The sequence below is a fragment of the Mumia sp. zg.B17 genome (assembly GCF_019550915.1).
In the GTDB taxonomy this organism is placed as follows: Bacteria; Actinomycetota; Actinomycetes; order Propionibacteriales; family Nocardioidaceae; genus Mumia.
In genome coordinates this window covers 168883-226027 of record NZ_JAHWCI010000009.1, presented here as the reverse complement: position 1 = coordinate 226027, position 57145 = coordinate 168883, and the positions used below count along the sequence as shown (strand labels likewise).

Sequence of the window (57145 nt, the reverse complement as noted above, 5' to 3'; positions counted from 1 at the left end):
GGGTCCAGGCGCGGGCCTGCTGATCGCCGGCAACGCCGCGCACGCCGACATCCCCGCCGACGCCGCCGGCTCGGGGTTGATGGGTCTCCTCATGACGATGCTGGGGCAGACCGTCGGGTTCCCGGTGCCTCGGGGTGGGGCCGGCCGGCTCTCGGCGGCGCTGGCACGGCGGTTCGCCTCCCTGGGGGGCGACATCCGTACCTCGTCGCGCGTCGACCGGGTCCTGCTCCGCGACCGACGAGCGGTCGGCGTCCGGGTCGCGGACGGCGAGGTCGTCACCGCCCGACGTGCGGTCGTGGCCGACGTCGTGGCCTCGTCGCTGTACGGCGACCTGATCCCGGAGGCCGAGCTCCCCGCGCGCCTGCGCCGTCGGATGCAGCGGTTCCAGCTCGACCCGGGGACGATCAAGGTCGACTGGGCGCTCGACGGCCCGGTGCCCTGGTCGTCGCCGCCGGACGCCCCGCCCGGCACGGTCCATCTCGCCGACTCCGTGAGCGAGATCGCTGAGACGACCGCGCAGATCAACGCGCACACCGTGCCCGGCGAGCCGTTCGTCCTCGTCGGCCAGATGACCACCGCCGACCCGACCCGCTCCCCGGCGGGGACCGAGGCCCTCTGGGCTTACGCGCACGTGCCCCAGGACGTCCGGCACGACGCCGGCGGTGACCGCATCACGGGTCGCTGGGACCGCGACGAGGTCGAGCGCTTCGCCGATCGGATGCAACGCCGGCTCGAGGCCCATGCCCCGGACCTCGCGAGCCGGATCGTCGCTCGACGGGTCCTCGGTCCGCGCGAGCTCGAGGCTCGGGACGCGAACCTCGTCGGCGGTGCCGTCAACGGCGGCACCTCCGCGATCCACCAGCAGCTGATCTTCCGACCCGTCCCCGGCAACGGTCGCGCGACGACCCCGGTGCCCGGCCTGTTCCTGGCGTCGGCGTCGGCCCATCCCGGCGGCGGTGTGCACGGAGCCCCCGGGGCGAACGCGGCCCGCGCCGTGCTCGCCGAACCTGCCCTGCTCCGCCGCGCGCGTCCGCTCGTCGCCCGTCTGCGCCGCGGAGATGTCCCCACCCTTCGAGAAGGAGCACCTGATGACCGTCGTCTCACGTGAGATCGCCGCCCCCGCCGACCAGGTCTTCGCCGTCCTCGCCGACGGCTGGACCTATGCCGGATGGGTCGTCGGCGCCTCCCGCATCCGTCGGGTCGACGACGGGTTCCCTGAGCCGGGCACCAAGATCCACCACTCGGTCGGGACGTGGCCGATGCTCATCGACGACACCACGAGCGTCATCGCCTGCGATCCGGGACGGCGGCTCGAGCTCCGCGTCCGGGCGTGGCCGCTCGGCGAGGGCGTCGTCCGTCTCACGCTCGAGGACAACGGGGCGACGACGACGGTCGAGATGGAGGAGCACACCGTCAGCGGGCCCGCGAAGCTCCTTCCGAAGCCCGTGGAGTCCCTCGGCCTCCAGGCGCGCAACCGTGAGTCGCTCCGTCGGCTGGCGTTCCTCGCCGAGGGCCGCCACCTCTAGCCGACCGGTCCCGTCCGTCCCGTCCCCGATTTGTGCAGTTGGTGAAGGTCTCGCGTCGAAGAACCTTCACCAACTGCACAAATCGGGGACGGGGGCGGGGGAAATGGGCGCGGGCCGGGCCCTAGAGCGCGAGGCCCACGTACTTCACCTCGAGGTACTCGTCGATGCCCTCCGCGCCACCCTCACGGCCGAAGCCGGAGGCCTTCACGCCCCCGAACGGCGCGGCGGGGTTGGAGACGACGCCCTGGTTGATCCCTACCATCCCGGTCTCGAGACCCTCATAGACCCGTACCGCGCGCGCGAGGCTCTCCGTGAACGCGTACGCGACGAGGCCGTACTCCGTGTCGTTCGCCATCCGGATCGCCTCCTCGTCGGAGGAGAACGTGAAGACCGGCGCGACGGGTCCGAAGATCTCCTCGCGGAAGACCTGGGCGTCCGGGCTGACTCCGGCGAGGACGGTGGGCGGGTAGAAGTAGCCCGGCCCGTCCGGGACCTCGCCGCCGGTGAGCACGGTCGCGCCGGTTTCGACGGCGTCGGAGACCAGCTCGGCGACCTTGTCGCGCGCCTTCCCCTCCACCAGCGGACCGACCTCGACGCCGTCCTCCGAGCCGCGCCCGATGCTCATCGCGCCCATCCGCTCGGCGAGCCGGCGGCCGAACTCGTCGGCGACGGACTCGTGGACGAGGAAGCGGTTGGCCGCGGTGCAGGCCTCACCCACGTTGCGCATCTTGGCGAGCATCGCGCCGTCCACGGCCTTGTCGAGATCCGCGTCCTCGAAGACGAGGAAGGGCGCGTTGCCGCCGAGCTCCATCGACACCCGCAGGATGCCTTCGGCGCTCTGCTCGATGAGTTTGCGGCCCACCGGCGTCGACCCGGTGAACGTGAGCTTGCGCAGGCGCGGGTCGCGGATCAGCGGCTCCATCACCTCGCCGGTCGAGCTCGTCGTCACGACGTTCAGGACGCCCTCCGGCAGCCCTGCCTCGGTGAGGAGGTCGGCGAGCGCGAGCATCGTCAACGGCGTGAGCCCGGCCGGCTTGACGACCATCGTGCAGCCCGCGGCGATCGCCGGGCCGATCTTGCGTGTGCCCATCGCGAGGGGGAAGTTCCACGGCGTGATCATCAGGCACGGCCCGACCGGCTGCTTGAGCGTGAGCAGACGCGTCGCCCCGTTGGGCGCGACGGCGTAGCGGCCGTTGATGCGTACGGCCTCCTCGGAGAACCAGCGGAAGAACTCCGCGCCGTACGCGATCTCGGCCTTGGACTCCGACAGCGGCTTGCCCATCTCCAGCGTCATCAGCAGCGCGAGGTCGTCGGCGCGGGCGGTGATCAGCTCGAAAGCCTTGCGGAGGATCTCGCCGCGCTCTCGCGGCGGCGTCCTGGCCCAGTCGGACTGTGCCTCCACCGCGGCGTCGAGCGCGGCCCGCCCGTCGGCGACCGACGCGTCGGCGACGTGCGCGATCGTCTCGCCGGTGGACGGGTCCTCGACGGCGAAGGTCTTCTGGCCCTCGGCGTCACGCCACTTGCCTCCGATGAAGAGCTGGGGATGCACCCCCGCGACGACCTCGGACTCGCGACCCTGCAGAACTCCACCGTTCACCGGCATGGCGACCTCCTCGTACGTACGCGGCGTTCCCGACGATCCTCTCGCGACGGCCCCGCCGGTGCACGGGGCGAGATGTCGCCCGCGCCGACCAGACCGTTACACGTCGTGGGTACCCGCTCGACGCTCGACCAGCACAAGCCCCGCGTGGAGGAGCAGACCGATCACGGCCCCGACCGCGATCCCGTAGAGGTTGTCCCCCACGTCCTCACCCGACAACCCGTCGCGGGCGGTGGGCATGACCGCCTGCCACCACTCCACGAGCCACGGGGCGGCGAGGACGACGAGCGACGGCCACCATTGGCGCAGCTCCAGCGAGAGCAGCACGGCCGAGGCTCCTAGCGCTAGCCCGGCCCAGACGTTGAGCGAGCGGGAGTCGATCCCGGTCAGCAGGGCATCCCACCGTGGCGGGTCGACGTGCAGACCCAACGGGCTGACCCAGCGCCAGCCCTGGTCGAGTGCGCCCGGCATCATCGTGACGGCGGCGTACGACCCCAGCGCGGCGGCGTACAACCAGACCCGCAGCGGCGAGACGGTCCCCGTCCGGAGCGCCACCGCCGCCAGCGTGGTGGCGAGGAGCAGCGCCACCACGACGCCGATGCCGGACAGCGGCGTCTCGCGGAAGTAGGCGTCGAGCACACCCCCGAGTCAAGCAGCCGGAGCCTCCGGCGGAACGAAGACCCACGGGGTACGGGGCAGCGCGGCGGGATCGAACTCGGCCAGCATCCCCGCGGCGTCGCGCGCGGACATCCCCAACGAGTCCGCGATCGCCGCGACCAGGTCGGCCGACGTCCACCCCAGCGCCTCGAGGTCGGCGAGGGTCACGGCGCCGTCGCGCTTGGCCAGTCGCTTGCCCTCGGTGTTGAGCGCGAGCGGGACGTGGGCGTACTCCGGCGGCGTGATGCCGAGGAGCGTCGCCAGGTAGGCCTGCCGAGGCGCCGACGTGAGCAGGTCGTCGCCCCGCACGACCTGGTCGACGTCCATCGCGGCGTCGTCGACGACGACTGCCAGGTTGTACGCCGCCACACCGTCGTTGCGGACCAGGACGAGGTCGTCGACCGGCCCGGTGACGGTGCCGTGGAGGACGTCGTGGACGGCGAACTCGTCGACGTCCGACGCGAGCCTGAGCGCCGCGGGGCGCTGCGAGCGGCGGGCCTCACGCTCGGCATCGCTCAGCCGTCGGCACGTCCCCGGGTAGTGGCCCGGGACGCCGTGCGGGGCCGACGCAGCCTCGGCGATCTCGCGGCGCGTGCAGAAGCACTCGTAGGTCAGTCCCCGCGCGGCGAGCGTCGCGACGGCGTCCGCGTAGTCCGCCTGCCGCGACGACTGGAGGACCACCGGGGGGTCCCAGTCGATGCCGAGCGCAGCGAGGTCGGCGAGCTGCCGCTCCTGGGCTCCTGGGCGGACACGGTCGAGGTCCTCCACCCGCATCCGGAAGCCCCGACCGGTCGAGCGGGCGAACATCCACGCGAGCATCGCGGTCCGCAGGTTGCCGACGTGGAGGTCACCCGACGGGCTCGGGGCGTAGCGGCCGTTCATGGGTGCGCCAGGCAGAGAGTTCCACTCATCAGGACGGCATCCTACGCAGGAGAGTCGGGGGCACGTGTCACGATCGAAGGGTGACGACCTCTCCCGCACTTCGCTCCGGCGCCTCGCGCACCTGGCGTCCTGCCGGCGCGGTCGACGTGCGCTGGACGCTGGGCAGGCTCGGCAAGGGGCCGTACGACCCGGCGCACCACGTCGCCTCGGACGGTGCGGTGTGGCGAGCGGGGCGCATGCGGTCCGGCCCGGTCACCTACCGGGTAGCCGAGGTCGCCGAAGAGATCACCGTCGACGCCTGGGGCGACGGCACCGACGAGCTGCTGGACGAGGTCCCCGGGCTGCTCGGCCACCAAGACGACTGGTCGGGGTTCGAGCCGCGCATCCCGCTCGTCGCGCGTGCTCTGCAACGTCACCCGGGCCTCCGGCTGCCCACCCAGCGCCGGATCTTCGAGACGCTCGTCCCCGCGATCCTCGAGCAGCGGGTGCCGTCCGTCGACGCGTACGCCGCCTGGCGGCGTCTGCTCCGCGCTCACGGCGAGGCCGCCCCCGGGCCTACCCCGGTCCCGATGGTCGTCCCGCTCGCGCCCGAGCACTGGCGCGCGCTCCCCTCGTGGGCGTGGCACCGCGCCGGAGTCGACCCTGCACGGTCCCGCACCGTCGTGCAGGCGGCGCAGCGGGCCACGGCCGTCGAGCGGCTCGCCGACCGGTCGTACGCCGAGGTGTCGGCGGGGCTGCGGTCGCTCCCGGGCATCGGCGTGTGGACCAGCGCCGAGGTGAGGCAGCGTCTCGGTGACCCCGACGCCGTCTCGGTCGGCGACTACAACCTGGCCAAGGACGTCGGCTGGGCCTTCGTCGGCGAGCCGGTCGACGACGCGGCGATGCTCGAGATCCTGGAGCCCTGGCGCGGTCACCGGGGCCGGGTGATCAACCTGCTGTACGCCGACGGGGTGCTCCGCCGTCCGCGCCGCGGCCCTCGCCTGACCCTGATGGATCACCGGCGCCGCTGACCGGATCGGTCGCTCTCGTGCCGTATCAGCCGACTCGGGTCATGATGTCCTCATGCGACGTTCGGGGGACGTCGCGCTCCGGGTTGTCGTGCTGCTGGGAGTCTGGATCGTCCTCGGACGGACCGTCGGGCTCCTGGTCGGCGGCACCCCCGACGCGACGATCGCATCCGCGGTCGTGACCACAGCGGTGTGGTTCGCGACGGCCGGAGCCGTCGCGCTCCGCGACGGGCGGCGAGGGCTCCCCAAGCCCTACCCCCTGTGGGCCTGCGTCGGCGTCGTGTCCGCCGTCGTCTGCGTCACCTGGCAGTGGGCCGCGAGCGCGATCGCCGCTGGAGGCACCGACGTGACGCTGCTCCGCGACGACCTCCTGGTGCTCTCACCCGGGCTGGTCGTCGGGGCGTGGGGTTGCTCCACCGTCGGTCTGGCGCTCGGTCGGCACGACGCCGCGGCTCGGCGCAGGCGCGAGGCCACCACCACGACCCCCGAGCCCGTCCGCACACCCGTCTTCGCCCGCAGCGCCTTCAGGCGCGCGGTGCTGTCTCACCGGCCGCTGACGGCATCGGCGAGCCGGGCGATCCGCGACGTCCGCCCGCCTCGCGAGTCCTCGCGGCGATCCGCCGCACGATAGGCCGCGTACATCGCCTGCACTCCCAGCCACCGCAGCGGCTCGGGCTCCCAGCGCCGGGTGCGGTGACCGACCCACGGCAGCGCCGTCAGGGCGCTCTCCTCGCCGAGGACGAGGTCGCGCAGCGTCCGCCCGGCCAGGTTCGTGGTCGCCACCCCGTGCCCGGTGTAGCCGCCTGCAGCCGCCAGCCCGGTCGTACGGTCGAGCGTGACCGTCGCGCACCAGTCGCGCGGGACCCCGAGCACCCCCGCCCAGGCATGGTCCAGACGAGCGCCGGCGGCTGCGGGGAAGCGCCGCGCGAGCACGTCACGAAGGCTGTCGATGGTCGCGCGCTGGGTCGCGCCGTCGTGGTCGGTGCGCGAGCCATAGCGGTACGGCACGCCGCGACCGCCGATCGCGATCCGGTCGTCGGCCGTCCGCTGGGCGTACATGTAGGCGTGGGCCTGGTCGCCGACCGTCTCGTAGCCCGACCAGCCGATGGTGTCCCAGACGGCCGCGCCCAGCGGCTCGGTGACGACCATCGCGGAGTTCATCGGGAGCCAGGTGCGCCGCAGACCTGGCAGGGAAGCGGTGAAGCCCTCGGTCGCCCGCACGACGTACGTCGCGGCGACGGTGCCCGTCGCCGACCCGCTCCGGAACCGGACGCGACGCGGCTCGATCGCGGTCACCGCAGTGCCCTCGTACACCTCGACGCCCAGGCGCTCGACCGCGGCGGCCAGCCCGGTGACCAGCTTGGCGGGGTGGAGGCGTGCGCAGTGCGGGGTCCAGAGGCCGCTGACCGCGTCGGCGACGGCGACCCGGGCGGCGACGCCGTCGGCGTCCAGCAGCTCGTGGTCGTGGTCGCTCCAGGACTCGGCGTACGCGTGGTCGGCCCGGAGCCGCTCGTCCTGCGCCGCGTTGCAGGCGACCGTGAGCTCGCCGCCCTTGACCACGTCGGCGTCGATGCCCTCGGAAGCTGCGACGGCGATCACCTCGTCGACCGTCGCCTTCATCGCCTCGCTGAGCGCCACGACGCCCTCGCGGCCACGGGCTGCGGCGTACACCTCCCGCGAGCCCGCCATCGCCGACGTGAGCCAGCCACCGTTGCGACCCGACGCACCGTAGCCGCAGACCTCGCGCTCGAGCACCGCGATCCGCAGGGTCGGCTCGGCCTGCGCGAGGTAGTAGGCGGTCCAGAGTCCGGTGAAACCCCCGCCCACGATCGCGACATCGACCCGGTGGTCGCCCCCGAGCGGCGGACGGGTGGGCTTGGTACGGCCGAGCTCGCTCATCCAGTACGAGACCGCACCGTTGACCAGGGGTGCGTCGCTCACAGCGCGACGGCCTTGCCGCTGACCCGCACGCGCGGCGAGTCGCTGCTCAGGGTCACATGGATGAGGCTCGGCCGGCCCATGTCGACACCCTGCTCGATGGTGAACGACGCGGCCGGCGAGGCGAGGCCGTGGTGAGCAAGGTAGGCCCCGAAGGCAGCTGCGGCCGCTCCGGTGGCAGGGTCCTCGACCACACCGCCGACCGGGAAAGGATTGCGCGACTGGTAGGTGTCGTAGTGGTCGGGCCAGACGAGCTGGAGGGTGGTGAGCCGAGACCGCTCCATGACGTCGCGGAGCCGGTCGAAGTCGTACGACAGTCGTGCGAGCCGCTCGCGGGTGCGGGTGACGAGGACGAGGTGCCAGACGCCGGCGTTGGCGCACGAGACCGGATAGCGGGGGTCGAGGTCGTCGCGAGCCCATCCGAGCGCGTCGAGCACCTCGGCGACGAGGGACGTGTCGGCCGGGACGACCTGCGGGTCCACGCTGGTCAGCGTCGCCCACAGCCGACCGTCGCGTTCGACCGTGTCCACGTCGATCGTCCCGGCCGGCGTGTGCATGGTGAGCGCGCCGGCACCCGCGCGCTCGGCCACCGCGACGGCGGACGCGATGGTCGCGTGCCCACAGAACGGGACCTCCGCCTCGGGGGCGAAGTAGCGGACGTCGTAGACCCGCCCGCCCTCGTCACGGGGCACGAGGAACGCCGTCTCCGAGTAGCCGACCTCGGCCGCCGTCGCGAGCATCTCCGACTCGGTCATCCCAGCAGCGTCGAGCACGACGCCAGCGGGATTGCCGCCCGCCGGGTGGTCGGAGAACGCGGTGTAGCGCAGCACGTCAGGCATGGAGGTCACGCTAGCCCGGACCAGGTCGGCGTCACGGTCCGTCCCGACATCGTCACCGCTCAGCGCGGTACGTGCATCATCCAGTCGCGAGGCACCCGGCCGGCGGGTCCCGGGGACGGCTGGTCGTCCGGGTGCGAGGTCGGCGGCGCCAGCTGGGGGCCGGTGAGGATCGACTCCTCCTCGTAGTCGTAGAACCAGTCCTCGCCCGGCTCGTACGACTGGACGTAGCGGTGCCCGGTGGCTTTCCAGTGGGCCGTGGCGTGCGCGGCCGGCGAGGAGTCGCAGCAGCCGACGTGCCCGCACTGGGCGCAGCGCCTCAGGTGGAACCACCACCCCTGCGGGTCGGCCGCGTCGCACTCCGCGCACCCAGGTCCGCTCGGTGGCACGCTCACGTCGATGCCGTCCGTCATGGCAGCCCCCCTTCGGGTCCCGTCACAGGCTACGTCGCCCGGTCGCCCGCCACCTGTCGAAGCCCGTGCCACGATGGAGCCATGGCTGACGAGGAGGAGCGCGAGCACGACAACGAGTTCGCCTTCCGCTGGTCGTACGGCAACCCTGAGGCGCCGTTCACGATCGTGGAGTTCGGGGACTTCGAGTGCCCCTACTGCGGGGCGGCCAAGCCGGTGCTGCACGACCTGATCGAGGGCTCCGAGGGACAGGTTCGCCTGATCTGGCGCCATTTCCCGCTGTTCACGGTGCACCCGTTCGCGCTCACCGCCGCGTTGGCCGCGGAGGCCGCCGGCAACCAAGGAGCGTTCTGGCCGATGGCCGGTCTGCTGTTCAAGAACCAGAACAGTCTCGACGACGCCTCGATCGTCCGGTACGGGAAGCAGCTCGACCTCGACACCGACCAGCTCGTCGGTGACGCGGCGCAGGCCTACGCCAGTGCGGTCCGCGCCGACTACGTCGAGGGCATCGAGGCAGGGGTGCACGGGACCCCCACGCTGTTCGTCAACGGCGAGCCGTACACCGACGCGGTCACCGTCAAGGACCTCCGCGAAGCCGTCGGGCTGTCACGCCGGCGCGCGCCACGGCCCCTCCGGTAGCGGAGGCGGCCCATCGGCCTCGTCGGGAGAGCACAACGGCAGGCGGTCGCCGAAGTAGCGCAGCACCAGCGCTCCGACCAGCCCTGCAGTCAAGGACCCGAGGAGGATGCCGACCTTGGCCTCGTTGCGCAGCGCCTCGTCGTTGAAGGCGAGATCGCTGACGAACAGCGCGATGGTGAAGCCGATGCCGCAGAGGAAGGCGCCGCCGACCACGTGCCCGTACTGGACGCGCCCGGGGAGCGACCCGAGCCCGGTGCGGAGCGCGACGAACGCCCCGAGGGTGACGCCGACGACCTTGCCGACGAGCAGGCCGGCGACCACACCGAGCGTGATCGGGCTGCTCATGGCGTCGCCGATCGCGCCGCCGGTCAGAATCACGCCTGCGTTGGCCAGACCGAACAACGGCACGATCAGGTACGAGCTGAGCGGGTGGAGCGCGTCGAGCAGCCGGTCGCTGGTGGGGATGGCCGAGCGCACGGCGGTGACGGCCAGGCGCGACCGCGACGACTCGAGGTCCTCGATCAGCGCACGACCGTAGAACCCCAGGTAGCGCCTGACCTCGTCCTCGCGACCGCGCCGTCGGGTCGGGACCGACAGGCCGACCAGGACACCCGCGAGGGTCGGGTGCAGGCCCGACTCGAGGACGGTGACCCAGAGCCCGATGCCGACGAGGATGTACGGGGGGATCTGCCAGATGCCGACCCACCGCATCCCGAACAGGACCGCGACGAGGACACCGCTCAGCACGAGCGCCTTGATCGACAGGTCGTCGGCGTAGAACGCGCCGAGGAGCGCGATCGCGCCGATGTCGTCGAAGATCGCGAGCGTGAGGAGGAAGACCCGCAGCTGGTCGGGGCACCGCGGGCCGACGAGGGCGAGCACGCCGATCACGAACGCGGTGTCGGTCGACATCGGGACGCCCCAGCCCGCCGAGTCCGGCCCCGAGGGCGCGATGAGGAGATAGAGAGCGATCGGGACGACAAGACCTCCGACCGCGGCGAACAGCGGGACCGACGCGGCACGGAAGCTGCGCAGCTCGCCGACGGTCAGCTCTCGGTTGACCTCGAGTCCGACGACGAGGAAGAAGATCGCCATCAAGGCGTCGTTGACCCAGTGGTGCAGGGACAGGTGCACGCCCCAGCTCCCCACCTCGAGGGTCGTCGCGGTCTCCCAGAGGTGCTCGTACGACTCGCCCGGAAGGTTGGCCCAGACCAGCGCGGCGGCCGACGCGGCCAGCAGGAGCGTGGCGCCCCCACCCTCGGTCGCGAAGTAGCGACGGAGCCCGGGGGTCAGGCGCGGGTACGGCACCACGACGCGCGGCCGCGGTCCTGGACGAGTGGGGACACCGGTGGGAATCGGGTCGGTCACGGACATCAGCGTGCCAGACCGCCGGTTGGTGGGTGGCGCGATCCGTACGCGGGATCGGCAGGAATCGCGTGGTGTTCTGTCGCACCTGATCCTTATTGTCGAGCGGTGACTACCTCGACCACCGGCACCGGCCAGCCCGGCACCACCGTCCCCGCCGGGCGAGACCTGTCCTTCGCCGCGCTCGGCGTCACCGTCCTCCTCTGGGCGTCGGCGTTCGTCGGCATCCGTGCGATCGGCGAGAGCTACTCTCCCGGTGCCCTCTCGCTCGGTCGGCTGGCCGTGGCGGCGATCGCACTCTCGGTGCTCTTCGTCCCGCGGCAGCTGTCGGCCCGACGCGAGCGCCTGCCGCGGGGGCGCACGGCCTGGTTGATCGCCGGCTACGGCGTGCTGTGGTTCGGCGCCTACAACGTCGCGCTCAACGCCGGGGAGCAGCACGTCGACGCGGGCACCGCCGCGATGCTCGTCCAGCTCGGCCCGATCCTCATCGCCGTGATCGCCGGCCTCTTCCTCGGCGAGGGGTTCCCCAAGACCCTGGTGATCGGCCTGGCGATCGGGTTCGCCGGCGTCACGCTGATCGCGCTCGGCGGTGACGGCTCCCGCAACGACCTGGTCGGGGTCGTCCTCTGCGTCCTCGCGGCCGTGCTGTACGCGGCGGGCGTGCTGCTCCAGAAGCCGGTCATGGGCACGGTCAGCCCGCTCACGGTGACCTGGCTCGGCTGCGTCATCGGTGTCGTGACGTGCCTGCCCTTCGTCGGGCAGCTGGTGGAGGAGACCGCCGACGCGCCCACCAGCGCGATCCTCGGCGTCGTCTACCTCGGGCTCTTCCCCACCGCTCTCGCGTTCACGGTCTGGGCGTACGCGCTCCGCCGCGTCGGTGCCGGTCCCGCCAGCGCCACCACCTATCTGGTGCCGGCGATCGCGATCGGTCTCTCCTGGCTGTTCCTCGCCGAGGTGCCCACCCTTCTCGGGTTCGCCGGCGGAGTGCTGTGCCTGGTGGGGGTGGCCGTCACCCGCCTCCGCCGGCGGTGACCGTCAGACCAGCAGGCCTCGGACCAGTCGGCTCAGGACCTCGCCGCACTCCTCCCGGACGCGAGGACGGTCGTCGGGCGAGGCCGCGGCGATCGTCATCGCGCACCCCCCGAGCATCGTGAACGCCACCGACGAGGTGGTCTCGATCGGGAGGGCCGGGATGCGCCCGGAGGAGACCAGGCGGGTCACGATCTGCTCGATCAACCCTGCGGCGTACTCCTCCTCGCACGCCTTCCACTGCTCCCAGCCCAGCGCGATGGGGCCTTGCCGGAGCACGATCTCGGCGTAGTCGGAGTTCGTGGCGTGGTCGAGATAGGCGCTCATCGCGGCGAACGCGCCCGCAACAGGGTCCTCGTGGGCGAGGAAGGCATCGCGGGCTGCGCCCAGCCCTTCGGTCTCCGTCCGCTCCAGCACGGCGCGGTAGAGGTCCTGCTTGTCCTTGAAGTGGTGATAGACCGCGCCGCGCGTGACCTGCGCCGCCGACGCGACCTCGGAGAGGGCCGTCTTGGTGAACCCGCGCTCGACGAACATCGAGGTCGCCGTCGTGAGCAACGCCTCACGTGTCTCCTCGGAGTACTGCTCGCGTCTGCTGCGGGGGCGTGGCATACTCCCAGCATATGACATACACTGTGTATGTGACCGACAGGACGCAGGTCAGAGACTCCGCGTCTGTCGAACCGGCTCGAGGCCCCGGGACGAGAGGACTCCGATGACCACCTCGACGATCGACCGCTCCGCGTGGGAGCAAACCACGCGGCGCCAGCGCGCCCTCCACGCGCTCACCGAAACCATCAGCCAGGACCCCACCGCGCTGCCGGCTGCCGTGCGCCGCGCCCGGTCGGAGACGTTCGGCTCGCTCGACTCCCTCCTGCTCGCCGCCCATGCGCACTGGGTCCGCACCTTCGAGGCACGCCTCGACCACCTGCTCGAGCAGGGCGGGTACGGCGACCAGGCCGCCGTCGAGCGCGTCTGGCGCGAGACCGCTCAGGTTCTCGACGGAACCGCCGCGCTGCTCGACGCGTACGCCGACCACGAGGTGCTCGCGCGCGCCCACGCCGACCACCGTCGGCGTGCCCGGAGCACGGCGGGTGTCGACCTTCCGTCTCGCTGGGTCGGCGCCTCGCGACCGGCACAGCGCGCCCGACGACCGGCACAGCGCGTCGAGCGTGCCGGCTGGCGGTGCCGAGCCCGGGCTCTGCTGACGCACTGATCTCACCGGTCAGGACGCGCCAGGTCTCCCAGCTTGTCGGGGTTGCGGACGATGTCGATGGCCGCGACGAGGCCGTCGACCACCGTGAACGACGTGACCGACCAGGTGCCCGTCGAGTCGCACATGACGATGCCGTAGCCGCCGTTCACGAGGGCCGGACGCACCTCGCGCGGCGGTCGCCGCAGGAACCCGAGCATGATGCGGGCCACCTGCACGGCCCCGTGCTGCGCGGCACGAGGGGCGGGCACATTGCCCCCGCCGTCCGAGCGCATCACGACGTCCGGATCGAGCACGCTGACCAACGCCGCCAGGTCACCCCCGGCGCAGGCGGCGATGAAGGCCTCGACGACCTCGCGCTGCTCGCGGACCGACGGGTTCGCCCTCGGGGCACCCTCGCGGACGTCCTTGCGCGCCCGCGCCGCGAGCTGCCGCACCGCTGCCGGGGTCCGACCGACGACACGGGCCACCTCGTCGAAGGACATCCCGAAGACGTCGTGGAACAGATAGGCCACCCGCTGCGCCGGTGTCAGCTGCTCGAGGACGACGAGCAGGGCCATGCTGACCGACTCGTCGAGGGTCACCCGGTCGGCTGGGTCGATCGCGCGAGAGGCGGCGGCGAGCGGCGGGAGCGGCTCCACGACGGGCTCCGGCAGCCACGTGCCGACGTAACGCTCGCGCCGGGCCTGGGCGCTCCCGAGCTGATCGAGAGCGAGGTGTCCTACGGTGGTCGTGAGCCACGCGCGCAGGTCTCGGATCGCTCCGTGGTCGGCCCGCTGGAGCCGCAGCCAGGACTCCTGGACACAGTCCTCGGCAGCCGCACGGGAGCCGGTGACGGCGTAGGCCACCCGCTCCAGGTGCGCCCGGTGCTCCTCGAACTCCACGGCGAGGAGCTCGTCGGCGGTGGTCTCGCCGCCGGGAGGGCGCACGTCGTCGATCATGCGTACCGCGCCTTCAGCCACGAGGCGAACGTGGTCATCCCTCGCACGTCGGGGTCGTCGTCGACCAGCGCCCCGGCTCCGACCTCGCGCAGCGGCCCCCACGCGGGCACACGCACCGGGAGGCGTCGCCGACCGGTTGCCACGGACCATGTCCGACCAAGATCTCGCAGAGATGCCACCTGCGGGCCGGCGACCGCGAGCGTGCGCCCCAGCGGGCCCGAGTCGACGGCGTCGGCGATCGCGTGAGCGACGTCGCCGACGTCGACCGGTTGCAGGGGCGCCTCCACGGAGGGGCGGATCCCGACCTTGGCGGCGCCGGCGAACAGCGTGTCGAGCAGGTCGTGGAACTGGGTCGCCCGCACGAGCGTCCACGGGACGGGCCCCGTCCGTACGACCTCCTCCTGCTCGACCTTGGCCCGGTAGTACCCGAATCCGCCCGCGTTCTGGACCTTGTCGCAGCCGACGATGGAGACCACCACGTGGTGGGCCACCCCGACCGCGCTCTCCACCTCCAGGAGACGCCGGGACCCGTCGATCAGGACCGCCTGCGCTGCCTTGGAGCCGAACCCGTTGCTCGCGTCCACGACCGCCGCGCACCCGTCGAGCACCTCGCGCAGACCCGCTCCGGTGCTCAGGTTCACCGGATGACTCGCGCTGCTGCGGCTCGCCGGCCGCACCTCGTGACCGCGCGCCTGCAACGCGGCGACCACCACGCTGCCCAGCGTGCCCGTCCCCCCGATGACTGCGACCCTCATTGTCGTCCCCTTCGCTGTGGAAGTGCTCCTACTGAGGGGACGGCGCAGCGGGCGCCGGTGTGACATGTGGCGTTATGGACCCTCGTACGGTCGCTCCGGGGGCGTCTCCGGGAGTCCGAGCAGCGGGAACAGGCGGGTGTCCAGGAAGGTCGAGATGTTCGTGACCTCGCCGCCCTGGACGTCGAGGACAGTGATCGACCACGGGACGAACCCGCCCTCGGGCGCGGGCCGCCACTGCGCCAGCGCTGGAGCGCCGTTGACACTCATCGGCTCCACGCGAGATCCCAGACACTCCTTGCCGGGCCCCTCCATCCACGTCCGGATGTCCTCCCGTCCCTGGAGCCACATGACAAAAGGGGGCATGCTCTGCGTGGCGTCCTCCCTCAACAGGGACACGAAGGTGTCCATGTCGTACGCCTCGAACGCGGCGACGTACTTCGCGAGAAGCTCCTGCTGATCGGCGTCGAGCTCGTCGTAGGTGTCTCCGGACGTCGACCGCACCGTGCTCAAGGTCGCCCGGGCCCGCTGGAGCGCGCTGTTGACGGAGGCGACCGACGTGTCGAGGAGGTCGGCGACCTCGGCAGCCCTCCACCGGAGCACCTCACGGAGCACCAGCACCGCACGCTGACGCGGCGGCAGGTGCTGCAGAGCCGCCACGAACGCGAGTCTGATCGACTCACGGCCTGCCGCCACCTCCGCGGGGTCGGCCGAGTCGGGGAGGATGCGCTCGTCGAGCATCGGCTCCATCCACGCCTCGTTGGCGCGCTGCGCCGCGAGCGAGTGGACGACCGGCTGCCAGGCGGTCGCGGAGAGGTCCATCGGGCGGGCGCGCCGCTGGCCGGAGCCGAGGATGTCCATGCAGACGTTGGTCGCGATCCGGTAGAGCCAGGACCGCAGGGACGATCGGCCCTCGAACTTGTCGAGGCTTCGCCAGGCGCGAACCATCGTCTCCTGGACGGCGTCCTCGGCATCGAACGCAGAGCCCAGCATGCGGTAGCAGTAGCCGGTCAGCTCCCGGCGATAGGTCTCGAGCTCGAGCTCGGTCGTTGCAATGGCCGTCATGGTCCCTCCCCCATCCGCAGCAGTTTCCCACCGCCACACCCACAGGAAAACGTACGCAACTGACAGTTCTCGGACGAGCGAGTTGTCAGCCGGTTGCCGGGCGCCCGTGGCCGGAACCGGTCACAGGGCTAGCGGAGTGACCTACGTCACTCTAGCGTCTGTTGAAACGTTCCAAACGCTTCCAGCGAAGGAGCCACCGTGGTGATCCCACCCCGCCCTCTCGTTCTCGTCGCCGCAGCCGCACTCCTGCTCGGCCTCCAGACGCCCGCCGCCGCCACGACCGACGTCTCAGCCTCCACCGCCGCGACCGCGTCGTCCGCTCCGCCGACGGTCGGCGCGCTCCGGGTCAACGGAACGGAGAACCCGCTCGGGATCGACGGCAGGAAACCACGCCTGGGCTGGCAGCTCGACGCGGACCGCCGCGGCGTCACCCAGAGCGCCTACCAGGTCCGCGTGGCGCGCAGCGAAGCGCGGCTGAGCGACCCCGACGTGTGGGACAGCGGCAAGGTCGAGTCCCGCCAGTCCGTCGAGGTGCCGTACGGCGGGCCTGCTCTGGCCTCCGGCACCGGCTACGTGTGGTCGGTCCGGGTCTGGGACGACGCGGGCGCGGCGTCGTCGTGGAGCGACCCCGCCACGTTCGAGACCGGTCTCCTCACGGCCTCGGACTGGAAGGCCTCGTGGGTCGGCGCCGCCCGCCCAGAGCTGGGCGCGCAGTGGACGGACTACACGATCGAGTTCACGGCCTCGCGCATCTCCGGCGCCCTCGGCGTCTACTTCCGCGGCCGCGACACCGAGCACGCCTACATGTGGCAGATCAGCGAGGCGGAGAAGTCGCTGCGACCGCACGTCAAGGACGGCGGATACCGAGTCCTCCCGGCCACGCCGTTCCCTGCCGGCTTCGACTTCGCGGCCGAGCACCGCTACCGCGTCGAGGTCGACGGCACGACGATCAGGACCTCGGTGGACGGGGCGCTGCTCGACGAGCGCACCGACGCAACCTTCACCGGCCCCGGCGCCCTCGGCTTCCGCACCAGCGCACCCGAGACCGGGCTGGTGCACGACGTGGTGGTCACCTCCGACGACGGCACCACGCTCGTCGACACCACCTTCCCCGCTGGCGACCGCACCTTCTCTGCCGGCACGGTCGCCGACGGCACGCTCAGGGTCGACGCCGCCGGCCCCGAGGTGTGGCTGCGACGCGACGATCCCGTCCCCCTGCTCCGCAAGGAGTTCGACCTGGCGGGCAAAGAGGTGGAGCGTGCGCGCGTCTACGCGTCCGCGCGCGGCGTCTACCGCCTGCACCTCAACGGCGAGCGTGTCGGCGACCACGAGCTCGCCCCCGGCTGGACCGCGTACGACAAGCGCATCGACCACCAGACGTACGACGTCACCGACCTCGTCCGCTCCGGCGACAACGCCTTCGGGGCCGAGCTCTCCCGCGGCTGGTACACCGGCAACATCGCGATGTTCGGCCCCAACACGTACGGCACCGACACCTCCCTGATCGCCCAGCTCGTGGTCGACTTCACCGACGGCACCTCGACCACGGTCGCGACCGACGGCTCCTGGAACGCGACCGACGGCCCTGTGCGCGCGGCCGACCTGCTCGACGGCGAGACCTTCGACCGGCGGCGTGCCGACGCCCTCGGTGACTGGGACGAGCCGTCGTACGAGCCCGAGGGCTGGACCGACGTGGTCGTCCGCGACGAGCCGGTGGACACGCTCGAGCCGCAGACCGCGCCGCCGGTCCGCGTGACCCAGGAGCTCACCGAGACCCGCCGGATCGACTCTCCGACCGACGGTGCCCACCTCTACGACCTCGGCCAGAACATGGTCGGCCACGTCCGCCTGACCCTCGACGGCGACAAGGGCGACACGGTCCGGATCCGTCACGGCGAGGTGCTCAATCCCGACGGCACCCTCTACACCGCCAACCTCCGCAGCGCGAAGGCGACCGACTACTACACGCTCGGCTCCGACGGCCCCGAGACGTACGAGCCCGCGTTCACGTTCCACGGATTCCGCTACGTCGAGGTCACCGGCGTCGATGAAGCGCCGGACGCCGAGGACGTCGTGGGTGTCGTCGTGGGCACCGACGGAGAGCTCACCTCCGAGCTCGACACCTCCTCCGACCTCGTCGACCAGCTCCACCGCAACATCGTCTGGGGCATGCGGGGCAACTTCCTCTCGATCCCGACCGACACCCCGGCTCGCGACGAGCGGATGGGGTGGACCGGTGACATCAACGTGTTCGCCCGCACGGCGGTCTACGACATGGACGCGCAGACGTTCCTGGACAAGTGGCTCCAGGACCTCCGCGACACCCAGCGCGCCAACGGGTCGCTGCCGGGCGTCGCGCCGATCGTGCCCGGACGGTTCGACGGCGGGTACGAGTCGGCGGGGTGGATGGACGCCGGCGTGCACGTGCCGTGGACGCTGTGGCGGGCGTACGGAGACACCGAGGTGATCCGCGACAACTACACGATGATGAAGAAGTACGTCGACTTCCTCGACGCCGACTCGACCAACCACATCCGGTCGGCCGGCGGATACCTCGACTGGCTCAACCTCGACGACCCGACGCCGGCCGACGTGCTGGACACCGCCTTCGTCGCGAAGAGCACCCGCGAGTTCGCGCAGATGGCTGAGGCGATCGGCAACGACGCGGACGCTGCGGCCTACCAGGCACGGTACGAGGCGATCCGCGCTGCGTACCAGGACGCCTTCGTCGCCGCCGACGGGACGGTGAAGGGCGACAGCCAGACCTCGTACATCCTCACGATCATCAACGACCTGGCACCGGCCGACCGGCTCGACGCGGTGGTCGACCAGTTCGTCGAGACGCTCGAGCGCCGCGACTACCACCTCTCGACCGGCTTCCTCGGGGTCGACGGACTGCTGCCGGCGCTGACGAAGGCGGGCCGCACCGACATCGCGTACCGGCTCCTGCAGAACGAGGACTACCCCTCCTGGGGGTACGAGATCGGCAAGGGCGCGACCACGATCTGGGAGCGCTGGAACTCGATCAACCCCGACGGCACCTTCAACGACGTCGGCATGAACTCGTTCAACCACTACGCGTACGGCGCTGTCGGCGAGTGGATGTACCGGACGATGGCCGGGGTCTCCGAGCTCGAGCCGGGCTACCGCAAGGTGCTGGTCGCGCCGGAGCCGGGCGAGGGCATCGACCACGTGACGTTTGAGGTGGAGACGCGCTACGGCACGGTCCGCAGCGCGTGGAAGAAGGTCAGCGGCGGGCTCGATCTCGAGGTGTCCGTGCCGGCGAGCACGACGGCGGAGATCCGGATCCCGGCACCAGGCCGCTGGGCGGTGACCGAGGGCGGTGGTGCCGCGGAGTCGGCCGACGGGGTGCGGTTCGTCGCGTACGAGGACGGGCACGCCGTGTACGAGGTGGGGTCGGGCGACTACCGCTTCGGCATCGACCGCGCGCTCGGCGAGCTGGGTGAGGCGGCCGCGGACGTGGACGTGCTGGCCGGGCAGGTCGACGCGCTGGCGACGAAGGGCCTGCTGACGCGGCTGCTGAAGCGGCACCTGCAGGCCGAGGTCGCCACGCTGGACCGCCAGGTCGAGCAGGCTCGCGCGGCTCGCGCCGAGGGCGACCGTGACACGGCGGCAACGCGAACTCACCAGGCGCTCGCCACCGTGTCGGCGCTCGAGCTGTGGGTTGACCTGCAGCGCGTGCTGCGGCTGGTCGACACACCGACCGCCGCGTCGCTGAAGGCGACGCTCGCACGCATCGACGGGCATCTCTCGGCCGCGTCGGGCGTCATCGTCGGGGCGGTCGCCAAGGCCGAGCCGCGGGGCCCGGTCCACCTGGCGGGCGACACCGTACGGGTCGCGGTGACGTTGCAGAACACCGGCACGAAGTCCCTGCCGAACGTGACGAGCGCGCTGCGCTCGGCATCGGGCTGGACAGTGGAGCCGGTCGGGGCGCGGCCGGCCACGGTCGCTGCCGGGACGACGGTCACCCACCTGTACGACGTGGTCGTGCCTGACGGCACTCCGGTCGGTACGGAGACGCTGACGGGCACGGTGTCGTACCGCCAGAGCTGGGGCAGGGCCACGCTCCCGGTCTCCGCCGACGTCGTCGTCTCCCCCACGCTCACGCTCGACTCCGCGGCCGTGGCGCCGCAGGCCGTGACCGCAGGCGACGAGGTGACGGTGACGGCGGTCGTCCGCAACCACAGCACGCGGCCGGCCTCGGGCGAGCTGACGGTGTCAGGCCCCGGGGTGACCTCGCCGGCACCGACGTCGTACACGGTGCCGGCCGGCACCACGGCGGACGTGCCGGTGACGGTGACGGTTCCGACGACGGTCGTCGCAGGCCCGCTGACACTCACCGCCTCGACGGGAGCGACGGAGTCGCAGAAGGCGGCGGCGACCCTCGGCGTGACGTTGACGCCGCCGCCGCCCGGTGCCGTCGACCACATCGACGTGGGCCTCTCCGCGTCGGAGCAGGCGCACGGCCTGACCGCGTCGCCGAACAGCGGCACGAACGTCGAAGCCGGACTGACCCGCCGATACACGCACTCGTCGTACCCGGGTGGCTGGTTCGAGATGGACCTCGGCGTGCCGGCGGGCAAGGCGTTCGTGCTGCGGGCCGTCGAGACGTACGACGGGGCGCGCCGCAAGACGTACGACATCGTCGTGGACGGTGTGGTCGTGCACTCGCACGACGCGAGGCGTACGGAGGGTGGCGAGGGCACGCAGACGTACCAGGTGCTCGTCGACCGGCCCGACCTCACCGCAGACGGCACGGTGCGCGTGAGGTTCCAGGACACCGGCGCCGACTACGACCCGTCGATCGCCGACGTCTGGTCGCTCCCGGTCTCGTAGGCACCCCCGCACCCCGCTCGCGGGTCACTCTCCTCGGCCCGCGGGTCACTCTCCTCGGCCCGCGGGTCACTCTCCCGGTCGAGGGTGACCCGCGAGTCCCAGAGAGTGACCCGCGAGTCCCAGAGGGTGACCCGCGAGTGGTCGGGTCAGATGAGGTCGTGGCGTACGGCCCAGACGACGGCCTCGATCGGTGTCGAGACCTCGAGCGCCGAGCACACCGTGCGCAGACGGCGCCGTACGGTCCGCTCCGACAGGAGGAGGCGACGGCCGACCGCCTCGACCGTGAGCCCTTTCGCGACGAGAGCGAGCAGGACGAGGTCGTCACGGTCGAGCCGACCCTGGCCGTGCCGTGTCACCGTTCCCCCGTCCCCCCGCACGTTGTGGTTATCCCCTGGGGATCAGCCGTTGGAGCTGGGTGACGTGCGACGGCTGCAGCTCGTCGACGCTGCTGACTCCCAGCAGGCGCATGGTGCGCTCGAGTTGGGTGGAGAGGATCTCGATCGCGCGGTCGACACCGGCCCGTCCACCGGCCATCAACCCGTACAGGTAGGCGCGTCCGATGAGCGTGAAGTCGGCCCCCAGGGCGAGCGCCGCGACGATGTCGGCGCCGGACATGATGCCGGTGTCGAGGTGGATCTCGGTCGTGCCCTTGACCTCGCGGGCGACGTCCGGCAGCAGGTGGAACGGGATGGGCGCTCGGTCGAGCTGACGGCCACCGTGGTTGGAGAGCACGATCGCATCGACACCCATCTCGGCGAGACGCGAGGCGTCCTCGACGCTCTGCACCCCCTTGACGACGAGCTTGCCCGGCCACTGCTCCTTGATCCACGCGAGGTCCTCGTAGTCGACCGTCGGGTCGAACATCGTGTCGAGGAGCTCGGCGACCGTGCCCGACCAGCGGTCGAGCGAGGCGAACGCCAGGGGCTCGGTCGTGAGGAAGTTGATCCACCAGGCCGGCCGCGGGATCGCGTTGACCACTGTCCGCGGCGTGAGCGTGGGCGGGATCGTCATGCCGTTGCGGGTGTCGCGCAGCCGCGCGCCGGCCACCGGGACGTCGACGGTCACGACGAGCGCCTCGAACCCCGCCGCGGCGGCGCGCTCGACCAGCGCCATCGACCGCTCGCGGTCCTTCCACATGTAGAGCTGGAACCAGTTGCGCCCTGCCGGGTTGGCTGCCCGTACGTCCTCGATCGAGGCAGTGCCCATCGTCGACAGCGCGAACGGGATGCCGGCCGCTCCCGCCGCGCCCGCCCCGGCGTACTCGCCCTCGGTCTGCATCATGCGGGTGAAGCCGGTCGGCGCGATCCCGAACGGCAGCGCCGACGTGGCGCCGAGGACCTGGCACGAGGTGTCGACCTTGGAGACGTCGCGGAGGATCCGAGGGTGGAACGTCACGTCCTGGAACGCCTGACGCGCTCGGGCCAGCGACAGCTCCTCCTCAGCGGCTCCGTCGGTGTAGTCGAACGCCGGGCGTGGGGTCCGCCGCTTCGCGATCGTACGGAGATCGTCGATCGTGAGGGCCGACGCGAGCCGACGCTCGCGCGGGCTGAGGACCGGCTTCTTGAACTTCAGCAGCGGTCCGAGATCGCGGGGGTGGGGTACGCGTCGATCCATCAGGAGACCTTTCCGAGCGGGCGAGGAAGATAGTGCTGCTGGTCCAGCGTGCTCCCGACGAGAGCGCGGAGCGCGTCCAGGTCGCCGGACACGGCGCCGAGCGTCCGGCCCTGCACGAGCGCGTTGCCGAGGGCGGTGGCCTCCACCGGTCCGGCGAGCACCTCGAGCCCTGATCGGTCGGCGGTGAGCTGGCACAGCAGCCCGTTGAGCGCGCCACCACCGACGATCTGGATCCGGCGGACCCGGCGACCCGCGAGCTCCGCGGCGCGGCGGAGCGTGGTCGCGAACGCGTCGGCGAGGCTCTCGAGGATCGCGCGTGTCGTCTCCGGGCGACCGGTCGGCGGCCGCAGGCCGTGCTCTGCGGCGTACGCGCGGATCCGCGCCGGGACGTCGCCCGGCGGGAGGAAGCGCGGGTCGTCGACGTCGAAGAGCAGCGGTGTCTCGACCTCGGCGGCGGCAGCCAGCAGGGACGCCAGCTCGACCGGTCGCCCGTCCTCGCGCTCCCACGTGCGTACGGACTCGCTCAGCAGCCACAGACCCATCACGTTGTGGAGGAACCGGACGCGCCCGTCGACGCCCCCCTCGTTCGTGAAGCCTGCCTGCCGTGCCGCGTCGTCGAGGACAGGTCGCTCGAGCTCGAGCCCGGCCAGCCCCCAGGTGCCGCACGACACGTACGCGTCGTCCGGCCCCAGCACCGTGCCGGCGACCGCCGAGGCCGTGTCGTGCGAGCCCACGGTGGTGACGGTCAGGTCGTGCCCGCCGAGCTCCGCAGCGACGTGCGGCAGCAGCCCTCCGAGCGTGGTCCCGGGGGCGACCAGCGGCGCCAGGAGGTCCGGCGCGATGCCGAGCGTCTTGGCGAGGTCGGTGTCCCAGGTGCCGGTCGTCACGTCGAGCAGGCCCGTGGTCGAGGCGTTGGTGAGCTCGGTCCCGACGTGGCCGCTCAGCCAGTGCCCGATGAGGTCCGGCACCATCAGCATCGTGTCGGCGTGCTCCAGGTGGGTGCCGTCGGCGACGAGCTGGAAGACCGTGTTGAACGGCAGGTGCTGCAGCCCGTTGCGCGCATAGAGGGCAGCGGGCGCCACAGTCGCGTGCACGGACTCCACGGCGGCCGCGGTGCGGCTGTCGCGGTAGTGGAACGGCGTCGAGACCATCCGCCCGTCCCGCAGCAGGGCGTAGTCGACCGCCCAGCTGTCGACCGCCACGCCGGCGAGGCCGGGCGTGGAGCGTACGGCGAGCCGCAGGCCGTCGACGACCTCGCGGAAGAGCCCGACGACGTCCCAGTGCAGACCGTCGGGCAGCCGCACCGGTGCGTTCCCGAACCGGTGCACGACCTCCAGCCGCGCACCGTCCGGGCCGACCTCGGCCACCACCACGCGTCCGCTGGTGGCTCCGAGGTCGACCGAGGCGACGTGGACAGGCTCAGACATGCACCGGCCTCAGCGCAGGAACGCGGCGGCGACGCCGGCGTCCACGGGGATGTGCAGCCCGGTCGTGTGGCTCAGCTCGGCGCTGCAGAGGACGAACACCGCGTTGGCGATGTTGGCCGGCAGCACCTCGCGCTTGAGGATGGTCCGCTGCGCGTAGAACTTGCCGAGGTCCTTCTCCTCCACGCCGTAGACCGCGGCGCGGTTCGCGCCCCAGCCGCTGGCGAAGATGCCCGAGCCCTGGACGACACCGTCGGGGTTCACGCCGTTGACCTTGATGCCGTACGCGCCGAGCTCGGCCGCGAGCAGCCGGACCTGGTGCGCCTGGTCGGCCTTCGCCGCACCGTACGCCACGTTGTTGGGGCCGGCGAAGATCGAGTTCTTCGAGGAGATGTAGACGACGTCGCCGCCCATCTCCTGCTCGATCATCACCTTCGCCGTGGCCTTCGAGACGAGGAACGACCCCTTGGCCATGACGTCGTGCTGGAGGTCCCAGTCCTTCTCGGTGGTCTCCAGCAGCGAGCGCGAGAGCGAGAGGCCGGCGTTGTTGACCACGAGGTCGACACCGCCGAACGCGAGCACCGCCGCGTCCACGGCTGCCTGGACGGCGTCGGCGTCGGAGACGTCGACCTGGACGCCGACCGCGACGTCGGTGCTCCCGAGCTCGGCCGCAGCCTCCTGGGCCTTCTCCAGATCGAGGTCGGCGATGACGACGCAGGCGCCCTCGGCGGCGAGCTTCTCCGCGGTGGCCCTGCCGATGCCGGACGCAGCGCCGGTGACGAGCGCGACGCGGGTGGCCAGCGGCTTGGGCTTCGGCATCCGCTGGAGCTTGGCCTCCTCCAGCGCCCAGTACTCGATGCGGAACTTCTCCGACTCGTCGATCGGCGCGTATGTCGAGAGCCCCTCGGCGCCGCGCATCACGTTGATCGCGTTGACGTAGAACTCACCGGCGACGCGGGCGGTCTGCTTGTCCTTGCCGAAGCTGAACATGCCGACACCCGGGACCAGCACGATGAGCGGATCGGCACCACGGATCGCGGGGCTGTCCGACGTCGCGTGCCGGTCGTAGTACGCCTGGTAGTCCTCGCGGTAGGACCCCGCGAGCTCCTTCAGGCGGGCGATCGAGTCCTCGACCGACGCGTCCGCGGGGAGGTCGAGCACGAGCGGCTTGACCTTCGTACGGAGGAAGTGGTCGGGGCACGAGGTGCCGAGCTCGGCGAGCCGCGGGTGCTCGGCGTGCGAGAGGAAGTCGAGCACCACGTCGGAGTCGGTGAAGTGGCCGACCATCGGGCGGTCCTGGCTCGCGATCCCGCGGATCGTCGGCGCGAGCGCGGCAGCCTTAGCGCGCCGCTCGTCCTCCGGCAGCGCGGTGTACCCGTCGAGGGCGGGGCCGAACGGCTCGGGCTTGCTGTGCTCCTCGATGTAGGCCGCCGCGGTGCGGATGATCCACAGCGAGTTCTGCTCGGCCTCCTCGGAGGTGTCGCCCCACGCCGTGATGCCGTGCCCGCCGAGGACGCAGCCGATCGCCTGCGGGTTCTTGGCCTTGATCTCGGCGATGTCGAGCCCGAGCTGGAAGCCGGGACGACGCCACGGGACCCAGACGACCTTGTCGCCGAAGATCTTGCCGGTCAGCTCCTCGCCGTCGGCGGCGGTCGCGACCGCGATCCCGGAGTCGGGGTGCAGGTGGTCGACGTGCGCCGCGTCGACGAGCCCGTGCATCGCGGTGTCGATCGACGGAGCGGCACCACCCTTGCCGTGGAGGCAGTAGTCGAACGCCGCGACCATCTCGTCCTCGCGCTCGACGCCCGGGTAGACGTCGACGAGCGCACGCATGCGGTCCAGGCGCAGGACGGCGAGGCCGGACTCCTTGAGCGTGCCGAGGTCGCCTCCCGAGCCCTTGACCCACAGGAGCTCGACGGCCTCGCCGGTGACCGGGTCGGTGTCGGTGCCCTTGGCAGACGTGTTGCCACCGGCGTAGTTGGTGTTGCGCGGATCGGCGCCGAGGCGGTTCGAGCGCTCGATGAGCGCCTTCGCGGTCTCGTTGGCGGCGTTCGCCGTGGTGTTGTCGGACATCGTGCTCATCAGCTCCATCCGGCCTGGGTCCCGCCGACCCGATCGGCCTCGATCTGTTCCTGGTAGCCGCTGGCGAGGTAGGCCTGCATCGGGTTGGACGGCAGGCCCTGCGTCTCGCGCCATGCGGCGAGGTCGGTACGTACGTCGGTGTAGAAGGCGTCCATGAAGATCTCGTTGGCAAGGAGGACGTCACCGTCAGCCTGGGCCGCGGTCAGCGCCGCGGTGTCGACGAGCAGCGCACGCGCGGTCATCTCCTGCACGTTGAGCACCGAGCGGATCTGCCCGGGGATCTTCTTCTCGATGTTGTGGCACTGGTCGAGCATGAACGCGACGTCGCCGTCCCTGCCGTACCCGCCGCCACGGACGACCTCGAACAGGATCCGGAAGAGCTGGTACGGGTCCGCCGCGCCCACGATGAGGTCGTCGTCGGCGTAGAAGCGCGAGTTGAAGTCGAACGAGCCGAGCTTCCCGAGGCGCAGCAGCTGGGCGACGATGAACTCGATGTTGGTGCCGGGGGCGTGGTGGCCGGTGTCGAGGCAGACGACCGCGTTGTCCCCGAGGGCGGCGACCTGCGTGTACGCCGTGCCCCAGTCCGGCACGTCGGTGTGGTAGAAGGACGGCTCGAAGAACTTGTACTCGAGCACGAGACGCTGGTCGGCGGACAGGCGCTCATAGATCGTGGCGAGCGACTCCGCGAGGCGGTCCTGCCGTCCGCGCATGTCCGCCTGGCCGGGGTAGTTGCTGCCCTCGGCGAGCCAGATCTTGAGGTCGCGCGAGCCGGTCGCGTCCATCACGTCGATGCACTCGAAGTGGTGGTCGATCGCCTTCTGGCGGATCTTCGGATCGGTGTGGGTCAGGGCGCCGAGCTTGTAGTCGTCGTCCTGGAACGTGTTGCTGTTGATGGTGCCCAGGCCGATGCCCTGGTCCTCGGCGAAGCGGCGCAGCGCCGCGTAGTCGTCGGTCTGGTCCCACGGGATGTGGAGCGCGACGCGCGGGGCGAGGCCGGTGAAGCGGTGGACCGCGGCCGCGTCGGCGATCTTCTCCTCGACCGTACGAGGTGTGCCGGGCGAGCCGAAGACCTTGAAGCGCGTGCCGGAGTTGCCGTAGGCCCAGGAGGGAACCTCGATCTCCTGCTCGGTGAGCCGCGACGCGATGTCGGCGAAGTTCGTCATGTCAGTTGCTCTCTCCTCGCGCACGGGTCTCGCGCGCGGTCGTCTGTGCCGTCGAAGTCTCGGTCGCCTGGTGGGCAGCCAGCTGGTCCTCGAGGTGGAAGATCTCCTCCAGCTCGAGGAAGCCTTCGTCAGGTGCTCCGTCGAGGTCCTCGAAGAGCTCGGCCATCTCGGCCTGCCACCGCCGGTTGACGTCGGTGGCCGCCATCTGGGCGCGGGCCCGCTCGAGCGACTCGGTCTCGAGGTAGCCGATCAGGAGCCCGTCGGGGCGGAGGAACAGCGAGTAGTTGTGCCAGCCGGCGGCGTCCAGGGCCTCCAACATCTCTGGCCACACCGCGGCGTGGCGCCGGCGGTACTCGTCGATCCGGTCCTGCCGGACCTGAAGCTGGAAGCACACGCGGCGCATCGTTCCTCCGGAAGTGTTCGGAGTGGTTCCCGGTCACCCCTGGCCGCAGGGGCGACCGGGAACCACGTCGTGGTGCCGGGCGGGTGGCCCGGCGAGCTCAGACCTCCTGGTCAGAGGTGCTGTGCTCGGGCGTACGACTCGTCCGAGACGTCAGGTCTCAGAACTGGAAGTCGTCGATGTTGTCCTTGTTGAACTCGAGCGGGTCGCCGAGGAGCACGACACCGTCGGCGCCGACGGTGTACTCGCCGAGCTTGCCCGCCTCGAACGTGTCACCCTCTTCGCCCTTGATGTCGCCGTCGACGAGCGCCTTGGCGGCGAAGGCGGTCAGGTAGCCGAGGTCCTCGGGGTTCCAGAGGGCGAAGGAGCCGACCGTGCCGTTCTTGACGTACTCGCGCATCTGGTCGGGCGTGCCCAGACCGGTGAGCTGGACCTTGCCCTTGTACTGCGAGTCCGAGAGGTAGCGCGCCGCTGCGGCGATGCCGACCGTGGTGGGCGAGACGATGCCCTTGAGGTCGGGGTGCTTCTGCAGGAGTGCGGCGGTCTTGTCGAACGACGTCTGGTCGTCGTCGTCGCCGTAGACCGTCTCGACGAGCTGGATCTTCGGGTGGTTCGCCTTGAGATCCTCCTCCATGAGCTTGATCCACTCGTTCTGGTTCGTCGCGTTCGCCGACGCCGAGAGGATCGCGATCTTGCCCTGGTCGCCGATGGCCTTGGCGATGAGCTCGACCTGCTTGGAGGCGATGCCCTTCGCATCCGCCTGGTTCACGAAGAGGTCGCGGTACTCCGGCTTGGTGTCGGAGTCGAAGGTGACGACCTTGGTGCCGGCGTCACGCGCCTCCTGGAGCGCGTCGCCGATGGCCTCGGGGTCGTTGGCCGAGATCGCGATGGCGCCGGTGCCCTGCTGGGTCAGCGTGTTGATGTAGCTGACCTGCGAGTCGGGGGTCGCCTCGGACGGGCCGACCTCCTTGAAGGTGCCCTCGAACTCCTCGACGGCAGCCTTGCCGCCCTTGGAGGACGTCTCGAAGTAGGGGTTGCCGAGGTTCTTGGGGAGGAAGGTGACCGAGACGTCGTCGCCGCCGCCTCCGCCGTTACCCTCGTCGTCGCTCCCGCCGCAGGCGGCGAGCACCAGGCTCATGCCCAGCACGGCGGCGACGGCCGGGACGAACCGCGCGAGGCCGCGTCGCCTCGTGGTCTGTGTGGTCATCGGTCTTCTCTCTCTCGATTGCTGACCGGCCCGTCCGGGTCGGCCTGGGGGGTGGTGCTGTTGGGCTCGGGGGCGCCACGACGTCGCCGGCTGCCGATCCAGCCGAGGACGCTGGAGCCCACGACGGAGACGACCAGCAGCAGGCCGGTGACGATGTTGATGACGTCGGCGGTCTGGTCGGCCAGGCGCAGTGCGCTGCCGATCGCCCCGATGAGGAGCACGCCGGCGATCACGCCGGGGAGTGCGCCACGTCCGCCGAAGATGGAGACGCCGCCGAGCAGCACGGCGGCGATGACCTGGAGCTCCATGCCGTTGGCGTTGTCGCCGCGGGCGCTGCCGTAGCGCAGCGTGTAATAGATGCCTGCCATGGCCGACACGACACCGGTCAGCATGAACAGCACCAGCTTGGTGCGCTCGACCCGGATCCCGGAGAACCGGGCGGCGCCCTCGTTGAGGCCGATCGCGAAGATGCCGCGGCCGAAGGCGGTGAAGTGGAGCAGGACGATGAAGAGGACGGCCAGCACCGCGAACACGATCATGATCGACGGGATGTCTGACTCGCCGATCCGGCCGCGTGCCCAGTCGGTCCACGCCTCGGGGAAGTCGGTGACGGCGGTGGTGCCGAGCAGGCCCACCGCGATACCGCGGTAGAGCGCGAGCGTGCCGATCGTGACGGCCAGCGACGGCAGCCCGACCACGGTGACGAGGAAGCCGTTGAACGCACCGCAGACGACCCCGACGAGCAGGGCGGCGACCGCCGCGAGGACGACGGGCGTGCCCTTGTCGTAGAGCACGCCGAACGACACGCTCGCGAGCGCCACGGTGCTGGCGACCGAGAGGTCGATCTCTCCGGTGATGATCACGAGCGTCATCGGGAGCGCGATCAGGAGGATCGGGGCGACGTCGAGGAGGAGGTACGTGATGGTGATCGGCCGGTCGAAGAACGGCACGGTCGCCGAGGCGTACAGGTAGACGACGACCAGGGCGGCCCAGACCGCGACGTCGCGGCTGAGCAGGACCCGCTGCCACAGCGGACGCTGATGGTCGCGGTAGGTCCGGCCGCGCGAGGGCGTGGAGGTGTCGGAGGGGTCGATCAGGCTGGTCATTCGGCGTCCCTCTCTGCCAGCAGCTTCTTGTGCTGTCGGTCCTTGAGGACCTTGTCCAGCACGATCGCGACGATGATGAGCAGGCCGACGACCGCGCGCTGCCAGAAGTCCTGGATGCCGAGGATCGGGAGACCGCGGTTGATCGTCATGAGGAGGTACGCGCCGACCGCCGCACCGAGGACGGTGCCGCTGCCGCCGAAGATCGCGACGCCACCGATCACGGCGGCGCCGACCGCCTCGAACTCGATGCCGAGCCCGGCGCCGGAGCTGATGGTGCCGTAGCGCGCGACGTAGAGGACGGCCGCGAGCCCGGCCAGACCGCCGGAGACCGCGAAGGCGACGAGGGTGCGCTTGGTCTTGGGCAGCCCGTAGAGCGTGGCGGCCTCGGGGTCGGAGCCGAGGGCGTACATCTCGCGCCCGGCGCGCGAGCTGCGCATCAAGACGATGGCGACCCCGAGCACGGCGAACGAGATCCACGCGAGCGTCGGGATGCCGAGCACCGACGACGTACCGAACGTGAGCAGGTCGCGCGGGATGTCGGAGGCGTTGATCCGGTCGGAGCCGGCCCACGACATCATGATGCCGCGATAGACGTAGAGCGTGCCGAGCGTGATCACCAGCGCCGGCACCTTGGCGAACGCGACGAGTGCGCCGTTGATCAGGCCGAGCACGACGCCGAGCAGGATCGCGAGCAGCAGCACGACGATGATCGGCAGCCCTGTGTCGACGAAGAGCCGGCCGGTCGCGTAGGCGACCAGACCGAGGATCGACCCGACCGACAGGTCCACGTTGCGGGTGATGATGACGATCGCCTGGCCGACGGCGAGCACCACGAGGATCGACGGCGTCAGGAAGAGGTCGCGCCAGCCGTCCTTGCTGAAGAGGAACGACGGGTTGATCGCGGTGGTCACGGCCAGGACCACGAGGAAGGCCAGGACGATGCCGGTCTCGCGCGCCTGGAGGACCTTGCGGACCCGGGCGCCGACGCTCGGGGGCGGCGGGGGCGCCGGCGTCGTCGCGGTCGTGGCTGCGGTGCTCATGCGGAGGCTCCCTCGGTGTTGGTCGCCGCGAACATCACGGCCTCGGGGGTCGCCTGCTCACGGCTCAGCTCGGCCGTGATCCGGCCCTCGTGCACGACGACGACCCGGTCGGCCATCCCGAGCACCTCGGGCAGCTCCGACGAGATCATGACGATGCCCATGCCCTCGCCGGCGAGGGCAGACAGGAGCCGGTGCACCTCGGCCTTGGTGCCGACGTCGATGCCGCGGGTCGGCTCGTCGACGATCAGCACGTCGGGTGCGGTGCTGAGCCACTTGGCGAGCACGACCTTCTGCTGGTTGCCGCCGCTGAGGGTGCCGGCGAGAGCGTCGAGCGTCGCCGCCTTGACCTCCAGGCGCGAGGCCCAGTCACGGGCTGTCGCGTTCTCGGCTCCGGACGACAGGATGCCGGCGCGCGAGAGGCGACGGCGGATCGCCATGGTGATGTTGCGGGCGATCGAGGCGTCGAGGACGAGGCCGTGCTTGCGCCGGTCCTCCGGGACCAGGGCGAGCCCGAGGCGGATGGCGGCCGCGGGGTCCCCGGCAGGGACGGCCTTGCCGGCCACCCTGACCGTGCCCGAGTCGTACGGGTCGACCCCGAACGCCGCCTGCATGATCTCGCTCCGGCCGGCGCCGACGAGACCAGCGAGCCCGACGATCTCGCCCCGCCGGACCTGGAGGTCGACGTCGTGGAACACACCGGCACGGGTGAGGCCCTCGATCTCGAGGACGACGTCGCCGATCTGCGCGTCCTGCTTGGGATAGAGGTCCTCGACGTCGCGCCCGACGAGTCGGCGCACGATGTCGTCGACGGTGACGTCGGCGACCGCGTCGGTCGAGACGTACGAGCCGTCGCGCATCACGGTGATCGTGTCGCAGAGGCTGAAGACCTCGTCGAAGCGGTGGGAGATGAAGACCAGTGCGCGGCCCTCGTCGCGCAGCGCGCGGGCGATCGTCATCAGGCGGTCGACCTCGATGCCGCTCAGTGCGGCGGTCGGCTCGTCCATGATGAGGACGCGGGCGTCGAGGGAGATGGCCTTCGCGATCTCGATGATCTGCTGGTCCGCGATGGACAGGCCGTCAGCGGGGCGCTCCGGGTCGATGGCGACGCCGAGACGGGCGAACAACGCGCGCGCCTCGGTGTCCATGGCCTTGCGGTCGATGCTGCCGAACCGCGACCGCGGCTGGCGCCCCATGAAGATGTTCTCGGTGACGCTGAGGTCGGGGAACAGCGTCGGCTCCTGGTAGATCACCGCGATGCCGGCGTCCTTGGCGTCGGCGGTGGTCCGGAAGTCGACCGGCTCGCCGAACAGCTCGTACGATCCGGAGTCCGGCCGATAGAGGCCCGCGATGATCTTGACCATCGTCGACTTGCCTGCGCCGTTCTCGCCGACCAGCGCGTGGATGGACCCGGTGGTGACGGTCAGGCTGCCTGCACGCAGGGCGACCACCTGCCCGAACCTCTTCGAGACGTCGCTCAGGGCGAGCGCGACCGTCCCGGTGGCGGCTGTGGCCATCGACTTCCTCACCGACTTCCGTACGCACCGAGGGGTAGCGCGTTTGAATCGTTTCAATTAACGTGGCGTTCACAAGGTATATGAGGCGACTCACAAGGGTCAAGGGAACCCCTTGAAACGATTCAGTGGCAGACTTCACGCACCGTCCGCCATGCGACAGACCTAGATACAGGAGATGCCGGTGGCAAAGCCCCCGTCGACACCGACCCCGGCAGCCAGCCTCCGTGACGTCGCTGCGCTCGCAGGCGTCTCCGTCGGCACGGTCTCCAACGTGCTCAACCACCCTGCCAAGGTGTCGGAGCAGACCGCGGAGCGGGTCTTCGCGGCGATCCGTGACCTCGGGTTCGTCCGCAACGAGGCGGCCCGTCAGCTCCGGCAGGGACACAGCCGGTCGATCGGGCTCATCGTGCTCGACATCCGCAACCCCTTCTTCACCGACGTCGCCCAGGGTGTCGAGGACGAGGCGACCGCGCGGTCGCGCAGCGTCCTGCTCGCCAACTGCGCGGAGGACGCCGCCCGGGAGAGTGCCTATCTCGACCTCTTCGAGGAGCAGCGTGTCGACGGCCTGCTCATCTCACCGGTCGGTGACGTCCTCGACCGCCTCGACCGCCTCCGCTCACGCGGCATGGCGGTGATCCTCCTGGACCGGCTCGCGTCGACGGAGTCGTACAGCTCAGTCTCGGTCGACGACGAGCGCGGTGGTCGACTCGCGGTCGAGCACCTGCTCGAGACCGGGCGGCGACGCATCACCTTCGTCGGTGCCTCCACCGACATCGAGCAGGTCCGCGACCGCCTCGCCGGTGGACGGCGAGCGGTCGAGGGTGTCGGCAACGCCTCGCTGGACTACCGCGAGATCACAGGGATGCACGTCGCCCCGGCACTGGCCGAGGGCGAGCGGATCGTCGCGCTGCCGGCCGACGAGCGTCCTGACGCGGTGTTCGCGGCCAACGACCTGATCGCGATGGGGATGCTCCAGGCCTTCACCCGGGGTGGGCTGAGGACGCCCGACGACATCGCGCTGATCGGCTACGACGACATCGACTACGCCGCCTCGGCAGCCATCCCGCTGTCCTCGGTGCGCCAGCCCTCACGCGAGATGGGCCGGCGCGCCGCCGAGCTGCTCCTCGCCGAGATCGAGGCCGGCGGCAGCGGTGAGCGCCAGCACATCGTCTTCGCCCCGGAGCTGGTGGCCCGCGCGTCGACCCTCGGCTGACCGCCCCGCGCCTCGCCCCGTACGCGATGTGTGCACCTCCTCAAGGAATCGGCACCCGGATTCCTTGACCAACTGCACAAATCGGGGACGGGAGGGACGGGGACGGGAGGGACGGGGACGGGAGGGACGCTCGGGGACGGGAGGGACGGGGACGGGAGGGACGCTCGGGGACGGGAGGGGGTCAGCCGGCCGCGTCGTACGGGAGGCGGACCGTGAAGCGGGTGCTGCCGGGCTCCGACTCCACCGTCAGGTCACCATGGTGCTTCCTGACCACGATCCGCCAGGAGATGTCGAGCCCCAGTCCCGTCCCTTCGCCGACGGCCTTGGTCGTGAAGAACGGCTCGAAGATCCGCTCCTGGTTCTCCGGCGTGATCCCCGGACCGGTGTCCGCGACCTCCACCTCGCACCAGTCCTCCACGCGACGCGTGGTGAGAGTCAGGGTCCCGTCTCCCGCCATCGCCTGTGCCGCGTTCACGATCAAGTTGGTCCAGACCTGGTTCATCTCCGCCGCGAACATCGGGACGGGCGCGATGCTGCGGTCGTAGTGCTTGACCACGGTGATGCCGCGCAGCTTCATCTGCAGCATCAGCAGGGTCGCGTCGAGCAGCTCGTGGACGTCGGTGCGGACGAACGGGGCGCGGTCGAGCTGGGAGTACTGCTTCGCCGCGTTGACCAGGGTCGACACCCGGTTGGTCGCATCCTCGATCTCGGCGATCAGCTCCTCGGTCTCGAGCGTGTAGCCGAGCCAGCGCATCGCGCCGGCGAGCGCGCTGGGGTCCACCCGGGCCGCCGCGGCGTCGAGCCACGTCTCGTCGATGCCGCCCTGCACGAGCACCGGGGCGATCTCCCAACCGTTCTCGATCCCGTGGTCGTCGAGCCAGTCGGCGAGCCGGTCCTCGAGGTCGGACGCCTCGAGGACACCGAGCACGTCCGCCGATACGGCGTCGGCGCGACGCGCCAGTGCGTCCTCCTGGAGCGCCATCAGCGCGGTGATCGTCTCGCGGTCGTGGGTGCCCTCGGCGATCATCGCGAGCTTGTGGCGCATCGCCGCGACCCGCTCGCGCAGTGTCGCGGTCGCGCGCACGGCCGCGGACGCGGGATTGTTGAGCTCGTGGGTGAGGCCGGCCGACAAGGACCCCAGAGCCAGCAGCCGCTCACGCTGCCCGACCGCCTCCTGGGTGTTGCGCGTCCCGAAGAAGAGGCCCTCGAGGAGGTGCACCGCCATCGGGAACCAGTCGGCCATCAGCTTGGCGAAGTCGGCGGCGTCCAGGACGAAGAACCGCGACGGCTCCAGCACCTTGGTCGAGCCGGTGTACACCTGCGGAGCACGGTCCCCCAGGTACGCCGACCAGGCTCCGGTGTACACGCCGGCCCGGGCGGTCCGGGAGGTCTCGACGTCGTCACCGCCGACCGTGCGATAGAGGGCGATCTCCCCCTCCAGCATCACGTAGAAGCACGTCGCCGGATCGCCCTCGCGGATGAGCCATCCCGGCTTCGCGTGCTCCACCCGGCCGTGCTCGCACAGCCACGCCAGCTGCCAGTCCTCGAGGCGCTCGAACAGGAACATCCGGCGCAGCTCGGCGACGTCGCACGGCAACGGCTCGGGCGTGCTCACAGCTGCTCCAGGTAGCGGTGCACCAGCATCACGGCCATGGCTCCTTCTCCGACGGCGGAGGCGACCCTCTTCGCCGACTCCGCACGGACGTCTCCGGCGGCGAAGATTCCGGGCACGCTGCTCTCGAGGTGGTACGGCACCCGGTCGAGCGTCCACCCCGGTGGTCGCGCGCCGTCCTGCAGGAGGTCGGGGCCCGTCGGGACGAACCCGTGGCGGTCGCGCACGACCACCCCGTCGAGCCACTCCGTCCGCGGCACGGCGCCGATGAAGACGAACGCCCACCCGCACGGGACCGTGGTCATACGTCCCGTGCTGAGGTCGCGCAGCACCAGGCCCTCGAGGTGCCCGTCTCCGCATCCCGCCGCGACCTCGGTCGACGTCATCACCCGGATCCGGGGGTGCGCCTCGACCTGCTCCACGAGGTACGCCGACATCGACTGCGTCAACGCTGGCCCACGGACGAGGATGGTCACGCTGCGAGCCTCGCGGGCCAGCGCGATCGCGGCCTGGCCGGCGGAGTTCGCCCCGCCGACGACGTACACGTCCTGGCCGGCGCAGGCGGCCACATTGGTCAGCGCCGACCCGTAGTAGAGCCCTCGCCCAGTCATGTCGTCCAACAGGGGGCCGTCGAGCCGCCGGTACGTGACTCCGCCGGCCAGGATGATCGTCTGCGCGTCGAGGGAGCTGCCATCGGGGAAGCGGACGGTGCGTGCCGGCCCGTTGACCTCCAGCCCGACGGCGTCGCGGGTGGTGACGATCTCCGCACCGAACTTGAGCGCCTGACGCCGTGCGCGCTCGGCAAGCTGGGCGCCCGAGACGCCGTCGGGGAAGCCGAGGTAGTTCTCGATCCGTGAGCTCTGCCCCGCCTGCCCTCCGGTGGCGGTGCGCTCGACGAGCACGGTTCTGAGTCCCTCAGACGCCCCGTAGAGCGCCGCGCTGAGACCGGCGGGCCCGCCGCCGACGACGATCAGGTCGTAGAAGTCGGACCGAGGCTGCGTCACCAACCCGACCCGGTCGGCGAGCTCGGCGTCGGTGGGGGCCACCAGCACGTCGCCGCCCGGCGTGACGACGACCGGGAGCTGCGGGTCGTCCAGCGTCGCGGCCGTGAAGAGCGCGTGTGCCTCGGCCGAGTCGGAGGCGAACCACCGGTACGGCACCTGGTTGCGTGCCAGGAACTCGCGCACCTCCGACGAGCGGGCCGACCAGCGGTGCCCGACCAGCTTCGTCTCGCCCACCGGGTGGCGGTCGGTGCGGGACCAGGCGTCGAGCTGGTCGTCGATCACCGGGTAGAGCTTCTCGTCCGGCGGGTCCCAGGGTTTGAGCAGGTAGTAGTCCAGGTCGACGAGGTTGATCGCGTCGATCGCCGCCTCGGTGTCGGCATAGGCGGTGACGAGCACGCGGCGCGCCGCGGGGAACAGGTCGATCGCCTTCTCGAGGAACTCGATGCCCGTCATCTGGGGCATCCGGTGGTCGGCCAGGAGGACCGCCACCTCCTCGCCACGGAGCTTGAGCTCACGCAGCGCCTCGAGAGCCTGCTCCCCGGACTCGGCACGCACGATCCGGTGGGTCGACCCGTAGCGGCGCCGCAGGTCGCGCGCGATCGAGCGCGACACCGCCGGATCGTCGTCCACGGTGAGGAGGGCGACACGGTGCTCCACGCGCCCGGGGGAGGTCGTTGCCGTCATGTCGGTCCTTCGCGGTGGTGGCCGAGGTCTCCATCGTCGCGCCTCCGCAGCCCGGAGGCCAGGCTGGATCTCGGCCGCGATCAGTCGGCTGCGTCGTCGTCGAGCATCGGGCCCGCCCTCAGCTCGGTGTTGATCTGCTCCGCGTCGAGCACGTTCAGCGCCTCGGACAGCGTCGCCGAGCTGTACGTGCCGAGGGCGCGCGCCCTCAGCAGCGCCTCCCGCTCGGCTGCGACAATGAGGAGCCGCAGCTCGTGGTACTGCGCGACGATCCGGGAGCTGTCCTCGACCGCCTCCTCGTCCTCCGACAGCCGGATGGTGACCAGGCTCCGGGCGTGCTCCATGACGTCCTCGTCGTACGGCGAGCCGTCGGGCCGACGCAGGTCCGGTGACGCGAGGCGGTCGTCGGCCGCCTTCGCCAGCTCGCCGAAGAGTGCCCGTCGCTCGGACCCGTCGTCGGAGGCCTGGCCGGCGAGCCCCAACGCCCGGACGACCCAGGGCAGGGTCCCTCCCTGGACGAGGAGGCTGCCGACGGCGACGACGAACGCGATCAGGATGAGCGACGAACGCTCGGGCGTCTCCTGCGGCAATGACTGTGCCGCGGCGAGGGTGACGACGCCACGCAGACCCGCCCAGACGAGCACGACGCCCTCTCGCCAGCCGAGGGGCTCGGCCATGATGTAGTTCACGTCGGCCAGCGACCGGCGGATCCGTCTGCGCAGGACCTGCTGCCGGCCCGGGAGCTCGCCCGAGTCGAGCCGGTCCTGGATCCCCTCGATGTGCTTGCGGACCCGCGGCGCGGCGCGGCGGCGGCGGCGCGCCGAGAGTAGGAGCGGGAGGACGTACGCCGCGCGGATCACGAGCACGATCGCGCCCGCACTGACACCGACGAGCAGGGCGTTCAGAGCGCTGTTGTGAGCCTCCCGGACGTCCTCCAGCACCCCGTAGAGCTCGAGGCCGATGAGCAGGAAGACCGATCCCTCGAGCAGCAGCTCGATCGTCCGCCAGTTCGAGGCCTCGTAGAGCCGGTCCTGCGGCCGCAGATACTTCGGCGCCCCCTGTCCGGTGACCAGGCCGGCGGTGACGGCAGCGACGAGGCCTGAGGCGCCGAGCTGCTCCGCGGGAACGTAGGCGACGAACGGGACGACGAACGAGATGGCGGTGTTGAGCGGGGCCTCGGTGATCCTCGCGCGGACCCGGAGGTTGGCGCCGCCGACGAGCAGACCGATGACGACGGCCGCGACGACCGCCCACACGAAGTCGCCGGCCACACCCCACAGCGACACCGACGCCGCCGTCGCCGCGATCGCCGAGCGGAGCAGCACGAGGGCGGAGGCGTCGTTGAGGAGACTCTCGCCCTCCAGCACGGTGACGACCCGCGGCGACACCCCGAGCCTGCGCACGATCGAGGTCGCGACCGCGTCCGTCGGGCTCACGATCGCCCCGAGCGCGATGCCCGTCGAGAGCTCGATGCCAGGGATCACTGCACGGAAGTACAGCCCCAGCAGGAGAGCACTGAGGATGACGAGGAGGACGGAGAGTCCGCTGATCGCGGTGAAGTCCCGACGGAAGTCCATCGCGGGCATCGACACGGCAGTGGAGTACAGCAGCGGCGGCAGCACCCCTGCGAGGACCAGCTCCGGCTCGATCTCGATCGCGGGCACAGCCGGGAGCAGGCTGATCGTGACGCCGATCAGCACGAGGAGCAGCGGCGCCGCGACACCGACCCGGGGTGAGAGCACCGTGACCGCGACGATGCACACGATCCCGGCGATGCCGACGAGAAGGAAGTCCACGCGCACCCCTTTCGGCCAGGTCAGCCCATTCTCTCCTGCGATCGCGAACTCGCCCGACTGCGCTCAGCCGACCCCCGCCACCACCGGGAACGCCGACGCCACCCGCGACCGAGAGGACGGCGGCGACGAGGTTCGGCCGGTCGGTGGCGATCACGAGATAGCTCACCGCGGCGACCGAGAGCATCAGCGTCGCGAGCCGGTGGTGCGCGTACGGCACCTCGTCGCCGGCTGCGGTGAACGAGCGACGCAGACCGCCCGGCCCCACGAGGAACCCGCACGCCAGGGCGACGCCGCCGAGCATGCCGACCGCGACCACGGTGTGCCGTCCTGCCTGTCGTCCCGCCTCGTCGATCAGCTCGTAGGCGAGGGCGAGCGCGCCGCCGAGCACGAACGACGCACCAGCGACCACCCCCTACCAAAGGTGGAGCGGGCGTTGGACCTCAGACCGACGCCCGGGGCGTTCTGGATGGCGATGATCGAGAGATGACGCTCGCACTCGCCGGATTTCTCGTGGCCATGGCTCTGGTCGACAGCACCAGCATCGGGACGCTGATCATCCCGGTGTGGCTCGTCCTGGCGACGCGACGGGGCCATCAGGGACGGGTCGTGATCTACCTCCTGACGATCGCGGCCTTCTACCTCGTGCTCGGGATCGCGCTCGCCGCCGGTGCCCAAGCACTGGTCCCGGTGCTGGGTGACATCGTCACCTCGAGGCCGGGTCGCGTGGTGATGGTGGTGGTCGGTGTCGGGCTCGTCTGGCTGAGCTATCGGATCGACCCCAAGTATCGGGCCAAGCGCGGCCACGACCCCGCCGAGTCGTCACGACGGTGGCAGGAACGCATCACCGGGGCGCTGTCCACGCCGGGCGGAATGGTCGGCCTGGCCGTGGTCGCCGGTGGGATCGAGGCGGCGAGCATGCTGCCCTATCTGGCCGCGATCGGCGCCCTGACCGCGGCGGACATCGGGATGGCGGCCACCACCGCAACGTTGGCCGTCTACTGCCTCGTGATGATTCTCCCCGCGCTGCTGATCCTCGCGCTGCGGCTCGTCGCCGCACGCTGGGTCGATCGACCGCTCGAACGACTCGGCTCGTGGGCCGGGCAGCGCGCCGGCAGCGCGACCGCGTGGACGGTCGGAATCGTCGGTGTCCTCGTGGCGCTGCAGGGCGTCGGCGGGCTCCTGTGACGGGGCTCACGCTCTCGCCTGCTAGCAAACGCTTGCAAATGCAAGCAGCGCCACGAAGACTGAAGGCGGAGTCCACGCCACCTGGCGCGGCCCGCACGACCGAGGGAGAAGCAATCATGGCCATCAAGGAACAGCTCACGACGTCCACACCGTTCCTCGCCGTCGTCGGCGCCGGCGACATCGTCGTCGAGAAGGTCCGCGCGTCGGTCCCGTCGTCCGATGACGTCGACGGCGTCATCAACGACCTCAAGGGCCTGCCCGAGCAGCTCAAGACCGTGCCGGAGCAGCTCAAGGTGTTCCCCGAGAAGGCTCAGGCCGCTGCTCTCGAGGCGCTCAAGGACCTGGAGACCACGTACGCCGGACTGGCCGAGCGTGGCGAGACCCTCGTCGGCCGCATCCGCAAGCAGCAGGCGACCGCCGACGTCAAGAAGTCGGCCAAGTCCACCGAGGCGAAGGTGAAGGCGACGACCACCACCGCCAAGAAGTCCACCGCGTCGACGAAGTCGGCCGCCAAGGGCGCCGCCACGTCGGCCCGCAAGACCGCCGGCAACGCGGCGAAGGCCACCAAGGCCGGCGCGGAGAAGGTCGGCGACTGACCCCGTGGGCGCGGGGCCTGTCTCGGTCGGTCCCGCGCCCGCTCCGGCCGCTCCCGTAGCCTGGCCGACATGCAGCTTCCCGATGAGCCCGCACGCCGGATGCGGGTCTCCGACGCCGACCGCGAGCAGGTCGCCGAGATCCTGCGCAGCGCGGCCGGTGAGGGACGGATCGACACCGACGAGCTCGACGAACGGCTGGAGGCGGCGTACGACGCCAAGACCGTGGCCGACCTGGTCCCCCTGACCGACGATCTTCCCGCCACTCCGCCGTACGCGCAGCCGGTTCCGGCGCGCCACGTCTCGCCCGTCACCCCGGTCGGCGAGCCCACCCACCAGCGCGGCGTCGCGATCATGAGCGGCTTCGAGCGCAGCGGCGACTGGCTGGTGCCGTCCGAGCTGACGGTCACCGCCGTGATGGGCGGGGCCGACATCGACGTGCGCCGCGCCCGCTTCAGCGCTCCCGAGGTGGTCATCACCGTCAACGCGATCATGGGCGGCGCGCAGATCACCGTGAACCCGACGACGCGTGTCGTCGTCGAGGGCATCGGCATCATGGGTGGCTTCAGCGGGCCCCGCGACGACAGCGAGGTCGCGCCCGGTGCTCCCACCGTGCGGGTCCGGGGCTTCGCGCTGTGGGGCGGCGTCGGTGTCGTCCGCCGACCCCTGGACTGAGTGCGCGCCGTGGCGGTGTGCCCGGCTTAACCGCTTGACCTCCCGTGCCACGATGGACGGGCTATGAAGATCTGACACCGATCCCGCTCGCGTCCGCGGCGCCCCTTGCCCGGCGAGCCCCTTCTGACCCTGTGAGGTCATCGGTGTCTCTCCCCTTCAGCCCGTCCTCCACGACGGAAGCCGCCGCGACCAGCCGTGCTCTCGTCGCCCGCGGCATCACGGTCGAGTACGGGATGCGTCCCGTCCTCGACGACCTCGACGTCACCGCGTCCCCCGGCGAGCGCCTCGGCCTGGTCGGGGAGAACGGCGTGGGCAAGTCCACGCTGCTCCGCGTCCTGGCCGGGCTCCAGGCGCCCGACGACGGCACCGTCAGCCGGCCGACGCGCGTGACCTACCTCGGCCAGGTCCCCGACCTCCCCGACTCCGGCCGGGTGCGGGACGCAATCGACGGTGCGCTCGCCGACTTCCGTGGTCTCGAGAGCGAGATGAGGACCCTCGAGGACGCGATGGCCGACGGCGATCCTGACGCCGTGGCGCTCGAGGCGTACGGCGACGCGCTCGACGAGTACGAGCGGCGCGACGGCTGGTCGGCAGACTCTCGGGCGGCGCGCGCGATCGCCGGGCTCGGGCTCGGCGACGTCGGCGACGACCGCCCTCTCGGGACGCTCTCGGGGGGCCAACGCTCTCGGCTCGCCCTCGCGCTGGCGCTGGTGACGTCGGCCGACCTGATGCTGCTGGACGAGCCGACCAACCACCTCGACGATGCCGCCGTGGGCTATCTGGAGCGCTCGCTCAAGGACCAGCGCGGTGTCGTCGTCGTGGTCTCGCACGATCGGGCGTTCCTCGACGCGACCTGCACGGCGATCCTGGACCTCGACGCGACGCTGCACGTGGCACCGGACGGTACGACCTCCACCGGGCCTGCGCGCTACACCGGTGACTACACGGCGTACCTCGACGCGAAGGCGTCCGCGCTCGTGCGCTGGGCGCAGGCGCGCGACGCCTGGGAGGACGCGTACGACGACGCGAAGGCGGTGCTCAGCACCGGCAGCCGTCAGATCGGGCACGGCTGCCGAGCGCCCCGCGACAACGACAAGTTCATCGGCCACTTCCTCGGTGAGCGCAAGGACGCGGCGGTGTCGCGGCGGGTGCGTGACGCCGAGGCGCGGCTGGAGCGGCTGGTGGCCAGTCCTGTCCCGCCACCGCCCGAGAGGAGGGCGTTCGCCGGCCTCGTCGGGGTCTCTCCTGCTGACGGTGTGCTGGTCTCGGTCCGCGATGTGGAGGTGCGTGGAAGGCTCCGCCTCGCCGCGCTCGACGTCACCGCCGACAGCCGCCTGCTGGTCGTCGGCCCCAACGGTGCGGGCAAGTCGACGCTGCTCGGCGTCCTCGCCGGTGCGATCGAGCCCGAGGCGGGCACCGTGCGCCGGCAGCGACGGCTGCGGATCGGCTACCTGCCGCAGGAGGATGCGTACGCCGACCCCCGCGCGAGCGCGCTCACGGTGTTCGCGGACGGGCGGGACGGTCCGGTCGAGGAGTGGCGGGACGCTCTTCGCCGGACGGGCCTGCTGCACCCCCGCGACCTCGACACGGCGGTGGGCGACCTGTCCGTCGGGCAGCAGCGGCGGCTCTCCCTCGCCCGGGTCGTGAGCGGAGCGCCGCAGCTGCTCCTGCTCGACGAGCCCACCAACCACCTCTCGGTCGCTCTCGTGGACGAGCTCCAGGACGCTCTGGTCAGCTCACGCGTGCCCGTCGTCCTGGTGACACACGACCGCTGGTGGCGGGCCCGCTGGGACGGCGCGACGCTGCCGCTCGGCACGACGGGGTGATCGTCTGGCTTCTTCGCTCTCCGACCGGAGTATGACGTGGCCGCGGCGAGCCCGTCCCGCAGACCGACGCACCGACACCGTCGCGATTCCTAGCGTGGTGGCATGAACTCCCCACTCGTCGCCACCGACCTCGTCCAGACCTACGGCGAGGGGTCGAACGCCACGCACGCCCTCGCCGGCGTCAGTCTCTCGGTCGCGCCGGGTGAGTCCCTCGCGATCATGGGCCCGTCCGGATCGGGCAAGACCACGCTGCTGCACTGTCTCGCGGGAGTCCTCGCGCCGACCTCGGGCTCGGTCGTGTGGAAGGGAGCCGACCTCGCAAGCCTGTCCGACCGACGACGTACGGCGCTGCGACGCACCGACTTCGGCTTCGTGTTCCAGTCCGGGCAGCTCCTGCCCGAGCTTCCCGCGGTGGAGAACGCCGCACTGCCGCTCATGCTCGCGGGGACGTCACGGACCGAGGCGACGCGGGTCGCTGCCGCCTGGCTCGCCCACCTCGGGCTGGCGGGGTTGGAGCAACGGCGCCCCGGTGAGCTCTCCGGGGGACAGTCGCAGCGAGTCGCCATCGCGCGTGCGCTCGCCGGATCACCGGGCGTGGTCTTCGCCGACGAACCGACCGGCGCGCTGGACCAGGCGACCGGCGCGGACGTGCTGAGCGTCCTCACCTCCGCCACGCGGTCGACCGGAGCCGCCCTCGTGGTCGTCACCCACGACGAGGCTGTCGCTCGTCACTGCTCACGCATGATCACCATGCGCGACGGCCGGGTCACGGGCGAGTACGTGCACGAGGAGGCCGCACGATGAGGACCACGATCTCCCTGTGGGCCCTGCTCCGCTCGCACGGCTCCGGGCGCCGCGACCCGCAGCGCCTCACCGAGGTGCTCGCGGTCGTCGCGTTCGCGACGACGACAGCCGTCCTCCTCCTGGTGATCGGCGGGTTCCAGGCCTTCTGGGACCGGGCGGGAGGTGCCCCCGGCATCCGCGCCGGTCTCGACGCCCCGGAGACGCCGTACGCCATCCAGTACCCGTTCCTCGCCGGTATCGCCGTCCTCCTGATCCTCGTCCCGCTCGGCACGCTCGGTGCCGCCGCCGCCAGGTTGGCGGCCGAACGGCGGGATGCCCGGCTCGCCGCGCTGCGACTGTGCGGAGCGACGCGCAGCCAGGTCGCCGGGCTGACCGTCCTCGACGCGACCGCACAGGCGGCCGTGGGCGCAATCGCCGGGCTCATCGGGTACGCGCTGCTCGTCCCGCTGGTTGCTCAGGTGCGGTTCCAGGGTCGTCGGTTCGCCTTCTCCGAGCTCTGGGTGGGGGTGCCGGTCGTGGTTCTCGCTGTCGCGGCCGTGCTCGCGATCGCGGTGCTCTCGGCGGCGGCGAGCCTTCGGCGGGTCGCGATCACCCCGCTGGGCGTCGCCAACAGAGTCACTCCTCCGGGCCTGCGGAGAGTTCGGCTGCTCGCGACCGTGGGTGGCTGCCTCGCGCTCGTCGTCGCACCCCAGGTCCTCGGCGGATCGGTGGGCGTCGCCCTCGCCGTCCTCGTGACCCTGCTCGTGCTCACGTTCGCGACGCTCAACCTCGTCGGCCCCTTCGTGATCGGGGTCGTCGGTCGCGTCACGGCTGCGGCGGCGCGCTCGGTGCCGACCCTCCTCGCCGGACGACGGATCGTCGACTCGCCCAGGACGGCATGGCGCTCCGTGGGTGGTGTCGCGCTCGCGACCTTCATCGCCGGTCTCACGGCGACGTTCTCGCTGCTCGATCCCAACACCGTCGGCCGTCCCGACGAGGCGGCGTTCATCGCCGACCTCAAGACCGGCGGCTTCTTGACGCTGGCGATCGCCGGGGCGCTGGCGGCCGTCTCCACCGGAGTGATGCAGGCAGGTCGGGTGATCGAGCAGCGCGAGGAGCACCGGGCGCTCGTCCTGGCCGGGACCGACCACCGCACGCTCGACCGCGCTCGGACGAGGGAGACGATCATCCCGCTCGTGGCCAGTGTCGGCGTCGCCACGGCGACCGCGCTGATGGTGCTGGTGCCGGTCGTCGGCCTTCAACCGGTGGCCCAGCCCTCGGTCATCGCCCAGTACCTGCTGTGCGTCGTCGTGGCCTCGGGTCTGGTCCTCGCCGGCGCCGCGACGTCCCGCAGGGTGGCACGGACGGTGGCCTGAGCGCCGCGACGGGGCGACCGTACGGACCTCCCCCGGCGGCCGCCGGAGCTCCCCCGTACGGGGGAACCGCGCGGCAGTGCAGGTGACGAATGTGGAGGAGTCCACTTCCTCACGAAGGAGAACTCATGGTCCACGATCTCGCCCTCCGCGCCCGCACTCCGCTCGCGCTCGGGGCCACCTCGGTGCTCGCCCTCGCGCTGGGAGCGCTGTGGCTCCTGGAGCCCAGCAGCAGTCCGTACGAGGACACGGACGGAGCGGTGTCCCTGCTCTCCCTGCTTCCCGACGTCGTGGCGCCGGTCCTCGTGCTCCTCGGCGGGGTCCTGGGCCTCGCGACCTCGGTCGCGCTGGCGACCGCCTCACGATCACCGGTCGGCCGCCGAGGCCTCATCGCCGCCGCGGCCACGGTCGCCCTCGTACTGTCGGTCTTCTGCATGGACTCGCAGCTGATCGCGTTCATCGGCTACTTCTGCGCGATGACGATCCCGGTGATCGCGGTGGTGCTCCTGGTGGCGGCGCTCCGCCGCTCGATGGCCGCGCGTGCGACTGCCCTCGTGGCGACCGGGCTCGTCACCTGGTGGGGCATCGGCTCGGGCTCCTTCGCTCCCGACACGATCGGCGAGCTGGTCCGCACCCTCGGTGAGGGGTACGCACGGGTCGGTTTCCGCCCGTGGATCCTCCTCGGGCTCGCCGCGCTGACCGTCCAGTGGATGTCGGCGTCGCTGGCGTGGGCCGCGCCGTACACCGCGCGCCTGCAGCAGCCGTCGACCAGGCTCGACCGGATCACGACCATCGCCACCGTGGTCGCCGCCGTCTGCCCCCTCCCGTACGTGCTCCTGCGATCGACGTGGCTGTTCCCGGACGCGCTGTTCACCGGGCCGCTCACCCCGGCCGACCTCGACCCCGCCATGCGGCTGTGGGGTCTCCTGCTCGGTGCCGCGGCACTCGGCGGATCGATCCTCACCGTCGGGCTGCTCCGCCCGTGGGGCCGGGTCTTCCCCGCATGGATGCCCTCCCTCCGTGGTCGCACCGTCCCTGTCGCGGCGGCCGCGGTCCCCGGTTATGCGGTCGCCTTCGTCCTCACCGCGACGGCGCCCTCGATCGTGCTCCTGTCGATCGAGCAGGCGGCCGACGGCGACACCGCGGCCCTGTGGATGCTGGGCGTCCTGCCCTTCTGGGCGTGGGGCCCGGCACTGGCCGTCGCCGTGTGGGGCTACGTCCGGAGCCGGCGGGCGGCGGGCGCGCAGACGACGCGACCGACCCGCGAGACGGGCAAGATGGCGGCATGAGCGCACGAGCCGAGGCGAGGACGGCGCTTCTGCGTACGGCGCTCCTGCGCACGGTGTTCGTCCTCATCGGGACGGCGCTGTTCCTGGCCTTCGGCCTGCTCGGCCTCAGTGTCGCGGCGACCGGACGCGAGACTGCCAACACCGGAGTGGCGGTGACCGGGGCGGTCCTGGTGGCAGCGCTGCTCGTCGCGGTCTCGCTGTTCCCCGCGGTGCGAGACATGGAGGTCGCCGGCGCCCGCATCCTGCTCGATCCTCCGGGTGAGCTCGTCGACGAGCCGGTGGACCGCCGCCACCACCGGTGGCGGACCACCTGGTTCGTGCTCGCCCACGTGCTGGCCGGAGGTGCCGCGGGCGTCACGCTCGTGATCGGGATCCCCTTCGCGTTCTCCGAGCTGCCGTGGTGGGTCGCGGTGAGCGCTACCGGCGCGATCCTCGCTCTGGTCGTCGCCCTCGGCGCCGGTCTCGCCTGGCTCTCCGTCGTCTGCCTCGGGCCGACCGACGCCGACCGGCTCGCCGTGGCGCAGCAGCGCATCGGCCGGGAGCAGGCACAACGCGCTCTCGCCCGTGACCTCCACGACGGAATCGGGCACGCCCTCAGCGTGATCTCGTTGCAGGCGGCCGCCGGCCGGCAGCTGGTGCGTCGTGACGTCGACCATGCCGAGGAGTCGCTCGGCATCATCGCCGACACCGCGAGACGGGCCCTCGACGAGCTGGACCACGCCCTCGGCCTCCTGCGGGACGAGCCCGGCCCGGCCGATCGCGCGCCGGCGCACGGCCTGGACGACATCTCGGTCCTCGTCGCCTCCTACGTCGCCGGCGGCGCCGACGTCCGGGCAGACCTCGCCGATCCCGTCGGGATCCCGGACCTCGTGTCGCGGGAGGCGTTCCGGATCGTGCAGGAAGGGCTCACCAACGCCTACGAGCACGGTGACGGCACGGCGATCCACCTCGAGACGCAGGTCGGCGAGGCGGTGGTCGTCGCCGTACGCAACGGTGTCCCTCGCTCCGGTGCCGGTGGTCGCGCCGCGCGGACCTCCGGGCGTGGCCTCGACGGCCTGCGGGAGCGGGTCGCCCTGCTCGGTGGTGACCTGGACGTACGGCAGGCCGACGGGACGTGGCACCTCGTCGCCCGGCTGCCGCTACCTCCGGCCGACCGGCGGGAAGCAGCGCGATGAGCGCCCCCATCCGTGTGCTCCTCGTCGACGACGAGCCGCTCGTACGGCGCGGCCTGCGCGCGATCCTGGAGAGCGACCCGGGGATCGAGGTCGTCGGGGAGGCGGCCGACGGCGCGGCGGCGCTGACGTCGACGCGGTCGCTCTCGCCCGACGTCGTGTGCATGGACGTGCGGATGCCGGGCGTCGACGGCATCCGCGCCACGGAGCTGCTCCTCGCGCTGGACCCGGCGCCGCGGGTGCTGGTCGTGACGACGTTCGAGAGCGACGAGTACGTCTTCGAGGCCCTGCGCGCCGGCGCCTCGGGCTTCCTGCTCAAGCGGGCCGACGCCGACCAGGTGGTGACGGCGGTGCGTGCGGTCGCGGCCGGCGAGAGCCTTCTCTTCCCTGAGTCGGTGCGCCGGCTCGCGGTACGGCACGCGCCGGCGCAGCCGACATACGCCGGTCCCGCCCTGACTCCGAGGGAGTCGGAGGTGCTGGCGCTGGCGGCGCGCGGGATGTCCAATCCGGAGATCGCCGGCGAGCTCGTCCTCGGAGTGGAGACGGTCCGCACCCACGTGGCGAACGTGCTCGCCAAGCTCGGTGCGCGGGACCGGACGCAGGCGGTCGTGATCGCGTACGAGTCCGGCCTGGTCCCGCACGGACGGTTGCCTTGAACAACCGTTGACACAAGCGACGGACGCTGGAAGATTTCCGGCATTACGTGTCTTCGATGGCACGACCTCATCCTGCGGAGGACCAGCATGCGACGACCTGCTGCGATCGTGTTCACCACCGCCCTCGTCGGAGGACTCCTCGGAGTGCTCCCGGCGACCGCGGCACCCCCCAAGGCCCCGACCGACTCACCACCTGTCGACCTCGAGATCTACAGCGCCACCGTCGACGCGAAGGGACTCGACCTCCTCGCCGAGGCCGGCGTCGACCGGAGCCACGACGTCGTCAGCTCCAAGGGGGGCAAGGCCGAGGTGGAGGTGGTGCTGCCACCGAGCCAGGCGCGCAAGCTCCGTGAGGAAGGCGTGGACCTCAAGGTCAAGAAGATCGACGGCGTCAAGGCGAGCACGCTCTCCGCACGCCAGTCGGCGGCCGGCTACGACGTCTTCACCTCCTACAGCGAGGCCGGCGGCATCCGGGACGACATGGTGGCGGCGACCAAACGCTACCCGAGGCTCACCAAGCTCGTGAAGGCCGGCAAGTCGGGCACCGGGCAGGACATCCTCGCCGTGAAGGTCGGCAAGAACGCCAGCAAGTCCCGGGACGGCAGCAAGCCCGCCGTCCTGTATGGGGGCACCCAGCACGCGCGCGAGTGGATCACGCCCGAGATGGTCCAGCGCCTGATGCACTACATGCTCGACCGTTACGGCAAGGACCGTCGGATCACCAAGATCCTCGACACGACGGAGCTGTGGTTCCTGCCGGTGCAGAACCCGGACGGCTACGACTTCACGTTTACCGAGGGCAACCGTCTGTGGCGCAAGACCGTGCGCGACAACAACGGCGACGGGCAGGTCACCGCCGGGGACGGCGTCGACATGAACCGGAACTTCCCCTTCAAGTGGGGGTACGACAACGAGGGCAGCTCGCCGCAGCCCTTCAGCGAGACCTACCGCGGACCCGCGCCGGCCTCGGAGCCGGAGACCCGCGCCACGATCGGTCTGGTCGACAAGGTCGGGTTCGAGTTCTTCGTCAACTACCACTCCGCTGCCGAGCTGCTTCTCTACGGCACCGGCTGGCAGGTCGAGACGCCGACACCCGACGACGAGATCTACGCCGCACTCGCCGGCAACGACGCCAACTCGGCGGTCCCCGGCTACGACCCCGACCTCTCGGCAGAGCTCTACACCACCAACGGCGACACGAACGGGCACGTCCACGAGGAGCAGGGCACGCTCGCGTACACGCCGGAGATGGCGACCTGCCAGACGGCCAGCGCCTCCGACCCCGACGACGAGTGGGACCCGGCGGCATGCGTGAGCATCTTCTCGTTCCCCGACGACGAGGAGCTCGTCCAGGCCGAGTTCGAGAAGAACATCCCGTTCGCGCTCTCCCTCGCGGAGTCCGCACACGACCCGGACGACCCGAAGTCGTCGGTCGGCATCACGGTGAAGGACATCCGTCCTGACGTCTTCACCACCTCCTACGGCCGCAAGCAGACCGTCGCGGTGACCGCGAAGCGCAAGCTCAAGGGCCTGCTGATGACCACCCGCATCAACGGTCGCGTCCGCGGCGTCACACGGATGAAGGAGTGGCGAGGCGGCGAGAAGTACGGCAACGAGAACGACAAGTACTACGACGAGTACCGCGCGGAGGTGAAGGGCCAGAAGCCCGGCGACAGGGTGACGGTGACCTTCACAGGGCTCAACGTGAAGCCGTTGCGCGGCTCACGCGAGTCGTTCTCGTACACCGTCGCCGACGACATCGGCGGTGACGTGCTGATCCTCGCGGCCGAGGACTACACCGGGCTGTCACCGGCACAAGCTGTCAGCTCGCCGAAGTACGTCTCGGCCTACGCCGACGCGCTCAACGCCGCCGGCTACAGCACCGACGTGTACGACGTCGACGCCGCCGGCCGCACGGCTCCGCACGACCTCGGAGTCCTGTCGCACTACGACGCCGTCGTCTGGGAGACCGGCGACGACCTCATCCCGAGGAACACCGGGCAGATCGGAGGCACGGCGGCCAAGTGGGCGTACGACACCGAGCTGCGCGTCCGCGACTACCTCAACGAGGGCGGCAAGGTGCTGGTCGCCGGCAAGTACGCGCTCTACGCGCAGGCGGCTGACGGCAGCTACTACTACCACCCCGACGAGGAGACGGCCGGGTCCTGCACGACTCCGGGGGCCTACCCGTGCCTGCCGCTGGGCAACGACTTCCTCCAGTACTGGCTGGGGTCGTACCAGTACGTCGACGACGGCGGCACCCGTGAGGACGGCACGACCTTCCCGCTCCAGGGTGACGAGGACGGTCCGTTCGAGGGCTTCGCGGCACAGCTCGACGGCTCGCAGGACCACACCGGCGCGTTCGTGTCGACGTCGTCGTTCCTGCCGGTCGAGGAGTTCCCGCAGTTCGAGTCGAGTGCCCCGCTGTCGTGGCTGCGCGGCTCCGGGGACCCCTACGCGCCGTTCACCGGCGACTGGTTCATGACCTCGGGCTCGGCCGACCAGGCCTACAAGCGGCTCGCGACGACCGTGGACCTGACAGGGGCGACGTCGGGATCGCTGGACTTCAAGTTCAGCGCCGACGTCGAGGCCGGCTGGGATGCGGTGTTCGTGGAGGCGAGGCCGGTCGGCACCGACGACTGGACGACCCTCCCCGACGCCAACGGCAACACGACGCAGGCCACCGGAGAAAGCTGCACGTCAGGATGGGCGATCACCCTCCATCCGCAGCTGACCCACTATGTCGACGCGACCTGCCAGCCCACGGGCACGACGGGCGAGTGGAACGCCTTCAGCGGCAACTCCGGAGGCTGGCAGGACTGGAGTGCAGACCTGTCGGCGTACGCCGGTCAGCAGGTCGAGGTCGCGATCGTCTATGCCACCGACTGGGGCACCACGGGCCTGGGCGTGTGGATCGACGACGCGAAGACCACGGTCGGCGGGGCGACGGCGACCGAGACGTCGTTCGAGGCCGATCTCGGCGCCTGGACGGTGCCCGGTGCGCCCGCCGGCTCAGGGGTCAACCCCAACGACTGGGAGCGCGGCCAGCAGTCCGTCGACGAGGGCGCCGCGGTCATGACGCCCGACTCGGTGCTGTTCGGCTTCGGGTTGGAAGGCCTCGACGCGGCGAAGCGCCAGGACCTCCTGTCGCGGTCGTTGGACACGCTGCTCGACGACTAGCCACACACAGCAGCACGACTGACGGGCGGTGGGTCGGCCGTCACCGGATCACCTCCGGTGACGGCAGGCTCACCGCCCGTTCGTGTGCCCGGCCACCGGACGGACGACGTCGGCCAGCGACGTCGCCGGCCGGGCGAGCACGCGCTCGATCGTGTCGGTCGTCGCGACGTTGCGACCGTCCATGACCTCGGCGAAGAGCTCGACCAACCCGTACGCGAGCTCGGCCGGCTCCCCGGCTGCGACCACGGCGGTGACGAACTCCTCGACCGAGGCCGATCGGAACGAGACCGGGCTCCCGAGGGCGTCACCGATCGCCGCGACGGCCTCGCCGAAGGTGAGCGCCTGCGGCCCCGTCAGCTCGAGCACCGAGCCGGCGTAGGCGTCGTCGCGCAGTGCCGCGACCGCCACATCGGCCACGTCGTCGAGGTCGACGAACGGCTCCGGCACGTCCGGCGGGACCGGGATCGCCAGCTCACCGGCGCGGACGTCGTCGGCGAACATCCCCTCGGTGAAGTTCTGGGCGAAGAACGAGCAGCGCACGACGCTCGCGGTCGGGACGGCGTCCAGCAGTGCGAGCTCCGAGTCCCGCGCGCCAGCCTCCCCGCGGCCTGACAGGAGGACGACACGCTCGACGCCTCGCTCGGCGAGTCGACCCGCGAGCGCCGCCACCTGGTCGGAGGCGCCGGGGAAGGCGAGATCGGGCGCGAACGAGAGGTAGGCCGCGGAGACGCCGTCGAGCGCCGCGCCCCACGTCGACGCGTGCGACCAGTCGAATGGCACGGCCGTGGTGCGGGACGCCGGCCGGACCGGCAGACCGAGGGCTTCGAGGCGTGCGGTGACGCGACGGGCCGTCTTGCCGGCTCCGCCGACGACGAGGACGGGAGCGTCGTACGAGATGGACATGGTTCCTCCTGTTGGGTGTTGCGGGACGAGGACTCCATCCCACCCGAGCATGGCGAGACGATCCATGGCTGATAGCGCCGATCCCATACGCATCCGTCTCGCACTCACTAGGCTGTGGTGGCATGGACATCCTCAGCGGGCTCCTCGACGGACCCCGGGCCGACGGGGCGTTCCTTCTGCGCTCGGTGTTCGAGCCGCCATGGTCCTTGCGGATCCGCGACCGCGCACCGCTCTCGGTGGTCGTGATCGCACGCGGCAGGGCGTGGGTCGTCCCGACAGAAGGCGACCCGGTCCGTCTCGACCGGGGCGACCTCGTCCTCGTCCGCGGCCCCGCCCCGTACACGGTGGCCGACGATCCACAGACGCCCCCGCAGGTCTTCGTCGAGCCCGGCCAGGTCTGCACCGACGCGAGCGGGCGCTCGCTCTCGGCGGAGATGATGCTCGGCCTGCGCACCTGGGGCAACGCGACCGACGGCGCGACCACGATGGTCACCGGCACGTACGAGCGCGCGTCCGCGGTGAGCGAGCGCCTGCTGCGAGCGCTGCCGGAGACGGTCGTGCTCCGCGGTGACGCGTGGAGCTCCGACCTCGTCACGCTGCTGTGCACCGAGATGCAGCGCGACGTGCCTGGTCAGGAGGTCTTCCTCGACCGTCTGCTCGACCTCGTCGTCCTCTCGGCGGTGCGCACGTGGCTCAACGACCAGGAGGACGCCGCGCCGGGGTGGTACCGCGCGGCGACCGATCCGGTCGTCGGCCCGGCGCTGCAGGCGCTCCACCTGCGGGTCGCCGACCCGTGGACGGTCGGGACGCTCGCCGCCGAGGTGCAGGTGTCACGCGCCGTCCTCGCGCGCCGGTTCGCCTCCGTCGTGGGAGAGCCGCCGATGGCCTACCTCACCAGCCTCCGGCTCGCCCTGGCCGCCGACCTCCTCGAGCGCACCGACCGCACCCTCACGTCGATCGCGCACGAGGTCGGCTACGCGAGCCCGTTCGCGCTGAGCGCGGCGTTCTCACGCGAGCGCGGGGTCAGTCCGACCGCGTACCGGTCACGAACGAGGGGCCTGCCTCCGGCCTGAGGAGGAAGTCATCGCTACGGCGCAGGGCGGCGATGCTCGTGCTCGCCAGGTCGTCAGGGAGGTCGTCTCGCGCGAACCAGCCCACCTCGAGCGACTCGTCGTCCGCGGCGTACGGATGCTCGGCCGCAGCAGCGTCCACGGGTCGGCAGACGAAGCAGAGGTCGAGGTACTGCGAGACGTCACCGTTCGGGTAGTGGACCGGCTCGCTGACGCTGACCGCCGCGAGAGCCTCCACGGTGACGACGACCCCGGTCTCCTCCCGTACCTCGCGCACGATGCCGACCGCCGGCTCCTCGCCAGGCTCGAGGATGCCGCTGATCAGCGCCCACTGGCCCGAGTCGACACGTCGACCGAGCAGCACCCGCTGTCCGGAGTCGTCGAGGACGAGCGCCGTCACCCCCGGCAACCAGAGCAGATCGGTCCCGATCTTGCGTCGGAGGGCGGAGACGTACGGAGGGATGGGCACGTGCCGAGCCTAGGTGCAGACGGCCGGTACGGTGACGCCATGGACCGCCTCGACCCGCTCGACATGCGTGCCGGTGATCCCGATCGGGAGCGCACCGCCGAGGTGCTGCGCCGCGCCGCCGGTGACGGTCGCATCGACCTGGACGAGCTCGACGACCGGCTCGGACGCGCCTACGCCGCCAAGACGTACCGCGACCTCCAGGCCGTCGTCGCCGACCTCCCCGACGACCCGGCGACCAGAGCGCCGCTCGCCCCCGTGGACCGCACCGAGACGCTCGAGCTGAGGGCAGGCATCAGCGACGTCCGGCGCAGCGGCACGTGGGCCGTCCCGGCACGCCTGCGCGTCTGGCCGTCCATGGGCAACGTGAAGCTCGACTTCCGTCGCGCCGACTGCCCCCACCGACTCGTCGAGATCGACGTCAACGGCGGCGCCGGCAACCTCGTGCTGATCCTTCCCGACGGATGGGCCGTCGACGTCGACGGCCTCCGTACGGGCTGGGGTGCGGTCAAGAACCGACGCAGCGGCACCCCGGGACCCGACGGCGTGCTCGTCCGCGTCACCGGCGGCATGGGGATGGGGTCGCTGGTCGCGCGCGATGCCTACTTCTACGAGAAGTGACCGCGCTCGCTCGATGGCCTAGAGGCTCTTGACGACCCTCAACCGCTGCAGGACGACATTGGTGTCGTCGTCGACGGTGAACGCCGGCGCACCCAGGAACGTCCGCATCTCGTCTCCCTCCCAGAACCGCGTGCGGTTCTCGCGCCACTGCGCCACGGTACGGTCACCCTCGCCCTCGTCGAGGACGTGCTGAAGGTCGACGTCGGCGACCCGGGACACCCGGACCTCCACCGTCTCCACGACGCAGACCTCTGACCCGGTGGAGTCCACGATCCGCCACCGCTCACCCACGGCCGGCATGCCCTCGTCGTCCTCCCCGCCGGTGACCAGGAGCTCCCGCACCAGCGACGAGGTGGTCGTCTTCACACCGTCCAGCACGAGGCCCACGAGCCGGTCGCGCACCGGACCGGCGAACGCGAACTCGAGCGGCGGCAGCTCCTCGACGGCGAGGTCGGGCTCGACCGGTCTCCCGCAGACGACCGCGGTGCCGATCTCGGCGTCCCAGCTGGCCAGGCGGGCGCGAAGACCGCGCTGCGCGAGCGCCAACGCCGTCCACGGCACCTGCATACGGCTCGTCTCGATCAGGACCTGGCCGTGCGGAGCGAGCCAGGTGGCCACGTCCGCGGCCACACGGCGGTGCACGTCGACACCGTCGGGCCCGCCGTCGAGCGCGGCCCGCGGCTCGTGGTCCCGCGCCTCGGGCGGCATGAGGGCGATGGCGTCGGTCGGGACGTACGGCGCGTTGACAGCGACGACGTCCACCTCTCCCAGCAGCCCTTCGGGGAGTGCGTCGAAGAGGTCTCCCTCGTACACCGTCCCGTGGACGAGGTTCTGCGTCGCGCACCGGACCGCGAGCGGGTCGATGTCGGCGGCGATCACGTGGACGTCGGGGCGCTCGTCCTCCACGAAGGCACCCACGGCGCCCGAGCCGCAGCAGAGGTCGACCACCGTCCCGTCGTGGGGCGCAGCGTCGACCGCCGCCCGGGCGAGCAGCTCCGTCCTCCGGCGCGGGACGAAGACGCCCGGCGCGACGTGCACCCGGAGGTGACCGAAGTCGGCCCACCCGACCACGTGCTCCAACGGCTCGCCGGCGAGACGGCGTGCCGTCATCGCCTCGAGCTCGTCGGAGGAGGTCGCCGACTCGCGGAGAACCCGCGCCTCGTCCTCGGCGAAGACGGACCCGGACGCGCGCAGACGCGCGACGAGTCCGTCCTCGGAAGTGTTCACAGGTGAATCCTTGCAGTCGTCCTGGGTCACGCGGCGAGGGACCCAGGGGTGAGTACCGTCTGTGCATGACCTTCGCGACACGCGACGCGACCACCGAGGACGCTTCGGCGTGCGCGGCGATCTACACGCCGTACGTCGAGCGGACCGCGGTCACCTTCGAGTCGGTGCCTCCGACGCCGGACGAGATGGCGCAGCGGATCGCCGCGGCGCACGAGTCCCACGCCTGGGTCGTCCTCGTCGACGGCGACCGGGTGTGCGGCTACGCGTACGGAGCACCGTTCAAGACGCGACCGGCGTACGCCTGGTCGTGCGAGGTCAGCGTGTATCTGGGTGAGACCGCACCGCGCCGCAGCGGCGCGGGCCGAGCTCTCTACGACGCGCTGTTCACGCGGCTCGAGGAGCGCGGGTTCAGGACCCTCGTCGCCGGCATCGCCCTGCCGAACCCTGCGAGCATCGGGCTCCACGCCGCGCTCGGGTTCTCGCCGGTGGGGACGCTGCGGGAGATCGGCTGGAAGCACGGAGCGTGGCAGGACGTGGCCTGGATGCAACGTCGGATCGGCGACGACTCGCCACCGGCATCCTCGCCACAACCACCCGCCGCCGCGAGCCCGTAGGCTAGGTGGTACTAGCACCACCGACGACCTGGCCGTGGGCCCCTTGCGAGAGCGGATCCCGAATCCTAGCGTCGAGACACGAGCGCGGAACGCGCGCTCGCCGACGAACGATTCGAGGTCCCATGACCCTCCAGGCCGAACCCACCCGCCCGTCCGCCCATCCGACGACGGCACGCTTCTCCGAGCTGCTCAACGAGGTCCGCGACCACGGTCTGCTCGAGCGCCGGCACGGCTGGTACGCCGTGCGCATCACCGCGACCATCGGTGCGTTCTTCGCACTCTGGGTGGCCTTCTTCCTGATCGGCGACTCGTGGTGGCAGCTGGCGGTCGCAGCAGCGCTCGGCTTCGTCATGACACAGTTCGGCTTCCTCGGCCACGACGCCGCGCACCGGCAGATCTTCCGCTCGGGAGCGGCCAACGCATGGGCCGCCCGCGTCCTCGCCTGCGGGTTCGCCGGTCTCAGCTACGGCTGGTGGCGCGCCAAGCACAACAAGCACCACAAGGGCCCCAACCAGGAGGTCGTCGACCCCGACATCGCCCCCGGTGCTCTCGCCTTCACCCCCGAGATCGTGCAGCAGCGCCGGACGGCGTTCGGTCGCTGGTTCGCCGCCAACCAGGGCTGGTTTTTCTTCCCCCTGCTCACCCTCGAGGGCCTGAACCTGCACTATGCGAGCGTCCGGACGACGATGGACCGCTCCTCGGGCCTTCCGTGGCGGCGACTCGAGCTGACCGTCGTGTCGCTCCGCCTCCTCGCGTTCGTGGTGATCCTCCTGGTCGCGCTCCCGCTCGGTATGGCCGTGGCGTTCTTCGCGGTGCAGATGGCGGTGTTCGGCGTGCTCCTGGGCATGTCGTTCGCACCCAACCACAAGGGCATGCCGATCGTGCCGGAGGCGATGCGCCTCGACTTCCTGCGGCGTCAGGTCCTCGTCTCGCGCAACGTTC

Annotated in this window: 51 protein-coding genes (2 of these 51 running past the window's edge); 24 read left to right on the top strand and 27 right to left on the bottom strand. The window is 71.3% G+C overall.

What is annotated here, in order from left to right:
- Together KV097_RS19845 and KV097_RS18080 are read left to right on the top strand one after the other, a co-directional pair.
- A protein-coding gene (locus tag KV097_RS19845) for an NAD(P)/FAD-dependent oxidoreductase (protein WP_220366678.1) crosses the window boundary here: on the top strand, window positions 1-1108 show its 3' portion. The gene continues 554 nt to the left of window position 1, outside the view; 1108 of the gene's 1662 nt are visible here — the last part of the coding sequence; its start codon lies off the left edge, out of view; it ends in the stop codon at window positions 1106-1108.
- On the top strand, window positions 1089-1526 hold the full coding sequence (locus KV097_RS18080; RefSeq protein ID WP_220345598.1) for an SRPBCC family protein: 438 nt from the start codon (window positions 1089-1091) through the stop codon (window positions 1524-1526). Before KV097_RS19845 ends, KV097_RS18080 begins: the two co-directional genes overlap by 20 nt.
- Window positions 1527-1647: 121 nt before the next feature.
- Here the strand turns inward: KV097_RS18080 and KV097_RS18075 are convergent, their stop codons facing one another.
- The 3 genes from KV097_RS18075 to gluQRS form a co-directional block, all read right to left on the bottom strand.
- Entirely contained in the window at window positions 1648-3129 is a 1482-nt protein-coding gene (locus tag KV097_RS18075) for an NAD-dependent succinate-semialdehyde dehydrogenase (protein ID WP_220366677.1), read from the bottom strand.
- A gap of 96 nt (window positions 3130-3225) precedes the next feature.
- A complete protein-coding gene (locus tag KV097_RS18070) occupies window positions 3226-3765 on the bottom strand; it encodes a hypothetical protein (protein ID WP_220366676.1) in 540 nt (179 codons plus the stop codon).
- A 9-nt stretch (window positions 3766-3774) separates the two neighbouring features.
- Entirely contained in the window at window positions 3775-4665 is an 891-nt protein-coding gene (gluQRS, locus tag KV097_RS18065) for a tRNA glutamyl-Q(34) synthetase GluQRS (protein WP_220366675.1), read from the bottom strand.
- Window positions 4666-4745: 80 nt separating this feature from the next.
- Here gluQRS and KV097_RS18060 point away from each other — a divergent pair, with 80 nt between their 5' ends.
- Window positions 4746-5675, top strand: a complete 930-nt coding sequence (locus KV097_RS18060) for a DNA-3-methyladenine glycosylase (RefSeq protein ID WP_255559824.1) — start codon at window positions 4746-4748, stop codon at window positions 5673-5675.
- Between the two features lie 52 nt (window positions 5676-5727).
- The gene (locus tag KV097_RS18055; protein ID WP_220342639.1) at window positions 5728-6303 is read left to right on the top strand and encodes a hypothetical protein; all 576 of its coding nucleotides are present in this window, start codon (window positions 5728-5730) and stop codon (window positions 6301-6303) included.
- Here KV097_RS18055 and KV097_RS18050 read toward each other — a convergent pair.
- From KV097_RS18050 to KV097_RS18040, 3 genes are read right to left on the bottom strand one after another with little or no spacing between them, the layout of a single operon-like run.
- Window positions 6216-7613 carry an FAD-binding oxidoreductase gene (locus tag KV097_RS18050; protein WP_301022662.1) on the bottom strand — a complete coding sequence of 466 codons (1398 nt, stop codon included), beginning with the start codon at window positions 7611-7613 and terminating at the stop codon, window positions 6216-6218. The two genes, KV097_RS18055 and KV097_RS18050, sit on opposite strands and share 88 nt — an antisense overlap.
- A complete protein-coding gene (locus KV097_RS18045) occupies window positions 7610-8449 on the bottom strand; it encodes a PhzF family phenazine biosynthesis protein (protein WP_220366674.1) in 840 nt (279 codons plus the stop codon). Before KV097_RS18045 ends, KV097_RS18050 begins: the two co-directional genes overlap by 4 nt.
- 59 nt (window positions 8450-8508) lie before the next feature.
- On the bottom strand, window positions 8509-8859 hold the full coding sequence (locus KV097_RS18040) for a UBP-type zinc finger domain-containing protein (RefSeq protein WP_220342642.1): 351 nt from the start codon (window positions 8857-8859) through the stop codon (window positions 8509-8511).
- Between the two features lie 81 nt (window positions 8860-8940).
- On the opposite strand from KV097_RS18040, the gene KV097_RS18035 reads away from it, so the two are divergent.
- On the top strand, window positions 8941-9495 hold the full coding sequence (locus KV097_RS18035) for a DsbA family protein (RefSeq protein WP_220342643.1): 555 nt from the start codon (window positions 8941-8943) through the stop codon (window positions 9493-9495).
- On the opposite strand, the gene nhaA is transcribed toward KV097_RS18035, so the two are convergent.
- Entirely contained in the window at window positions 9463-10863 is a 1401-nt protein-coding gene (nhaA, locus tag KV097_RS18030; protein WP_220366673.1) for a Na+/H+ antiporter NhaA, read from the bottom strand. The two genes, KV097_RS18035 and nhaA, sit on opposite strands and share 33 nt — an antisense overlap.
- 105 nt (window positions 10864-10968) lie before the next feature.
- Here nhaA and KV097_RS18025 point away from each other — a divergent pair, with 105 nt between their 5' ends.
- Entirely contained in the window at window positions 10969-11892 is a 924-nt protein-coding gene (locus tag KV097_RS18025; RefSeq protein WP_301022665.1) for a DMT family transporter, read from the top strand.
- A 3-nt stretch (window positions 11893-11895) separates the two neighbouring features.
- Here the strand turns inward: KV097_RS18025 and KV097_RS18020 are convergent, their stop codons facing one another.
- Window positions 11896-12498, bottom strand: a complete 603-nt coding sequence (locus tag KV097_RS18020) for a TetR/AcrR family transcriptional regulator (protein WP_220342645.1) — start codon at window positions 12496-12498, stop codon at window positions 11896-11898.
- Window positions 12499-12601: 103 nt separating this feature from the next.
- Between KV097_RS18020 and KV097_RS18015 the strand changes: the two genes are divergently transcribed.
- On the top strand, window positions 12602-13102 hold the full coding sequence (locus KV097_RS18015; RefSeq protein ID WP_220366672.1) for a hypothetical protein: 501 nt from the start codon (window positions 12602-12604) through the stop codon (window positions 13100-13102).
- A 2-nt stretch (window positions 13103-13104) separates the two neighbouring features.
- Here the strand turns inward: KV097_RS18015 and sigJ are convergent, their stop codons facing one another.
- From sigJ to KV097_RS18000, 3 genes are all read right to left on the bottom strand, one after another.
- Window positions 13105-14061, bottom strand: coding sequence for an RNA polymerase sigma factor SigJ (sigJ, locus tag KV097_RS18010; RefSeq protein ID WP_308289490.1), 957 nt, complete (start codon window positions 14059-14061; stop codon window positions 13105-13107).
- Entirely contained in the window at window positions 14037-14795 is a 759-nt protein-coding gene (locus KV097_RS18005; protein ID WP_220366671.1) for an SDR family oxidoreductase, read from the bottom strand. The genes sigJ and KV097_RS18005 overlap by 25 nt, the downstream gene beginning before the upstream one ends.
- A gap of 72 nt (window positions 14796-14867) precedes the next feature.
- Window positions 14868-15857: a sigma-70 family RNA polymerase sigma factor gene (locus KV097_RS18000; RefSeq protein WP_220366670.1), complete on the bottom strand. Its 990-nt coding sequence runs from the start codon at window positions 15855-15857 to the stop codon at window positions 14868-14870.
- 198 nt (window positions 15858-16055) lie between these two features.
- Here KV097_RS18000 and KV097_RS17995 point away from each other — a divergent pair, with 198 nt between their 5' ends.
- Window positions 16056-20714 carry a family 78 glycoside hydrolase catalytic domain gene (locus KV097_RS17995; RefSeq protein WP_308289489.1) on the top strand — a complete coding sequence of 1553 codons (4659 nt, stop codon included), beginning with the start codon at window positions 16056-16058 and terminating at the stop codon, window positions 20712-20714.
- Window positions 20715-20860: 146 nt separating this feature from the next.
- On the opposite strand, the gene KV097_RS17990 is transcribed toward KV097_RS17995, so the two are convergent.
- The 10 genes from KV097_RS17990 to KV097_RS17945 form a co-directional block, all read right to left on the bottom strand.
- Window positions 20861-21070: a LuxR C-terminal-related transcriptional regulator gene (locus KV097_RS17990; protein ID WP_220366669.1), complete on the bottom strand. Its 210-nt coding sequence runs from the start codon at window positions 21068-21070 to the stop codon at window positions 20861-20863.
- A gap of 28 nt (window positions 21071-21098) precedes the next feature.
- Window positions 21099-22328, bottom strand: coding sequence for an alpha-hydroxy acid oxidase (locus KV097_RS17985; RefSeq protein ID WP_220345607.1), 1230 nt, complete (start codon window positions 22326-22328; stop codon window positions 21099-21101).
- Window positions 22328-23755, bottom strand: a complete 1428-nt coding sequence (locus KV097_RS17980; protein WP_220366668.1) for a rhamnulokinase family protein — start codon at window positions 23753-23755, stop codon at window positions 22328-22330. The genes KV097_RS17985 and KV097_RS17980 overlap by 1 nt, the downstream gene beginning before the upstream one ends.
- 9 nt (window positions 23756-23764) lie before the next feature.
- Complete coding sequence (locus KV097_RS17975; protein ID WP_255559822.1) at window positions 23765-25834, bottom strand: bifunctional aldolase/short-chain dehydrogenase; 2070 nt, start codon at window positions 25832-25834, stop codon at window positions 23765-23767.
- Window positions 25834-26997, bottom strand: a complete 1164-nt coding sequence (rhaI, locus tag KV097_RS17970; protein ID WP_220366667.1) for an L-rhamnose isomerase — start codon at window positions 26995-26997, stop codon at window positions 25834-25836. The genes KV097_RS17975 and rhaI overlap by 1 nt, the downstream gene beginning before the upstream one ends.
- A gap of 1 nt (window position 26998) precedes the next feature.
- Window positions 26999-27391, bottom strand: a complete 393-nt coding sequence (locus tag KV097_RS17965) for an L-rhamnose mutarotase (protein WP_301021956.1) — start codon at window positions 27389-27391, stop codon at window positions 26999-27001.
- A gap of 166 nt (window positions 27392-27557) precedes the next feature.
- Window positions 27558-28604, bottom strand: coding sequence for a rhamnose ABC transporter substrate-binding protein (gene rhaS, locus KV097_RS17960; RefSeq protein WP_220342653.1), 1047 nt, complete (start codon window positions 28602-28604; stop codon window positions 27558-27560).
- Complete coding sequence (locus KV097_RS17955; RefSeq protein WP_220345610.1) at window positions 28601-29710, bottom strand: ABC transporter permease; 1110 nt, start codon at window positions 29708-29710, stop codon at window positions 28601-28603. The genes rhaS and KV097_RS17955 overlap by 4 nt, the downstream gene beginning before the upstream one ends.
- On the bottom strand, window positions 29707-30750 hold the full coding sequence (locus KV097_RS17950) for an ABC transporter permease (RefSeq protein ID WP_220342655.1): 1044 nt from the start codon (window positions 30748-30750) through the stop codon (window positions 29707-29709). The genes KV097_RS17955 and KV097_RS17950 overlap by 4 nt, the downstream gene beginning before the upstream one ends.
- Complete coding sequence (locus KV097_RS17945) at window positions 30747-32264, bottom strand: sugar ABC transporter ATP-binding protein (RefSeq protein WP_220345611.1); 1518 nt, start codon at window positions 32262-32264, stop codon at window positions 30747-30749. Before KV097_RS17945 ends, KV097_RS17950 begins: the two co-directional genes overlap by 4 nt.
- Window positions 32265-32445: 181 nt before the next feature.
- Between KV097_RS17945 and KV097_RS17940 the strand changes: the two genes are divergently transcribed.
- Window positions 32446-33477 carry a LacI family DNA-binding transcriptional regulator gene (locus KV097_RS17940; protein WP_301021954.1) on the top strand — a complete coding sequence of 344 codons (1032 nt, stop codon included), beginning with the start codon at window positions 32446-32448 and terminating at the stop codon, window positions 33475-33477.
- Window positions 33478-33658: 181 nt separating this feature from the next.
- Here KV097_RS17940 and KV097_RS17935 read toward each other — a convergent pair whose 3' ends face one another.
- From KV097_RS17935 to KV097_RS17925, 3 genes are all read right to left on the bottom strand, one after another.
- Complete coding sequence (locus tag KV097_RS17935; protein WP_301021953.1) at window positions 33659-35092, bottom strand: ATP-binding protein; 1434 nt, start codon at window positions 35090-35092, stop codon at window positions 33659-33661.
- Window positions 35089-36777, bottom strand: coding sequence for an FAD-dependent oxidoreductase (locus KV097_RS17930; protein ID WP_220366666.1), 1689 nt, complete (start codon window positions 36775-36777; stop codon window positions 35089-35091). The genes KV097_RS17935 and KV097_RS17930 overlap by 4 nt, the downstream gene beginning before the upstream one ends.
- An 80-nt stretch (window positions 36778-36857) precedes the next feature.
- Entirely contained in the window at window positions 36858-38570 is a 1713-nt protein-coding gene (locus tag KV097_RS17925; RefSeq protein ID WP_308289488.1) for a cation:proton antiporter, read from the bottom strand.
- On the opposite strand from KV097_RS17925, the gene KV097_RS17920 reads away from it, so the two are divergent.
- From KV097_RS17920 to KV097_RS17870, 11 genes are all read left to right on the top strand, one after another.
- Complete coding sequence (locus tag KV097_RS17920; protein WP_220366664.1) at window positions 38548-39057, top strand: hypothetical protein; 510 nt, start codon at window positions 38548-38550, stop codon at window positions 39055-39057. The genes KV097_RS17925 and KV097_RS17920 overlap by 23 nt on opposite strands.
- Complete coding sequence (locus KV097_RS17915; RefSeq protein ID WP_220342661.1) at window positions 39054-39755, top strand: GAP family protein; 702 nt, start codon at window positions 39054-39056, stop codon at window positions 39753-39755. The genes KV097_RS17920 and KV097_RS17915 overlap by 4 nt, the downstream gene beginning before the upstream one ends.
- Window positions 39756-39871: 116 nt before the next feature.
- The gene (locus tag KV097_RS17910; protein ID WP_220342662.1) at window positions 39872-40351 is read left to right on the top strand and encodes a hypothetical protein; all 480 of its coding nucleotides are present in this window, start codon (window positions 39872-39874) and stop codon (window positions 40349-40351) included.
- Between the two features lie 69 nt (window positions 40352-40420).
- Window positions 40421-41023: a DUF1707 domain-containing protein gene (locus KV097_RS17905; protein ID WP_220342663.1), complete on the top strand. Its 603-nt coding sequence runs from the start codon at window positions 40421-40423 to the stop codon at window positions 41021-41023.
- A gap of 143 nt (window positions 41024-41166) precedes the next feature.
- Window positions 41167-42849 (top strand): ABC-F family ATP-binding cassette domain-containing protein, encoded by a 1683-nt coding sequence (locus tag KV097_RS17900; RefSeq protein WP_220366663.1) that lies wholly within the window; start codon window positions 41167-41169, stop codon window positions 42847-42849.
- 102 nt (window positions 42850-42951) lie between these two features.
- Entirely contained in the window at window positions 42952-43653 is a 702-nt protein-coding gene (locus tag KV097_RS17895) for an ABC transporter ATP-binding protein (RefSeq protein ID WP_220366662.1), read from the top strand.
- Entirely contained in the window at window positions 43650-45008 is a 1359-nt protein-coding gene (locus KV097_RS17890) for an FtsX-like permease family protein (protein ID WP_220366661.1), read from the top strand. Before KV097_RS17895 ends, KV097_RS17890 begins: the two co-directional genes overlap by 4 nt.
- Window positions 45009-45133: 125 nt before the next feature.
- Complete coding sequence (locus tag KV097_RS17885; RefSeq protein ID WP_220366660.1) at window positions 45134-46294, top strand: hypothetical protein; 1161 nt, start codon at window positions 45134-45136, stop codon at window positions 46292-46294.
- On the top strand, window positions 46291-47469 hold the full coding sequence (locus KV097_RS17880) for a sensor histidine kinase (protein WP_220342669.1): 1179 nt from the start codon (window positions 46291-46293) through the stop codon (window positions 47467-47469). Before KV097_RS17885 ends, KV097_RS17880 begins: the two co-directional genes overlap by 4 nt.
- Complete coding sequence (locus KV097_RS17875) at window positions 47466-48122, top strand: response regulator transcription factor (RefSeq protein WP_220342670.1); 657 nt, start codon at window positions 47466-47468, stop codon at window positions 48120-48122. The genes KV097_RS17880 and KV097_RS17875 overlap by 4 nt, the downstream gene beginning before the upstream one ends.
- 87 nt (window positions 48123-48209) lie before the next feature.
- Window positions 48210-51302, top strand: a complete 3093-nt coding sequence (locus KV097_RS17870) for a M14 family metallopeptidase (protein WP_220366659.1) — start codon at window positions 48210-48212, stop codon at window positions 51300-51302.
- A gap of 69 nt (window positions 51303-51371) precedes the next feature.
- Here the strand turns inward: KV097_RS17870 and KV097_RS17865 are convergent, their stop codons facing one another.
- Window positions 51372-52205 carry an NmrA family transcriptional regulator gene (locus KV097_RS17865; RefSeq protein WP_220366658.1) on the bottom strand — a complete coding sequence of 278 codons (834 nt, stop codon included), beginning with the start codon at window positions 52203-52205 and terminating at the stop codon, window positions 51372-51374.
- A 122-nt stretch (window positions 52206-52327) separates the two neighbouring features.
- On the opposite strand from KV097_RS17865, the gene KV097_RS17860 reads away from it, so the two are divergent.
- Window positions 52328-53278, top strand: a complete 951-nt coding sequence (locus tag KV097_RS17860) for an AraC family transcriptional regulator (RefSeq protein ID WP_220366657.1) — start codon at window positions 52328-52330, stop codon at window positions 53276-53278.
- On the opposite strand, the gene KV097_RS17855 is transcribed toward KV097_RS17860, so the two are convergent.
- Window positions 53229-53744: an NUDIX domain-containing protein gene (locus KV097_RS17855; RefSeq protein WP_220366656.1), complete on the bottom strand. Its 516-nt coding sequence runs from the start codon at window positions 53742-53744 to the stop codon at window positions 53229-53231. The two genes, KV097_RS17860 and KV097_RS17855, sit on opposite strands and share 50 nt — an antisense overlap.
- A 39-nt stretch (window positions 53745-53783) precedes the next feature.
- Here KV097_RS17855 and KV097_RS17850 point away from each other — a divergent pair, with 39 nt between their 5' ends.
- On the top strand, window positions 53784-54362 hold the full coding sequence (locus KV097_RS17850; RefSeq protein WP_220366655.1) for a DUF1707 domain-containing protein: 579 nt from the start codon (window positions 53784-53786) through the stop codon (window positions 54360-54362).
- Window positions 54363-54380: 18 nt separating this feature from the next.
- Here the strand turns inward: KV097_RS17850 and KV097_RS17845 are convergent, their stop codons facing one another.
- Window positions 54381-55589, bottom strand: coding sequence for a putative protein N(5)-glutamine methyltransferase (locus KV097_RS17845; protein WP_220366654.1), 1209 nt, complete (start codon window positions 55587-55589; stop codon window positions 54381-54383).
- 65 nt (window positions 55590-55654) lie between these two features.
- Here KV097_RS17845 and KV097_RS17840 point away from each other — a divergent pair, with 65 nt between their 5' ends.
- On the top strand, window positions 55655-56203 hold the full coding sequence (locus KV097_RS17840) for a GNAT family N-acetyltransferase (protein ID WP_220345625.1): 549 nt from the start codon (window positions 55655-55657) through the stop codon (window positions 56201-56203).
- Between the two features lie 122 nt (window positions 56204-56325).
- On the top strand, window positions 56326-57145 hold the 5' portion of the coding sequence (locus tag KV097_RS17835) for an acyl-CoA desaturase (protein WP_220366653.1). Its footprint extends 260 nt past the window's final position; 820 of the gene's 1080 nt are visible here — the first part of the coding sequence; the start codon lies at window positions 56326-56328; its stop codon lies beyond the right edge, outside the window.

Coding starts and splice junctions, on each gene's coding strand:
- KV097_RS18080 (WP_220345598.1), top strand. CDS start 1,089: ATGACCGTCGTCTCACGTGAGATCGCCGCCCCCGCCGACCAGGTCTTC.
- KV097_RS18075 (WP_220366677.1), bottom strand. CDS start 3,129: ATGCCGGTGAACGGTGGAGTTCTGCAGGGTCGCGAGTCCGAGGTCGTC.
- gluQRS (WP_220366675.1), bottom strand. CDS start 4,665: ATGAACGGCCGCTACGCCCCGAGCCCGTCGGGTGACCTCCACGTCGGC.
- KV097_RS18055 (WP_220342639.1), top strand. CDS start 5,728: ATGCGACGTTCGGGGGACGTCGCGCTCCGGGTTGTCGTGCTGCTGGGA.
- KV097_RS18045 (WP_220366674.1), bottom strand. CDS start 8,449: ATGCCTGACGTGCTGCGCTACACCGCGTTCTCCGACCACCCGGCGGGC.
- KV097_RS18040 (WP_220342642.1), bottom strand. CDS start 8,859: ATGACGGACGGCATCGACGTGAGCGTGCCACCGAGCGGACCTGGGTGC.
- KV097_RS18035 (WP_220342643.1), top strand. CDS start 8,941: ATGGCTGACGAGGAGGAGCGCGAGCACGACAACGAGTTCGCCTTCCGC.
- KV097_RS18020 (WP_220342645.1), bottom strand. CDS start 12,498: ATGCCACGCCCCCGCAGCAGACGCGAGCAGTACTCCGAGGAGACACGT.
- KV097_RS18015 (WP_220366672.1), top strand. CDS start 12,602: ATGACCACCTCGACGATCGACCGCTCCGCGTGGGAGCAAACCACGCGG.
- KV097_RS18005 (WP_220366671.1), bottom strand. CDS start 14,795: ATGAGGGTCGCAGTCATCGGGGGGACGGGCACGCTGGGCAGCGTGGTG.
- KV097_RS18000 (WP_220366670.1), bottom strand. CDS start 15,857: ATGACGGCCATTGCAACGACCGAGCTCGAGCTCGAGACCTATCGCCGG.
- KV097_RS17985 (WP_220345607.1), bottom strand. CDS start 22,328: ATGGATCGACGCGTACCCCACCCCCGCGATCTCGGACCGCTGCTGAAG.
- KV097_RS17980 (WP_220366668.1), bottom strand. CDS start 23,755: ATGTCTGAGCCTGTCCACGTCGCCTCGGTCGACCTCGGAGCCACCAGC.
- KV097_RS17975 (WP_255559822.1), bottom strand. CDS start 25,834: ATGAGCACGATGTCCGACAACACCACGGCGAACGCCGCCAACGAGACC.
- rhaI (WP_220366667.1), bottom strand. CDS start 26,997: ATGACGAACTTCGCCGACATCGCGTCGCGGCTCACCGAGCAGGAGATC.
- rhaS (WP_220342653.1), bottom strand. CDS start 28,604: ATGACCACACAGACCACGAGGCGACGCGGCCTCGCGCGGTTCGTCCCG.
- KV097_RS17955 (WP_220345610.1), bottom strand. CDS start 29,710: ATGACCAGCCTGATCGACCCCTCCGACACCTCCACGCCCTCGCGCGGC.
- KV097_RS17950 (WP_220342655.1), bottom strand. CDS start 30,750: ATGAGCACCGCAGCCACGACCGCGACGACGCCGGCGCCCCCGCCGCCC.
- KV097_RS17945 (WP_220345611.1), bottom strand. CDS start 32,264: ATGGCCACAGCCGCCACCGGGACGGTCGCGCTCGCCCTGAGCGACGTC.
- KV097_RS17930 (WP_220366666.1), bottom strand. CDS start 36,777: ATGACGGCAACGACCTCCCCCGGGCGCGTGGAGCACCGTGTCGCCCTC.
- KV097_RS17920 (WP_220366664.1), top strand. CDS start 38,548: ATGCCGACGAGAAGGAAGTCCACGCGCACCCCTTTCGGCCAGGTCAGC.
- KV097_RS17915 (WP_220342661.1), top strand. CDS start 39,054: ATGACGCTCGCACTCGCCGGATTTCTCGTGGCCATGGCTCTGGTCGAC.
- KV097_RS17910 (WP_220342662.1), top strand. CDS start 39,872: ATGGCCATCAAGGAACAGCTCACGACGTCCACACCGTTCCTCGCCGTC.
- KV097_RS17905 (WP_220342663.1), top strand. CDS start 40,421: ATGCAGCTTCCCGATGAGCCCGCACGCCGGATGCGGGTCTCCGACGCC.
- KV097_RS17895 (WP_220366662.1), top strand. CDS start 42,952: ATGAACTCCCCACTCGTCGCCACCGACCTCGTCCAGACCTACGGCGAG.
- KV097_RS17890 (WP_220366661.1), top strand. CDS start 43,650: ATGAGGACCACGATCTCCCTGTGGGCCCTGCTCCGCTCGCACGGCTCC.
- KV097_RS17885 (WP_220366660.1), top strand. CDS start 45,134: ATGGTCCACGATCTCGCCCTCCGCGCCCGCACTCCGCTCGCGCTCGGG.
- KV097_RS17880 (WP_220342669.1), top strand. CDS start 46,291: ATGAGCGCACGAGCCGAGGCGAGGACGGCGCTTCTGCGTACGGCGCTC.
- KV097_RS17875 (WP_220342670.1), top strand. CDS start 47,466: ATGAGCGCCCCCATCCGTGTGCTCCTCGTCGACGACGAGCCGCTCGTA.
- KV097_RS17870 (WP_220366659.1), top strand. CDS start 48,210: ATGCGACGACCTGCTGCGATCGTGTTCACCACCGCCCTCGTCGGAGGA.
- KV097_RS17865 (WP_220366658.1), bottom strand. CDS start 52,205: ATGTCCATCTCGTACGACGCTCCCGTCCTCGTCGTCGGCGGAGCCGGC.
- KV097_RS17860 (WP_220366657.1), top strand. CDS start 52,328: ATGGACATCCTCAGCGGGCTCCTCGACGGACCCCGGGCCGACGGGGCG.
- KV097_RS17850 (WP_220366655.1), top strand. CDS start 53,784: ATGGACCGCCTCGACCCGCTCGACATGCGTGCCGGTGATCCCGATCGG.
- KV097_RS17840 (WP_220345625.1), top strand. CDS start 55,655: ATGACCTTCGCGACACGCGACGCGACCACCGAGGACGCTTCGGCGTGC.